The sequence below is a fragment of the Variovorax sp. N23 genome (assembly GCF_025486315.1).
GTDB lineage: Bacteria > Pseudomonadota > Gammaproteobacteria > Burkholderiales > Burkholderiaceae_C > Variovorax.
Genome location: NZ_JAOOPY010000002.1, coordinates 404,835 through 462,505 on the forward strand (window position 1 = coordinate 404,835; position 57,671 = coordinate 462,505).

The 57,671-nt window shown below is 64.4% G+C and carries 49 protein-coding genes and 1 tRNA gene (2 of these 50 cut by a window edge); 34 read left to right on the top strand and 16 right to left on the bottom strand.

The window, feature by feature from the left end; all coding sequences use genetic code 11:
- Positions 1–122: the start of a virulence factor gene (locus N8A90_RS04860; RefSeq protein WP_262073516.1), read on the bottom strand. The gene continues 241 nt to the left of window position 1, outside the view; the window shows 122 of its 363 coding nt (coding positions 1–122); it begins with the start codon at positions 120–122; the stop codon falls past the left edge of the window.
- Between the two features lie 394 nt (positions 123–516).
- Here N8A90_RS04860 and radC point away from each other — a divergent pair, with 394 nt between their 5' ends.
- The 11 genes from radC to N8A90_RS04915 all read left to right on the top strand — a co-directional run bounded on the left by radC (position 517) and on the right by N8A90_RS04915 (position 19,144).
- Positions 517–1,053 carry a RadC family protein gene (radC, locus tag N8A90_RS04865; protein WP_262073517.1) on the top strand — a complete coding sequence of 179 codons (537 nt, stop codon included), beginning with the start codon at positions 517–519 and terminating at the stop codon, positions 1,051–1,053.
- Positions 1,054–1,313: 260 nt separating this feature from the next.
- Positions 1,314–1,511 (top strand): helix-turn-helix domain-containing protein, encoded by a 198-nt coding sequence (locus N8A90_RS04870; RefSeq protein WP_262073602.1) that lies wholly within the window; start codon positions 1,314–1,316, stop codon positions 1,509–1,511.
- Positions 1,512–1,572: 61 nt separating this feature from the next.
- Positions 1,573–4,446 (top strand): SNF2-related protein, encoded by a 2,874-nt coding sequence (locus N8A90_RS04875; protein WP_262073518.1) that lies wholly within the window; start codon positions 1,573–1,575, stop codon positions 4,444–4,446.
- Positions 4,446–7,532 (top strand): TrlF family AAA-like ATPase, encoded by a 3,087-nt coding sequence (locus tag N8A90_RS04880; RefSeq protein ID WP_410087636.1) that lies wholly within the window; start codon positions 4,446–4,448, stop codon positions 7,530–7,532. Before N8A90_RS04875 ends, N8A90_RS04880 begins: the two co-directional genes overlap by 1 nt.
- 125 nt (positions 7,533–7,657) lie before the next feature.
- The gene (locus tag N8A90_RS04885; RefSeq protein WP_262073520.1) at positions 7,658–9,439 is read left to right on the top strand and encodes an AIPR family protein; all 1,782 of its coding nucleotides are present in this window, start codon (positions 7,658–7,660) and stop codon (positions 9,437–9,439) included.
- On the top strand, positions 9,439–11,439 hold the full coding sequence (locus tag N8A90_RS04890; protein WP_262073521.1) for an ATP-binding protein: 2,001 nt from the start codon (positions 9,439–9,441) through the stop codon (positions 11,437–11,439). The genes N8A90_RS04885 and N8A90_RS04890 overlap by 1 nt, the downstream gene beginning before the upstream one ends.
- Positions 11,440–11,452: 13 nt before the next feature.
- Positions 11,453–13,165 (top strand): site-specific DNA-methyltransferase, encoded by a 1,713-nt coding sequence (locus tag N8A90_RS04895; RefSeq protein ID WP_262073522.1) that lies wholly within the window; start codon positions 11,453–11,455, stop codon positions 13,163–13,165.
- Positions 13,162–15,894 (top strand): DEAD/DEAH box helicase, encoded by a 2,733-nt coding sequence (locus N8A90_RS04900; RefSeq protein WP_262073523.1) that lies wholly within the window; start codon positions 13,162–13,164, stop codon positions 15,892–15,894. The genes N8A90_RS04895 and N8A90_RS04900 overlap by 4 nt, the downstream gene beginning before the upstream one ends.
- 11 nt (positions 15,895–15,905) lie before the next feature.
- On the top strand, positions 15,906–16,796 hold the full coding sequence (locus N8A90_RS04905) for a GIY-YIG nuclease family protein (protein ID WP_262073524.1): 891 nt from the start codon (positions 15,906–15,908) through the stop codon (positions 16,794–16,796).
- Between the two features lie 525 nt (positions 16,797–17,321).
- Positions 17,322–17,768: a plasmid mobilization protein gene (locus N8A90_RS04910; protein ID WP_262073525.1), complete on the top strand. Its 447-nt coding sequence runs from the start codon at positions 17,322–17,324 to the stop codon at positions 17,766–17,768.
- Positions 17,765–19,144 carry a relaxase/mobilization nuclease domain-containing protein gene (locus N8A90_RS04915; RefSeq protein WP_262073526.1) on the top strand — a complete coding sequence of 460 codons (1,380 nt, stop codon included), beginning with the start codon at positions 17,765–17,767 and terminating at the stop codon, positions 19,142–19,144. Before N8A90_RS04910 ends, N8A90_RS04915 begins: the two co-directional genes overlap by 4 nt.
- 109 nt (positions 19,145–19,253) lie before the next feature.
- On the opposite strand, the gene N8A90_RS04920 is transcribed toward N8A90_RS04915, so the two are convergent.
- Both N8A90_RS04920 and N8A90_RS04925 read right to left on the bottom strand, forming a co-directional pair.
- Positions 19,254–20,204 (bottom strand): endonuclease domain-containing protein, encoded by a 951-nt coding sequence (locus N8A90_RS04920; protein WP_262073527.1) that lies wholly within the window; start codon positions 20,202–20,204, stop codon positions 19,254–19,256.
- A 193-nt stretch (positions 20,205–20,397) separates the two neighbouring features.
- Positions 20,398–20,676, bottom strand: a complete 279-nt coding sequence (locus N8A90_RS04925; RefSeq protein ID WP_262073528.1) for a helix-turn-helix domain-containing protein — start codon at positions 20,674–20,676, stop codon at positions 20,398–20,400.
- A 128-nt stretch (positions 20,677–20,804) separates the two neighbouring features.
- Here N8A90_RS04925 and N8A90_RS04930 point away from each other — a divergent pair, with 128 nt between their 5' ends.
- The 3 genes from N8A90_RS04930 to N8A90_RS04940 are packed head-to-tail and all read left to right on the top strand — an operon-like array spanning position 20,805 to position 22,879.
- Entirely contained in the window at positions 20,805–21,593 is a 789-nt protein-coding gene (locus tag N8A90_RS04930) for a hypothetical protein (protein ID WP_262073529.1), read from the top strand.
- A gap of 11 nt (positions 21,594–21,604) precedes the next feature.
- The gene (locus N8A90_RS04935) at positions 21,605–22,027 is read left to right on the top strand and encodes a hypothetical protein (protein WP_262073530.1); all 423 of its coding nucleotides are present in this window, start codon (positions 21,605–21,607) and stop codon (positions 22,025–22,027) included.
- 9 nt (positions 22,028–22,036) lie between these two features.
- Positions 22,037–22,879, top strand: coding sequence for a hypothetical protein (locus N8A90_RS04940; RefSeq protein ID WP_262073531.1), 843 nt, complete (start codon positions 22,037–22,039; stop codon positions 22,877–22,879).
- A gap of 91 nt (positions 22,880–22,970) precedes the next feature.
- Here N8A90_RS04940 and N8A90_RS04945 read toward each other — a convergent pair whose 3' ends face one another.
- The 3 genes from N8A90_RS04945 to N8A90_RS04955 form a co-directional block, all read right to left on the bottom strand.
- Positions 22,971–24,296, bottom strand: a complete 1,326-nt coding sequence (locus N8A90_RS04945) for a site-specific integrase (protein ID WP_262073532.1) — start codon at positions 24,294–24,296, stop codon at positions 22,971–22,973.
- A gap of 80 nt (positions 24,297–24,376) precedes the next feature.
- Positions 24,377–24,453 (bottom strand) — tRNA-Met (locus tag N8A90_RS04950).
- Between the two features lie 36 nt (positions 24,454–24,489).
- On the bottom strand, positions 24,490–26,037 hold the full coding sequence (locus tag N8A90_RS04955; protein WP_262073533.1) for a vWA domain-containing protein: 1,548 nt from the start codon (positions 26,035–26,037) through the stop codon (positions 24,490–24,492).
- A 193-nt stretch (positions 26,038–26,230) separates the two neighbouring features.
- On the opposite strand from N8A90_RS04955, the gene N8A90_RS04960 reads away from it, so the two are divergent.
- Both N8A90_RS04960 and N8A90_RS04965 read left to right on the top strand, forming a co-directional pair.
- On the top strand, positions 26,231–26,848 hold the full coding sequence (locus tag N8A90_RS04960; protein ID WP_262073534.1) for a sigma-70 family RNA polymerase sigma factor: 618 nt from the start codon (positions 26,231–26,233) through the stop codon (positions 26,846–26,848).
- Positions 26,845–28,032: a hypothetical protein gene (locus tag N8A90_RS04965; RefSeq protein ID WP_262073535.1), complete on the top strand. Its 1,188-nt coding sequence runs from the start codon at positions 26,845–26,847 to the stop codon at positions 28,030–28,032. The genes N8A90_RS04960 and N8A90_RS04965 overlap by 4 nt, the downstream gene beginning before the upstream one ends.
- Positions 28,033–28,065: 33 nt before the next feature.
- Here the strand turns inward: N8A90_RS04965 and N8A90_RS04970 are convergent, their stop codons facing one another.
- A complete protein-coding gene (locus N8A90_RS04970; RefSeq protein ID WP_262073536.1) occupies positions 28,066–28,845 on the bottom strand; it encodes an enoyl-CoA hydratase in 780 nt (259 codons plus the stop codon).
- A 127-nt stretch (positions 28,846–28,972) separates the two neighbouring features.
- On the opposite strand from N8A90_RS04970, the gene N8A90_RS04975 reads away from it, so the two are divergent.
- Positions 28,973–29,530, top strand: a complete 558-nt coding sequence (locus tag N8A90_RS04975) for a DUF2325 domain-containing protein (protein WP_262073537.1) — start codon at positions 28,973–28,975, stop codon at positions 29,528–29,530.
- 4 nt (positions 29,531–29,534) lie between these two features.
- On the opposite strand, the gene N8A90_RS04980 is transcribed toward N8A90_RS04975, so the two are convergent.
- The 3 genes from N8A90_RS04980 to N8A90_RS04990 are packed head-to-tail and all read right to left on the bottom strand — an operon-like array spanning position 29,535 to position 33,165.
- Positions 29,535–31,325 (bottom strand): M61 family metallopeptidase, encoded by a 1,791-nt coding sequence (locus tag N8A90_RS04980; RefSeq protein ID WP_262073538.1) that lies wholly within the window; start codon positions 31,323–31,325, stop codon positions 29,535–29,537.
- Complete coding sequence (locus N8A90_RS04985) at positions 31,325–32,032, bottom strand: DsbC family protein (protein WP_262073539.1); 708 nt, start codon at positions 32,030–32,032, stop codon at positions 31,325–31,327. The genes N8A90_RS04980 and N8A90_RS04985 overlap by 1 nt, the downstream gene beginning before the upstream one ends.
- 11 nt (positions 32,033–32,043) lie before the next feature.
- Positions 32,044–33,165: an FAD-dependent monooxygenase gene (locus N8A90_RS04990; RefSeq protein ID WP_262073540.1), complete on the bottom strand. Its 1,122-nt coding sequence runs from the start codon at positions 33,163–33,165 to the stop codon at positions 32,044–32,046.
- Positions 33,166–33,241: 76 nt separating this feature from the next.
- Between N8A90_RS04990 and N8A90_RS04995 the strand changes: the two genes are divergently transcribed.
- From N8A90_RS04995 to N8A90_RS05005, 3 genes are read left to right on the top strand one after another with little or no spacing between them, the layout of a single operon-like run.
- Positions 33,242–34,123, top strand: coding sequence for an MOSC domain-containing protein (locus tag N8A90_RS04995; RefSeq protein WP_262073541.1), 882 nt, complete (start codon positions 33,242–33,244; stop codon positions 34,121–34,123).
- Between the two features lie 51 nt (positions 34,124–34,174).
- Entirely contained in the window at positions 34,175–35,266 is a 1,092-nt protein-coding gene (ychF, locus tag N8A90_RS05000; protein ID WP_262073542.1) for a redox-regulated ATPase YchF, read from the top strand.
- 16 nt (positions 35,267–35,282) lie between these two features.
- Complete coding sequence (locus N8A90_RS05005; protein ID WP_262073543.1) at positions 35,283–35,957, top strand: glutathione S-transferase; 675 nt, start codon at positions 35,283–35,285, stop codon at positions 35,955–35,957.
- Positions 35,958–35,976: 19 nt separating this feature from the next.
- Here N8A90_RS05005 and N8A90_RS05010 read toward each other — a convergent pair whose 3' ends face one another.
- Entirely contained in the window at positions 35,977–36,447 is a 471-nt protein-coding gene (locus N8A90_RS05010) for a YqaA family protein (RefSeq protein ID WP_262073544.1), read from the bottom strand.
- A 167-nt stretch (positions 36,448–36,614) separates the two neighbouring features.
- On the opposite strand from N8A90_RS05010, the gene dusB reads away from it, so the two are divergent.
- The 3 genes from dusB to purH are packed head-to-tail and all read left to right on the top strand — an operon-like array spanning position 36,615 to position 39,556.
- Positions 36,615–37,685 carry a tRNA dihydrouridine synthase DusB gene (gene dusB / locus N8A90_RS05015; RefSeq protein WP_262073545.1) on the top strand — a complete coding sequence of 357 codons (1,071 nt, stop codon included), beginning with the start codon at positions 36,615–36,617 and terminating at the stop codon, positions 37,683–37,685.
- Between the two features lie 15 nt (positions 37,686–37,700).
- The gene (locus tag N8A90_RS05020) at positions 37,701–37,937 is read left to right on the top strand and encodes a Fis family transcriptional regulator (protein ID WP_262073546.1); all 237 of its coding nucleotides are present in this window, start codon (positions 37,701–37,703) and stop codon (positions 37,935–37,937) included.
- Positions 37,938–37,948: 11 nt separating this feature from the next.
- Positions 37,949–39,556, top strand: a complete 1,608-nt coding sequence (purH, locus tag N8A90_RS05025; protein WP_262073603.1) for a bifunctional phosphoribosylaminoimidazolecarboxamide formyltransferase/IMP cyclohydrolase — start codon at positions 37,949–37,951, stop codon at positions 39,554–39,556.
- A gap of 12 nt (positions 39,557–39,568) precedes the next feature.
- Here the strand turns inward: purH and N8A90_RS05030 are convergent, their stop codons facing one another.
- Genes N8A90_RS05030 through N8A90_RS05040 form a run of 3 tightly spaced genes read right to left on the bottom strand, consistent with a single transcriptional unit; the run spans position 39,569 to position 42,307 of the window.
- Positions 39,569–40,045: a hypothetical protein gene (locus N8A90_RS05030; RefSeq protein WP_262073547.1), complete on the bottom strand. Its 477-nt coding sequence runs from the start codon at positions 40,043–40,045 to the stop codon at positions 39,569–39,571.
- Between the two features lie 11 nt (positions 40,046–40,056).
- Positions 40,057–41,340 (bottom strand): glutamate-1-semialdehyde 2,1-aminomutase, encoded by a 1,284-nt coding sequence (gene hemL / locus N8A90_RS05035; RefSeq protein ID WP_262073548.1) that lies wholly within the window; start codon positions 41,338–41,340, stop codon positions 40,057–40,059.
- Between the two features lie 4 nt (positions 41,341–41,344).
- Positions 41,345–42,307: a hydroxymethylpyrimidine/phosphomethylpyrimidine kinase gene (locus N8A90_RS05040; RefSeq protein WP_262073549.1), complete on the bottom strand. Its 963-nt coding sequence runs from the start codon at positions 42,305–42,307 to the stop codon at positions 41,345–41,347.
- A gap of 111 nt (positions 42,308–42,418) precedes the next feature.
- Between N8A90_RS05040 and N8A90_RS05045 the strand changes: the two genes are divergently transcribed.
- The 6 genes from N8A90_RS05045 (at position 42,419) to N8A90_RS05070 (ending at position 52,294) form a co-directional block, all read left to right on the top strand.
- Entirely contained in the window at positions 42,419–42,589 is a 171-nt protein-coding gene (locus N8A90_RS05045; protein ID WP_262073550.1) for a rubredoxin, read from the top strand.
- 79 nt (positions 42,590–42,668) lie between these two features.
- Positions 42,669–43,070 carry a PleD family two-component system response regulator gene (locus N8A90_RS05050; RefSeq protein ID WP_262073551.1) on the top strand — a complete coding sequence of 134 codons (402 nt, stop codon included), beginning with the start codon at positions 42,669–42,671 and terminating at the stop codon, positions 43,068–43,070.
- The gene (locus tag N8A90_RS05055) at positions 43,071–43,436 is read left to right on the top strand and encodes a response regulator transcription factor (protein WP_262073552.1); all 366 of its coding nucleotides are present in this window, start codon (positions 43,071–43,073) and stop codon (positions 43,434–43,436) included.
- A 16-nt stretch (positions 43,437–43,452) separates the two neighbouring features.
- A complete protein-coding gene (locus N8A90_RS05060; protein WP_262073553.1) occupies positions 43,453–43,992 on the top strand; it encodes a chemotaxis protein CheW in 540 nt (179 codons plus the stop codon).
- Between the two features lie 39 nt (positions 43,993–44,031).
- Complete coding sequence (locus N8A90_RS05065) at positions 44,032–46,362, top strand: methyl-accepting chemotaxis protein (RefSeq protein WP_262073554.1); 2,331 nt, start codon at positions 44,032–44,034, stop codon at positions 46,360–46,362.
- Positions 46,363–46,390: 28 nt separating this feature from the next.
- The gene (locus tag N8A90_RS05070) at positions 46,391–52,294 is read left to right on the top strand and encodes an Hpt domain-containing protein (RefSeq protein WP_262073555.1); all 5,904 of its coding nucleotides are present in this window, start codon (positions 46,391–46,393) and stop codon (positions 52,292–52,294) included.
- Between the two features lie 28 nt (positions 52,295–52,322).
- Here N8A90_RS05070 and N8A90_RS05075 read toward each other — a convergent pair whose 3' ends face one another.
- Both N8A90_RS05075 and N8A90_RS05080 read right to left on the bottom strand, forming a co-directional pair.
- A complete protein-coding gene (locus tag N8A90_RS05075; protein ID WP_262073556.1) occupies positions 52,323–53,408 on the bottom strand; it encodes a helix-turn-helix transcriptional regulator in 1,086 nt (361 codons plus the stop codon).
- A gap of 186 nt (positions 53,409–53,594) precedes the next feature.
- Positions 53,595–55,085, bottom strand: coding sequence for a cryptochrome/photolyase family protein (locus N8A90_RS05080; protein WP_262073557.1), 1,491 nt, complete (start codon positions 55,083–55,085; stop codon positions 53,595–53,597).
- Here N8A90_RS05080 and N8A90_RS05085 point away from each other — a divergent pair.
- The 5 genes in view from N8A90_RS05085 to N8A90_RS05105 are tightly spaced (at most 1 nt apart) and all read left to right on the top strand, a layout consistent with a single transcriptional unit that may run on beyond the window.
- Positions 55,084–55,683 carry a YqgE/AlgH family protein gene (locus tag N8A90_RS05085; protein WP_262073558.1) on the top strand — a complete coding sequence of 200 codons (600 nt, stop codon included), beginning with the start codon at positions 55,084–55,086 and terminating at the stop codon, positions 55,681–55,683. The two genes, N8A90_RS05080 and N8A90_RS05085, sit on opposite strands and share 2 nt — an antisense overlap.
- Positions 55,680–56,117 (top strand): Holliday junction resolvase RuvX, encoded by a 438-nt coding sequence (gene ruvX / locus N8A90_RS05090; RefSeq protein WP_262073559.1) that lies wholly within the window; start codon positions 55,680–55,682, stop codon positions 56,115–56,117. Before N8A90_RS05085 ends, ruvX begins: the two co-directional genes overlap by 4 nt.
- Complete coding sequence (gene pyrR / locus N8A90_RS05095) at positions 56,114–56,608, top strand: bifunctional pyr operon transcriptional regulator/uracil phosphoribosyltransferase PyrR (RefSeq protein ID WP_262073560.1); 495 nt, start codon at positions 56,114–56,116, stop codon at positions 56,606–56,608. The genes ruvX and pyrR overlap by 4 nt, the downstream gene beginning before the upstream one ends.
- Position 56,609: 1 nt before the next feature.
- Positions 56,610–57,572: an aspartate carbamoyltransferase catalytic subunit gene (locus N8A90_RS05100; RefSeq protein WP_262073561.1), complete on the top strand. Its 963-nt coding sequence runs from the start codon at positions 56,610–56,612 to the stop codon at positions 57,570–57,572.
- Positions 57,569–57,671, top strand: the 5' end (the start) of a protein-coding gene (locus N8A90_RS05105) for a dihydroorotase (protein WP_262073562.1). It continues 1,184 nt past the right edge of the window; the window shows 103 of its 1,287 coding nt (coding positions 1–103); the start codon lies at positions 57,569–57,571; the stop codon falls past the right edge of the window. Before N8A90_RS05100 ends, N8A90_RS05105 begins: the two co-directional genes overlap by 4 nt.

Here is a 57,671-nt window from a genome sequence, read left to right on the forward strand (position 1 = left end):
TGTAATACCTGAGTGTCTAGGTCAAACGCGATTGCATACATACGACCTGATTCCTTCGGGAGTTGCGGCGGCAGCGTGGCCTGCTGTAGGAGCTTTTGAACGGAACTGTCAAAGTAACCCATTTCACGCCCTTCGTTAATAGCGGAGCATTCTACGCAAAATGTGCCAACCAGGTTGCTGGCAGCGTCGTTGCACCGGCAGCTAGTGCCTACGGAACACGCGAGCAAAGAACTTCAGTATAAGTGATTGCTCACTTATTTTTAGGTTTTTTGGTTTTTAGCTTTTGAGCCCTCGCTTCGCTCGCTCCGGCATGTTGCACATGCCAAGTCAAGACAGGTGACGTTGGGGGTGGGCGGGCTTGCTGTTCCCTTTTACCGTAGCACGTCGTTCTCGCTGTCAAGGTCTGCGGCTGCTGCGCACCCTTGCGTCCTGCCGGCCGTCTTCGAACCCTGACAACTGCGCTGCGGCGTGCTGCTTCCGGTCTCGGGCAATTTCGCCTGATTCACGGAGCCGACCATGGCACACGACCTCTTCTCTTCGCTTGATTCATTCACCACTTCCCATGCAGGTGCTTCGGCGCTGATGGTGCGCGATGTCGCAGGCAGCTACCGTCCGGCAGGCGACGATGAAATCCTGAACGCTGCTCAATGCTTGCTGGCGAGCCGGGTGCGCGGCACCGATACGCTGTCGTCGCCGCAGATGGTCAAGGACTTCCTGAAACTTCGCCTGGCAGGGCTGGAGCACGAGGTGTTCGCTGTCCTGCACTTGGACTCGCAGCATCGGGTCGTGGAGTACGTGGAGATGTTCCGGGGCACGGTCAGCCAAACGTCGGTCTATCCACGTGAAGTGGTCAAGGATGCGTTGAAGGTCAACAGCTCGGCGGTCATCTTCGTGCACAACCATCCTTCGGGCAATGCAGAGCCGTCGCGGGCGGACGAGATGCTGACTCAAACACTGAAATCGGCGCTGTCGCTGGTGGATGTCCGGGTGATCGACCACATCATCGTGGCGGGGTGCGCAACGCTGTCCATGGCGGAGCGGGGGATGCTGTGATGGCGGAGCCTTCGGGCTCTTACTCGGCCGCGCAGAGCACCAATGGCAACCCCATGGGCAAGTAGTCGGTGAGCTTGACACCCAGTAGCGTCCGTCGACATCGCCAATCGGCCTACTCAAGCGAAATGCCGGAATTTCGCCTCTCGATCTTGCCTCTGACGCCACCGTAAAAACCTCTGTCCATGGCCCCGTTGGATCACGACTCCATGTGGGAGAATTGGCCAGACTTGGCAACCTATCGAATGCTGCATGCGCCCCTAATGACTGCCACTGAATGTGAAATCCTGACGCTGGAAGAGGTCGCCGTGTACCTCAAAGCCGGGAAGCGGACGATCTACCGCCTCGCCCAAAAGGGCGAGATTCCGGCCTTCAAGCTTGGAGGCACCTGGCGGTTTCGCCGCTCTGAGCTGGACGGTTGGATCGCTGAGAGCATCAACAACAAGAAGCCGGAGGCATAGTGGTCCGGCGCCAGGTCTGCAACCAAATCACATCTGGTCAGGTACACAGGGAGGATGGCCGTTGATAACTCAGCAGCTTTTGACGCAGCATCAAAGCCAGTACTACGCATGGCTTTTGACGCGGCGCGCGGCAGGCGACTCAGTGGAGTCGCTCGCATCCACTCTTGTGGACTCGCAGGTTGACCTTAACCCCCACCAAGTCGAGGCGGCGCTCTTCGCCTGTAGCAATCCACTCTCGCGCGGCGTCATCTTGGCGGACGAGGTCGGGCTCGGAAAGACCATTGAGGCCGGTCTAGTCGTCTCGCAGCGTTGGGCCGAGCGCCGCCGCCGCATCCTGATCATCGTGCCCGCCAACCTGCGCAAGCAATGGCACCAGGAACTGCAAGAAAAGTTCAATCTACAGGGCGTGCTCCTGGAGGCCAAGAGCTACAACACGATCCGCAAGCAGGGCCGCCAGAATCCGTTTCAAGGGGCAACTGGCCCCGTCATCTGCTCCTACCAGTTCGCAAAATCAAAAGCAGCGGACATCAAGGCTGTCGACTGGGACTTGGCCGTGCTCGACGAGGCGCATCGAATGCGCAATGTCTACAAGACCAGCAACGTGATCGCCAAAACGCTGAAGGAAGCGCTAGCCCACGTCCACTCCAAAGTTCTGCTTACCGCGACCCCGCTGCAAAACTCGCTGTTGGAGCTTTACGGCTTGGTCAGCATGATCGACGACCGCGTCTTTGGTGATATCGACAGCTTCCGCTCGCAATTCACGGCGCAGCCTAAAGAACAAGCATTCGCAGCCCTGCGAGCCCGCCTCGCCACAGTTTGTAAACGCACGCTGCGTCGCCAGGTTCAGCAGTACGTGCCGTACACGGCACGCAGGGCGATCGTGGAAGAATTTACCCCCTCGACTGAGGAAAGAGAGCTGTCAGGTCTTGTCGCCGACTACCTCCGCAGACCAAATCTCAAGGCGCTGCCAGAAGGCCAACGGCAACTGATCTCGTTGGTGCTGTGGAAGCTGCTTGCCTCATCGACCCACGCCATCGCGGGCGCATTGGAGACCATGGCCAAGCGGCTTCAGGGTGAACTTGACGAGTCATCCGACATCCCCGACCTGGCGGAGGTGCTGGATGAGGACTATGAATCGCTAGACGAAACCGCTGACGAGTGGGAAGGGCAAGAGGCCAGCGTCGCGTCGTCAGCCGCCAGCCAACGCGATGCAATCACCCAGGAAATCGCTGAACTGAGGCACTTCAAGGCACTGGCGACCAACATTCGTGAGAACGCAAAGGGCACCGCACTCCTGACCGCTTTGGACAAGGCATTCGCTGAGCTGGGGCGGCTCGGTGCAGCGAAGAAGGCCATCATCTTCACTGAGTCCAAGCGCACGCAGGAATACTTGCTTTCTCTCCTGGCGGCCACGCCCTACGGTGAAGGCATCGTCTTGTTCAACGGCACCAACAGCGATGCTCGGGCCCGAGCCGTCTACGAGGATTGGATCAAGCGCCATGCCGGGACGGATCGCATTACTGGGTCCAAGACCGCTGACACCCGAGCCGCACTGGTCGAGCACTTCAAAGAGCGCGGCACAGTGATGATTGCGACCGAGGCGGGTGCCGAAGGCATCAACCTGCAGTTCTGCTCGCTGGTCATCAATTACGACCTGCCATGGAACCCGCAGCGTATCGAGCAGCGGATCGGACGCTGCCACCGCTATGGTCAACAGTTCGACGTGGTAGTAGTCAACTTCGTAGACCGCAGCAACGAAGCTGATGCCAGGGTCTACGAACTCCTAGATCAAAAATTCCAATTGTTTGAAGGCGTATTTGGTGCAAGCGACGAGGTGCTTGGGGCCATCGGCTCCGGCGTGGATTTTGAGCGTCGCATCGCAGACATCTACCAGAACTGCCGCGACCACGAGGCAATCAAAACCAGCTTCGAGCAGTTGCAAAGAGATCTGTCTGGCGAGATCAGCGAGGCCATGGTCAAGACGCGGCAAATCCTTCTGGAGAACTTCGACGAGGAGGTCCAGGACAAACTGCGAGTTAGAGCAGTAGACAGTCGCGCGGCGCGTAGCAAGTACGAACGCATGCTGCTCGAACTGACGCGGGCCGAGTTGGCTGACTGCGCACTGTTCGACGACGACGGCTTTGTCCTTCAGCGCCTGCCTTCCGCCACCTTGTATGAGGTTGACCTGGGCCGCTATGAGCTACCTCGCCGGTCTGGCGACACGCACCTCTATCGGATCGGCCATCCGCTAGCTGAGTGGGTGGCTAAGCAGGCCAAGAGCTATGAGCTTTCAGGTACACGGCTCGTCTTTGACTACAAGGCCTACGGCACCCAGATCAGCACGCTCAAACCGTATCGAGGCAAGAGCGGCTGGCTGACCTTGAAGCTTGTGTCGGTTGAAGCCCTTGGGAACCAAGAGCAGCGCCTAGTGGTGGCGGCCATCACGTCAGACGGCCAAGTCCTGGCAGAGGACGACCCTGAAAAGCTGCTGCGGTTGCCGGCGCGGGCGCAGCCTGCCGAGCAGGGGAGCGTCGATGTTTCCCCGCTCAGTGAGGACGTGGCGACACGGAAATCCGCCGTGCTGCGGGAGATCAACCAACGCAACCTGGGCTACTTTGAGCAGGAAGTCCAGAAGCTCGACGCGTGGGCTGATGACTTGAAGCTGGGCATTGAGCAGGAAATCAAGGAGATCGACCGCCAGATCAAGGAAGTGCGCCGCACGGCAGCCAGTGCCCCCACGCTGGAAGAAAAACTCTCTTGGCAAAAACAGCAGCGCGAACTGGAAACCAAGCGGGGGAAACTGCGGCGTGAACTCTTCGCCCGGCAGGATGACGTCGAGTCCCAGCGTGACGATTTAATCAGTCAATTGGAAGTGCAACTTCAGCAGCGGGTCGAGGAACGCACCCTATTTACGGTTGAATGGGAGATGAATTGATGACTACTAAGAGAGAGATTTCGCGTGGAGCAGTCTGGAACCAGTGGGATCTGCATATTCATACACCTGCATCCTTCCACTGGGCCGGCCAAAGATTCGAGGGCGATATGTCGTCGCCTGAGAATCGTGCATTGATAGATCAAATGATTGAGGCCCTGAATGCAGCCGAACCTGCAGTCTTCGCTATCATGGACTATTGGACATTTGACGGATGGTTGGCTCTAAAACAACGACTCACGGAAAAGGATGCTCCTGTACTTACTAAGACAGTCTTCCCCGGTATCGAACTGCGTCTGTCCGCTCCTACGAGCAAGCGGCTGAACGCGCATGTCGTCTTCTCGGATACGACACCTGATCATCATTTGAAAGAGTTCCTTACTGATCTGAAGCTCGAACGTACGGATAGATCGATCTCCAAGGAGGCACTGATTGATTTGGCTAGGTCTACTGCCACCGACATGCTCATCAAGAAGGGACACAAGAAGGCAGTCGTGGATAGTGATGCCTCTGATGCGCTCTTGGCTGGTTATAAACTGGCCGAAGTAAAAGCTGAAAGCTATAAATCTGCTATCGCCAAGGTTCCGAACGGATTGGCAGTTGGCTTCATGCCGTTCGACACGAGTGACGGCCTGACGGAAGTGAAGTGGGAAGAACACTACGCCTACTTCCTCGGCCTACTAGAATCTTCTCCAATCTTTGAGTCAAGGAATGCCGATCTACGAACAGCATTTCTGTGCGAGGAAACGTCGAAGAACAAGAGTTGGATTGGCAACTTCAAACATGGTCTCAAGAACATCCCCAGGCTAGTCGTTTCCGGCAGTGACGCGCACTGCTTCGTCGGTGTGACCGGCGATAACGACCGCCGCGGGTACGGGGATTTTCCATCAGGAAAAAGGACCTGGATCAAGGCTGACTTTACTTTCCAAGGACTGAAGCAGGCAATTCTGGAGCCAGCGAAGCGATCATTTATTGGCGAAAAGCCGCCGAAACTTCACGCGGTGGAGGCGAGCAAGACCCACTTCATCGAGTCGATCGAAGTCGCTAAGACCGGCACCAAAGCTGGCATCGGCAACTGGCTGGACGGCTGCGATCTGCCGCTCAATCCTGACCTTGTAGCCATCATTGGCAACAAAGGCAGTGGAAAGAGCGCCTTAGCCGATGTCATCGCAACCCTCGGACACTCACGCCAGGCAAAGCACTTCAGCTTTCTTAAGCGTGACCGCTTTCTGGGCAAGAGCGGGGATCCCGCTCGTCATTTCACAGGCACGCTGACTTGGCGCGACGAAAGTACCGAGGCCCGAACGCTAGAGATTCTTCCAACAGATGAAAAGCAAGAACTAGTCCGCTACATCCCTCAGAACTACTTCGAGGAGCTTTGTAACGACCACGTCTCTGGCAAGTCAGACGCCTTTGAGAAGGAACTGCGGGCGGTCATCTTCTCGCACACCAGCGAGGAGATGCGTCTCGGCGCTCTCGACTTCGATCAGCTCACTGAGCAGCAGGAACAAGCGCTGAGAAACCGACTTGGGGAGTACCGCAAGGAACTGAAGACCCTCAATTCTTCCATCGCACGGATTGAAGATCAGCTGCAGCCGATTGAGGAAAAGAAGCTGACGGACCAGTTGCTGGTCAAGACGCGCGAGATCGAGGAGCACCAGAAGATCAAGCCGGCGGAGGTGCCCCCTCCGCCGGAAACGATGGAGCCCGAGCAGAAGCAGGCTGCAGAGGCGCTTGCAGCTTCGGCACAGAAGATCGAAACCGCTACCAAGCGCACGCAGCAGATTCAGACAGAGGTCACGGCGATCGCCAAACAGCAGAAGGCTCTTGTCAATGCGAAAGAACAGCTGAGACTGCTGCAACGTTCCTTCGACCAAACCAAGCAGCTCATCGCGGAAGACCTCATCCTCGCGGGATTGAACTGGGCCGATGTCGCGAAGCTGGACATCAAGACCAACTTGCTAGATGAGCGGGAGTCAGCCCTCGCTGAGAAACAGACGACGCTGCAGACCGAAGCCAGCACCTTGGCTGACGCCACCGTGATCCTCGAGGAAGAGAAGAAAACACACGCAATCAAGCTCAACGCCCGTCAGCAGCACTTTGAAACCTACCAACGCCAGCTCGCTGAGTGGGCCAAGAAGCTGGATACCCTGAACGGCACGCCGACGGATCCCGACACCAAGGTCGGTCTTGAGACCAGATTGGCCCAAATCAAGCAACTGCCTGCCAAACGTGCGGAGCTGCAGGAGGCACGAATGAGGCTGACCGCCGAGATTTTCGAGTCCTTGGACGCGCAGCGGAAGGCTCGGGAGGACCTGTTCAAGCCGGTACAAAATCTGATCAAGGCGAACGACCTGATCCGAGAAGACTACCGTCTGCAGTTTCAGGCAACCCTAGCGGCCTCAGCCGAGACGATCGCAGAACTGCTGTTCGCGATGATCAAGCAGACCTCAGGCACACTGCGCGGGCAAGATGAAGCGCTGTTGACGGTCAAAAAACTCTTTGACGGCCACGACCTGAATACAAAGGATGGCGCCCTAGCGTTCTCCAAGGCCTTGCACGAAACCGTCGAACAGGCAGCCAAGGCATCAGGCACGGAGGTCGGCATTGCAAACCTCCTAAAGAAGGAGCAGGTGGCCGTTTCGGTCTACGACTTGATTTTTGGGCTCGAGTTTCTTGAGCCACGGTATTCGCTTCTGTTCCAGGACACGCAGATTGAGCAGCTATCTCCTGGCCAGCGAGGCGCACTCCTATTGATCTTCTATCTGCTGGTGGATAACGGCAAGACGCCCATCATCTTGGACCAACCGGAAGAAAATCTGGACAACGAAACAGTGTTCCGCCTCTTGGTTCCAGTCCTATCCGAGGCCAAAAAGAAGCGCCAGATCATTATGGTCACTCATAACCCGAACCTGGCAGTCGTCTGTGATGCAGAGCAGATTATCCACGCATCCTTTGACCGGGCGTCAAACTGCAGCATCAACTACGTTTCTGGCTCATTGGAGAACCCGATGCTGAACAGCGCGGTTGTGACCGTACTGGAAGGCACCAAGCCAGCATTCAACAATCGCTCTGGGAAATATCATTGACATGCCGTTCTTTGAGCCTACCTATATTTCCATGTTGAGTACTGGTAGCGAGGGTGCGCATTGCGTCTTCGCCCACTCGCTCGATGCAAGCGAGCAAGTAGATGAGCCGCACTTTTCAACGTTGAGTGAGCATTGACTTGATGGCAACAGTGCCAACTCGCCCGCTTGAACTTGACCTGCTGTGCCAGAAGCTGGACGCCGACTACGCAGCACTCATCACCGGAACGGGCACAAGCCTGGAGTCTCGACGCAGCAACTTCCTGTCCAAGGCCATTGCAGCGTTCGTATTGCATGAGGCCGCAGGTGCGAGCCTGGGAGAGTCCGTCGCAGCGAGCATCGATGGCGGCTTGGATCACGGCATTGATTCGGTGTTCGTGGCCAATGATCAGACGATCTGGCTCGTTCAATCGAAGCACAAGGAGTCCGGTTCCGGCGAGCCTGAGCTTGGTGACGTGTCCAAATTCCGCGACGGCGTGACCGATCTCATCCGAGGTCGCTGGGAACGCTTTAACAGCGCGCTCCAAACACGCCGTGCTGCAATCACTGATGCCCTGAATAGCGGAATCTGCAAGGTCAAGGTCGTCCTCGCTTACTCCGGGACGGCTGTATCCGATGATCGGCGGGACATCTTTTCCGACATGGAGCGTGCGTTCAATGGTACGAATCCCGGTTTTCTGCGCTGCCATGCCTATGGGCTCACCACCCTTCACGACCTCCACTTGGACGGCATCTCTGCCCAAGCCATTGAGGCTGACATCGAGCTGAAGGACTTCGGGCACACCCAGGAACCCTACAGGGCGTTCTACGGTCGCATGGACGCTAAGCGGCTTGCAGAGTTGTGGGTCGAACACGAAGACCGCTTGGTTGACCGCAACATCCGGCGCTTCAAGGGAACCACGACCGTCAACACTGGTTTGACGGAAACCTTGCAGCAGGAGGCGCAGCACTTCTTCTACTTCAACAACGGTGTCACTTTTCTCTGCGAGGCGATCAATGAACAGCATCCCCGCGATCCTCATCGGGAATCAGGACGATTTCGTGTTCGAGGGTTGTCCATCATCAACGGCGCTCAAACCGTTGGTGCCATAGCCAAAGAGCCCATCGCTTACTACGACGCCAATCCGGCCATGGTCATGGCGACCTTCGTGTGCCTGGACAACGCGCCCGACGGTTTCGGCGACCGTGTGACTCAATCCCGCAACCGGCAGAACGCAGTGGACCTGGAAGACTTCGCCGCGCTGGATGAGCGGCAGGCCATGTGGCAGCAGACCCTGCGGATGGCAGGCATCGAATACATCGTCAAGCATGGTCAGGATGACCCTCCGCCTTCGCCGACCACATTCAGTGCCAGAGAGCTGGCGCCGTACCTGGCTTGCACGGTCACCACGAGCGATTGGCAGGACTACCTCGTCGCGGCCAAGTCCGACAAGAAGAAGCTCTTCGGTCGGGAAGGGCTTGTGCCTGCAACCGATCCGTTACGCCAGTCCTACGAGCGCCTGTTTGCCGACTCGCTGACGTCCAAACAAATGTGGCGTATCGCCCAGGTCGGTCGCACGGTCGTTGGCAAGGTTCGGGATCGCGCAAGTGCGGAAGCCGACCCTATCGGGTTGCCACATGGCACGCTGCCCGCCAAAGAAATTCTCAGCCAAGGCGCGTGGATGATTCTGCATGTTGTGTTCATCAGGCTGCCGCTGCACAACGGCCCTGAGCTGAACCTCACCGCAGATCAGTTGACGGCGCTGTCTCGCGAGATTGATCTGGTAGCAGATCGCTTGGTCACCGTCGTTCAGGCCGTTCAATGGAACAAGCAGGCGCGCAGCGTCTTTGAAAACAAAACGGACTGTCGATCCGTGAAAGGCCGCTTGATGGCGGCCTTGGCGCAACAAAACCAGGGAGGAGATCAATAGTGCAAGCGAACATCAAAGGTCTGGTGGACCGGCTGGAGCTTTCTCAGGCCAAGGCCATGATGCCTCTCTACGAGGCCATCTCCAACGCCGTCGATGCCATCGAAGAGCACCAAGACGGCTTCAGCGATCATACGATTCGCATCCGGTTGGTTGCCTCGAACGACCTTGCCCATCAGGGTGGAGACGGGACGCTGATCGTAGACGGCTTCGATGTGATCGACGATGGCGTTGGCTTCGACGACAAGAATCTGGCGTCCTTCAAGGAGGCTCACACCCTGTCGAAGGTGAAGCTGGGTGGTCGGGGTGTGGGCCGCTTCACCTTCCTAAAGGTCTTTTCGTCCGTCCGCATCCGCAGCGTCTTCAAGCGCGAGGATCAAGCCTTGTTGCGGGAGTTCGACTTCAGCATCGAAGATGAACTGAAGGGAGCAGACGTCACGTCCGAGATCGCGGAGTCATCTGGCACGCAGACCTCTCTGCGCGGCATGGACGAGAAGTTCCGAGCTGGGTGGCCTACCCAGCCGGAGACCATCGCCGAGCGCGTCATCGCGCACTTCCTGATTCGGTTCGCGGCTCGCTCCTGCCCGCCCATGACGTTGGAGTCGCCGGGGCATGCGCCGATTGACCTGCACGCCCTGTTTCAATCCACCGTGCTGGCACACATCGAAGAGCAATTCTTCGATGTCTCCGGCCACACTTTCGCCTTGCAGGCTTATCGCCACCGCGATGGCCGCTCGCGCCATGAGCTGAACTTGTGCGCCAACGGGCGTGAAGTCACCACCACCAAGCTGCGAGACCTGTTGCCAGAACTCCCTGAGAAGTTTCTGGATGACGAGCAGGCACCGTACACCCTGATCGTGTTGGTCACAGGGGAGTACCTGGATGACCACGCCAACCAGGAACGGACGCGCATCGCCTTCCAAAGTGACGAAGAGCCCGAACTGGAGCAGACGCTTGTTTCTCGCCGAGCGTTGAACCAAGGCATTGCCGGTGCATTGCGTCCACTTCTCACAAGTGACTTGATGTCCACGAACGAGGAAAAGCGCGCCCAGATTGAGAAGTTCGTGGAGCAAGCCCCGGAGTACAGAGCGCTCACCCATCCTCGCTACAAAGAGGTGATCGAGCAGATGATTCAGCCCGGCCTGTCACAAGACAAGCTTGATGAGGCGTTGCTCCACGTAAAGCGAATCGTCGAGGATGACGTTCGCAAAGAGGCCAAACACGTCGCCGCGTTGTTTGAGACTGAGACGTTCGAGCAGTACCAAGAGAAATTCAAGGAAATTGCCGAGAAGGCCAACGAGATCGGTAAGGCACAGCTCGCTGCATACATCGCGCACCGTCGCACGATTCTCGACCTGGTGAACAACAGCCTCAAGAAGAAGCGCACCGACGACAAGTACCCGCTCGAAAGGGTCTTGCACAAAATGATCTTCCCCATGGGTACAACCTCGAAGGATATCTTCTTCGAGCAGCAGAACCTTTGGGTCATTGACGAGCGGCTGTGCTATCACACGCTGCTCACCTCCGACAAGAAGCTGAAGAGCGTCGCCGGGCTCGGCGACACCTCGGGTCGCGAGCCAGACATCTTTGCCTTCTTCTACGACACGCCCATCGGTGTCGCCGAGGCCGACAACCTGCCTGGCGGAGGTGTAGTCATCATCGAATTCAAGCGACCCGGCCGAGACAATTACGACAAAGACCCTGCCGACCAGATCATCCAACGGTTTCGAGAAATCGCAGAGGGCGGAGTCACAGATGTTGACGGCCGTCAGATCAACCCGACGAATCTGCGGTACACCGGCTATCTCATTGCCGACCTAATGCCATCTTTGCATCGGCAAGTATTCGGCCGCTACCACCGCACTGCCGATAACGAGGGGTACTTTTCCCCCTTGGCGACCGGCAACGGATATATAGAAATCCTCTCCTATGACAAACTTATCAAGGATGCCAATCGTCGTAACCGCATCCTGTTTGACAAGCTTGGTCTGCACAAGAACTAAGGTGGCATGACTCATGAGTAAACAAAAACTAGAACTTACTTGGGTGGGGAAGGAAAAGCGCCCCAAGCTGGAACCGCGCATCCTGCAAGAAGTCCCAGCAAAGTCCTATCACGCCAAACACCGCGTTTCGGACGACGACAGCTTTGACAACCGACTGATTTTCGGTGACAACCTGCTGGCATTGAAGGCGCTGGAGCAGGAGTTTTCTGGCCAAGTTAAGTGCGTATTTATTGACCCGCCTTACAACACCGGTAGCGCTTTCAAACAATATGACGACGGTGTGGAGCATTCAGTTTGGCTCGGTTTGATGCGAGATCGTCTGGAGATTATCAAACGGCTGCTCACTGAAGATGGTTCGCTTTGGATCACCATTGACGACAACGAGGCGCATTATTTAAAGATTTTGTGCGATGAAGTGTTTGGTCGCGGTTGTTTCGTCACAGCGTTTATATGGAAAAAGGTTGATAGCCCGAACGATAACAAGGTGCCGATAACCCCGGATCACGAATACGTTCTTTGCTTCACAAAGACACCCGGTGCTCGCCCGTTCAGGCAGAAGTTTGACGACTCGATATTGGCCGCATACCGTAAGCCGGATGGGGAATCCGATAGGCCTTACCGTGACCGACTTTTGAAGAAGAATGGAAAAAATAGCCTCCGCTCTGATCGTCCGTCGATGTTTTTTTCCTTGACCGATCCCGATGGCGCGGAAGTATGGCCCATTCATGACGACGGCAGGGAGGCCTGCTGGGCGCTGGGCAAGAAGGCTGTCGATGAATTGATTCTCAAGAAGGAGCTTATCTGGAAGAAGCGGGAGAGTGGGTGGATTCCATACACACGGGAGTACGCGCCTGACAGCCCGTCGCGACCCTATCCGACAATATGGAATGATCTCGACACAACGCGACAAACGAAGGCACATCAAAAGACGCTATTCGGTGAAAACGTTTTCGCAACCCCTAAACCTGAAGACATGCTCAAGCGGGTTCTGGATATGGCTACCAGTCCCGGCGATATTGTTCTCGACTCTTTCGCGGGGTCAGGAACGACGGGTGCTGTGGCTCAAAAGATGGGCCGACGTTGGATCATGGTCGAGCTTGGCGAGCATTGCCACACCCACGTCATTCCGCGTCTGAAAAAAGTCATCGACGGAGATGACAAGGGCGGCATCACCGAAATTGCTAACTGGCAAGGCGGCGGTGGCTTCCGCTACTACAAGCTCGCGCCCAGCCTCATCGTCACTGACCGCTGGGGAAATCCGGTCGTCAACCCGGAGTACAACGCTGCGCAATTGGCCGAAGCACTTGCTAAGTTGGAGGGCTTTTCCTACGCACCTTCCGAGGTGCAATGGTGGCAGCACGGCCATTCGAGCGAACGAGACTTCATCTACGTCACTACTCAAAACTTGTCTGCTGAGCAATTGCAGGCACTGTCAGATGAAGTGGGCGGCGAACAGAGCCTGCTCGTCTGCTGCGCAGCATTCCACGGCATCACAGCATCGAAGGCTTCCGAGCGCTGGCCGAATCTGACCCTGAAGAAGATTCCGAAGATGGTGCTGGCCCGCTGTGAATGGGGCCATGACGACTACAGCCTGAACGTAGCCAATCTGCCCATGGCGCAGGCCGAAGAGCCCGCGTCCATTGCTAGAGCCGTAGCACCCAAAACAAAAAAACCCGCCGCCGCGAGCACCGGGCAAGGCGGGCTGTTTAGGGAGGCCGAAGAATGAATGCACGCGTCCAGAACGCCGTTACCGGCCGCCTGTCTCTGCGTCCGCCGCAGGCGGAGTCCTTGGCAAAGCTTGTGCGCGCTCTCGAAGCCGCGCCGAGCATGCTCGGCCATGGCCAAGACGTACCCGCCATCCTCGCCACCTTGAAAGCTGAGTTCCCGACGCTGGAGGACTTTGAACGCGAGTTCCCCTCGCTGTGCTTTTCGCTAGCGACAGGCGTCGGCAAGACGCGTCTGATGGGCGCGTTCATCGCGTACCTGCACCTGGCGCATGGCATCAATAACTTCTTCGTGCTGGCACCGAACCTGACGATCTACAACAAGCTGATTGCCGACTTCACGCGCAACACGCCCAAGTACGTCTTCAAGGGGGTCGCCGAATTTGCCCAGCAACCGCCCTTGATCATCACAGGCGACAACTATGACCAGACGGGCACTGTGGTTCAAGACCAGACCATGGGCTTTGCGCATGACGTGCGCATCAACATCTTCAACATCTCCAAGATCAACTCCGAGGTTCGCGGTGGCAAAGAGCCTCGTATCAAGCGGATGAAGGAGGTGCTGGGGGACAGCTACTTCAACCACCTGGCCGGCTTGGACGATCTCGTGCTGCTGATGGACGAGTCGCACCGCTACCGCGCCAGTGCTGGGGTACGCTCCATCAATGAGCTGAAGCCGCTGTTTGGCCTTGAGGTGACGGCCACGCCGTTTGTGGAATCCACGCGTGGTCCCGTGCCCTTCAAGAACGTGGTCATGGACTACCCACTGGCCCGGGCGATGGAAGACGGCTTCGTCAAAGAGCCTGCGGCTGTGACTCAGCGCAACTTCGACGCCAAGGCCCACTCGGCGGAAGAGATCGAAAAAATCAAGCTGGAGGATGGCGTCCGCCTGCACGAAACAACCAAGGTCGAGCTGCTGACTTATGCCCGAGAGAACGGCGTGAAGGTGGTCAAGCCTTTCATGCTCGTGATCGCGCGGGATACCACGCACGCCTCACAGCTCAAGACACTGATCGAGTCTTCGGCCTTCTATGAGGGGCGCTACGCGGGCAAGGTGATCCAAGTGGACTCCAGCCGCACTGGGGCCGAAGAAGAGGAGATGATCGCCAAGCTGCTTGCGGTGGAAAGCGTGGATGAGCCCACCGAGATCGTCATTCACGTCAACATGCTCAAAGAGGGCTGGGACGTGACGAACCTCTACACCATTGTGCCGCTGCGGGCGGCCAACGCGCGCACGCTGGTCGAGCAGTCCATCGGTCGCGGCCTGCGTCTTCCCTATGGCAAACGCACAGGTGTCGCGGCGGTGGACCGACTGAATATCGTGGCGCACGACAAATTCCAAGAGATCATCGATGAGGCCAACCGTGGCGACTCGCCGATACGGCTGAAGCAGGTGATCCTTGAGGCCCCGAGTGCCGATGACAAGAAGGTGAGCGTGCAGGTTGGATCGGGTGCGATGACGCGCCTTGGGCTCACCGACGCGCCGACCATTGCCACCAATCCTGCCGGTGCGGGGGCAACACCGGCCGCTACGCCTGCGCCGGTGTTTACCACGGAGCGCGAGCGCCACGCCGCGCGTGTGGTAATGGACGTGATTGGAAAGTACGAGGTCAAGCGCGACCTCGTGCCGACCAGCAATGCGTTGCTCACCCCAGAGGTGCAGTCAGCCATCCTGGCTGAAGTGACTGAGCGGCTGAAGCCGGCCCAAGGTGACTTACTGGCTGGCACGGATGATGGAGCACCTGCACTTGATTTGTCGGCAGTGGTGTCCAAGACCACCGAGATTGTGGTCCAGCAAACCATCGACATTCCGCGAATAGCGGTGGTACCCACGGGTGAGGTCACTACCGGCTTCCGACCGTTCAAGCTGGGCTCGTTGCCTAACTTCCAGCCGGGTCAAAGCGAGATCGTCGGTCAAGAGCTGCGCACGAACCATCAGTTCACGATGAGCCGGGAAGCTGGCATCAGGGAGCAGCGCTTCGAGGACTACATCGTCAAGAAGCTGATCGACTTTGACGACATCGACTACTTCACGCAGGCGGAACTGCTCTATGACTTGGCGAGCCAGGCCGTTGCCCACTACAAGGCGCAGAACTATTCCGAGAACGAACTGCACGAAGTGTTTGACACCTACGGCGCGGAGCTGGCCCGGCTGATTCGCGCCGAGATGATGGCCCACTTCTGGGAAGAGGCCACCGAGTACGAGGTGCAGGTGAGCCGAGGCTTCACGGAACTTAAGCCGTGCAACTACACGGCTGTGGCCGGGCAAACGGCACATCACTACCGTGAGACCCTGACCGAGCTGGGCAAGATCAAGCAGATGCTGTTTGGTGGTTTCTCCCGCTGCCTGTACCCGCTGCAAAAATTTGACTCGGACACCGAGCGGCGCTTTGCGGTCATCCTGGAACGCGACGCCTTGAAATGGTTCAAGCCCGCCAAGGGGCAGTTCCAGATTTATTACAAGCTTGGCAGCGAACAGCCGGAGTACATCCCTGACTTCGTGGCAGAAACAGACTCGGCCATCTTCATGGTGGAAACAAAGGCGAGAGTCGATACGAATACTCAAGAGGTTCAGGCCAAGGCTACTGCCGCTTCTCGCTGGTGCAAGCACGCTTCGGATCACGCAGCAACTGTCGGCGCCGCGCCGTGGCGGTACTTACTAGTTCCGCACGATGAGATCGCCGAATCAAAGCGGCTCACTGACTTTTTGCGCTTCCAAGTGAAGATCTGAGTGTGATACCGATGCAACCTTTTTCCATCACACTTTTCGCAACCACTGGCGATCCCGAAGGCATCCGGCACCTAGACAAGTCGAACTGGTCCGGCTACGGAGTCGTCTTCAACAGGGAGCTGTTCCATCTGTTGAAACAGGAGCCGGGCTTCTTCCAAGCCGGTATCTACATCCTCGTGGGCAATGCTGCTGAAGAGACAATTTACATTGGCGAAGCTGATCCTATCGGTGACCGCTTGAAGAATCACGTCTCAAACAAAGAGGGTTGGGTGTGGGGCGTCTACTTCTTCGATCGTAATCACAAGATCGGCAAGACGGAAGTTCAGTACCTGGAATCGGCATTGGTTGCACTGGCCAAAAAGCATGACCGGGCCATTCTTCTGAACAGGAACAACCCGACTGCGCCGACGATGGCCCCAGCAGCGAAGGCAACGGCCCAAGCATTTCTGGCTGATATGTTGTTGATTCTGCCGATGCTTGGAATCAATGCGTTCACACCGCTCAAGCAGGACGACCTTAGCGATCAGGTGCAGCCTGTCGGTTCAGAGATCGATAAGTTTGACACGATCGTTGTTCCGGCACGCGAGGAAGGGTTCAAGCAACGCTTCTTGAACGAGCACTGCTGGTTTGCCGTTCGGATCAATGTAAAGCAAATCTCGAAGCTGAAGTTCATCGCGGCCTATCAGGTAGCCCCCGTTGCCGCCATCACGCACATCGCCGAGATCGACGCTATCGTTCCGTACAACGATACGGGTAAGTACATGATCAAGTTCAAAGGGTCGGCAACTCCGATCGTCCCGATCCCTCGCCCGGAGAGCAGCGAGGTAAATATGCAGTCGTCGCGTTATGCACTGCGGGAGAAGTTGCTGGCGGCGAAGAATCTGGATCAGGTGTGGGCGTGAAATTTTCGCATCATCACCAATGCCAACAATCAGCGCAGGTCCGTTCAAGCAAGTGAGGGGAATCGCCCTATGGAAGAGTGGAGTGGATGCGGTTCGGGGGAAAAATGAGAACAGTTTCTGGTGAGGCTGAAACTGCATGGGTTCATAGGTAGGACGGTGGCGAGGCAGGACGGTAGCAGGTAATCTGCGCAGGGAAGGTTGGGGAGTGAAAGTGCGAAATCACTTGGCCAGCCTGGACAGGTTGGACTCAATTTTTCTTCTCAACAATTGAGCCGTGCCAGTCATCCTCAGATCATGCCATTGGTCGGAATCAGTTCACCGGCTCTTGTATTCCCGTCCGAATCTGCTTGAATGAAATCAGGGAGTGAGAGAAAACGAAAGAGGAAGCAAGGTCAACATTTCCGCCGAAGGCGAACATGTCCTTGATGGGGGGTTCCCCGCCCATGCCCCTGTCGTCTCCACCCCCGCTGGCGCTCCAATAGTGCGCCGGTACGGCACATAACAACAAGAAGAAAGGACGCCGCCATGAACGACAACATCATCACCACCGCTGACCATCACGAGGTCGCCGAGAACATCATCAAGCAACAGCCCGGACAAGCTGGACACGATGGACAGCAACATCTGCGCACCCGCCGCGTGGAAACCAGAGTCTCGCCCGACGAGCACGCCACCATCTGCGCCCGTGCCTTGTCGCAGGGCTTCGGCAGTGTCGCGCAGTATGTTCGCCAGCAAGCAGTCCATGGCAGTGATGCCGACTCACCGTCGAGCAGTCAGCACATCCTGTTGGCCTGCCAGGCCGAACTGAACGACATCGCGGGCCATGTGAACCAGATCGCCCGTCACCTCACCGAAGGCGAGCCGCTGGACGAGGAAATGCTGATGGTCATGATGCAGGTGTTGGACCTTGCCGAAGAAAACCTGAAGCGCATCACGAAGGAGAGCACTGCGGCAACTGCGGAGGCGGCGTGATCGTCCGCATCTTCAAATCAGGCACTTCCAATGGCGAAGCGCCGGTGAACTATCTGCTCAGCATGAAGGACCATGCCGGCCAGCCTCGCGATGTCGCGCCCGAGGTATTGGAAGGTCATCCCGCCACGACCATTTCGGTCATCAACGCCATCCAGCGCAAGCACCGTTATGTGTCCGGCGTGCTGGCATTCCGGGACGATGAGAAGCCGACCCGTGCGCAGATGTATGAGGTGATCGACTCGTTCAAGAAGGCCGTGGCGCCGGGCCTGTCTGACCGTCAGTTCAACAGCCTTTTCGTGCTGCACAGAGAGAAGGGGAACGATGAAATCCACTTCGTTGTGCCGATGGTGGAGTTTGCCAGCGGTCGCGGAAAACGCCTCAATGTGCATCCGCCCGGTGCTCGCAATCTCGCCCTGTACGAAGCCTTCACCCAGGTGACGAACCACGAGCTGGGCTATGGACAGGTTGTGCCCGATACGATGCGCGCCGCCATTTCGGTGACTGACCGGAAGCTACCCAGCAGCAAGGGCAAACGGCGCTCTACCCATCTCATTCAACAGGAAATCGTCCAGGCGGTCCAGGCCGGCCAAGTGAATAACAGGAAAGAGTTGGTGCAGTGGTTGGATGACGCACTCGGCGTGACGGTCACACGGCAAGGACAGGACTACCTCTCGGTCAAGATGCCCGGCGCGACGAAGGCGATGCGGCTTCGCGGCCCGTTGTTTGAAGCCGGCACCGACTACCGTTCCTTGAATCCGCCAAAGAGCGGGAAGCCCGGCACCGTCATGCTGACCGTGCCCGAATATCAAAAAGCCCTGGCCAGCCTGGACACCCTGGTCAGCGAGAGGCGAGCCTTCAACATCAAGGCTTACCTGACCCCTCGCACGTTCCCAAGAACCCAAGGCGCCGGCAGCGCCTCAGCAACGCTGAAACCTGCCAACTTCACAAGAGCAACAACAAAGGAGAAACCCATGCCCATCAAGAAGACACCCCACACCGAACGCATCGTGGAAGACGCGATGACCACCGCCAAGCAGGCAGACGACGAACATGTCAAGAAGCCGGTGATCGCGAGCACCGAACAGGCGACCCAGCGCATGAAGGCCATGCGCGACAGTGGAACGACGGTCTCCACACCGAAGCCGTCCACGGCGATGGACACGATCAACAGCATTCAGGCAGCCATCGGTGCCTTGCAGCAGTCCATCAATGCCGCCGTAGCCGACATGGCGAATGCGACGACACCGGACGAAGCGAAGAAGGCTCAACAGCGATTGATGGCACTCATGGAACAGATGGCGCGGCTGGAGCAGCAGTTGCAGGATGCGAAGGTAAGGCAGATCAACGAGGCGCCGGTGATGAAGCTGAAGGTGTGATACGACAGGGGCTCAGCATTCGTCCACTGGGAACGCTGCGAGCGGACGGGGCTGCCGCTGGGTGTTTGTCCACGGTGGACAGATCACCTGAACATCGCCGGGCAGCGTCTCACATTTCGTGGGGCCGCAGTCCCATGGAGGACGCGATCGGGTACCAAATATCTTGCCACCGAACATAGGCCAAATCAGTACCGGCGAACGCAGTTTCGTGATTGCCCTTGCGTAGCAGTTTCCCATTCGGGAGCTGCTTGCGGGACTGCACACCGATCGTGCCTTTAGTTAGTTCCTTCGGGAGAACTGAGCGCAGCGGAGTCACATAAACGGGATCATCTGCCACAAGGTAGTACTCGTCGAACAGGTGAGAAAAGCTCTGAAGATGCTCGCCAAGGTCCAGTGAGTAGATCAATCCGGGCATTACGTTCAATCGCACCTCACCCTTCTCGTATTCCTTGACATAACCATCCAGTGCTTCCAACTCGCTCAAATCTTCGGGCGAACAGAAGATGAAGGCCGCAATGAACGACTTCTCGTGCAGCCATTGAACGGCGTGCGGAATGAATTCATCCAAAGGTGTAAGTACCAGAGCCCTGCCAGGATGTAAGTCCCGGTAGAAATGGTGCGCGCTTAACATCTCGCGTCTTAGGAACGGGTAGTCGATGTACAGCACCCGATGCTTCAACGGGCTTCGCTGTATTCGTTCTCTGTAGATGGTGCGAACTTCGGAGACGCATTGTTGGGCATCCCTATGAATTTCCCGTCCTGTGAATCTTATAACTGTGTATCCGGCCCGGGAGAGATATCGTTGACGAACCGCATCTTTCTCCAGTTGGTCTCTGGTCGAGTGATACTCATGTCCATCAAGTTCGACGACCAGTCGCGCATCCTTGAACAAGAAATCCACCCTGTACCGACTGTGTTTCTCCGGATCGCCAAACCAGTGCTCTGCTTGGATTGCATCCGCCAAGTCCTCAAGATTTTTTGCGAACACTTCCTCAATGTGGGACGGCCCTCGGTCTCGGTACCAGGACGGTGGCTCTTTTGGTTGGCCGGGGTACTTCATATGCGTACGTTAATTTGAAGGTGAGCGGGCGGCGAAGCTGTGCGTCCGACTGGGAGCCAAACGCTACAACCGCCGCTTGCCTTGATGCTGCAATCAAGACGTCGGCTTCCTGAATAGCAATGACGCGATGAGTCGACGTTGGTGCGAGCAGACGATGAATAGCCTACTGCTTCAAGCCGGTTCTCGTCGTTCGTTACGGCAGTTTGCTCTTGTTTTTCTTCGTGGGTTTGTCTAGGTCCGTGAAGAATTCCGATGGCTGGATGCCGAGCGCGTTGACGATTTTCAGGATATTGACCAGCGCCAGATTGTGCTCGCCTCGTTCAATGCCGCCCATGTAGCTGCGGTCAATCCCGCAGGCATCGCCAAAGCCTTCCTGAGAGTAACCCAGCTCCTTGCGACGGCGCCGCACGGCCTCGCCGAAAGCAACCAGTTCGGGCACCTTCGGTTTGTCTAGGGAGACGGGCTTGACCATGTGCAGATGGTCCGCGTCTCATGTATAAAACTCCACAGGGAAAGATAAGCCGGGATATGGTTACCATTTCGAGCTACGATCCTTCGGCGGGTTGGCATGGTGCCACCCAAGCTTGGAAGGAAGCTCAGATGAAGAAGACAGTTTTGAGGAGGGCAGCCGCCCTGGTGTTCTTGGCTGGCACGGCGTTCGTGCTCACGGCGTGTGGAGGTGGTGGCAGCGATGGCGGCTCATCCTCCCCGGTGGCTACGACACCAGAAGTCACCACTCCGGTAACCGACCCGGTGACCACACCGGAGCCGGTCACGCCGGTGGCGACAACCCCAGCCGTTCCAGACGCCGAAGTTCTCGCGCTCGCCGACGCCACCAACATCGCCAGCTCAGGCTTTCCGTGGAGCGCCCGTTTCGCTGGCGTGGTGAAGCGCTGGAACCTGCCCATCCCCGTGAAGACCAACGGCGAGCCTCGTGCGGTTCCCGCCATGGACGCGATTGAAGCGAAGCTCGGGTTTGTCGTCTTTGACCGCACCAGTATCGCCACCGCCGACGAAGCAGCGATCACGCGCGGCATCGTTTTCCGTCAGGGCACGTCCTACCTGCCTACCGGTGCCAATCCGCAGTCCTACTGTGCCAACGTCGCCCGTGCGCCGTTTGATGGCGGCTACCCCTCCACCTTCATGTTCGCACCAGGTGAGATCTCGGCACGGCTCTATGTGAATCTGGACAACCCCCAGTGCACAGCATCGCCTGAGATCGTCATCCACGAAATCGGCCATGCACTGGGGCTGGGTGCGCATTTCAAGGGCTTCGGCGACGACGACGGTCCCATCGGTCCGGCATTCTGGCCGGTGCTTGCCACCCTCTACGCCAACCCCATCGGCACGCCCAAGGCGTCCGTCGTCATCAAGCAAGTTTCAAACTGAAGGAGAGCACCATGAAACTGATTGAAGGCAAGCTCAAGCGGCTGGGCGAATCCACCGTGAACATGAGAGCCGAGGTGGTCAAGTACTCGCTCATCCAGATCGGCGACAAGACGCTGACCAATCTCAAGGTCAGCAGGAAGCTGAACAACTTCTTGCAGGACGGGATCGAAACCGAACTGCCCACCAAGCTGTGGATGACAGGTGGGCTGCGCAGGGAAGTGATGGCGGTGCAGGTCGGTGACGACACGCGGTACTACAACCTCTCTGTCGGTGGCTTGCTCTTCTTCACCGCCTTGCACTTTTCCATCACGGCGATGGCCTTCAACCTCAACATCGGGTTCGGGCTCTTCCTGCTGGTGATGGGGCTGGTCCTTTACGTTCCGGTGCTGCTCGATTGCTTTCGCATCGCCGGAATGGGCGGCACGAAGGTTTGAGGAAGTGCCATGCCCAAGTACCTGTATGTGAGCTTCGGCAAGAAGGTGACGGATCACCTCGGACCGATCAACGCCACGATGTTCATCGGCACGGGAGTGCTGGTGCCCGTGATGGACTTCGTTCGGCCGTACTTCCCGTACATGAACCATGTGGCGGCTGTCGTGGTGTTGTTCTTCGTCGGCCTGGTCGTTCTGAAGTTCGTCAACACGCCTGCGAACCGGGTCATTCCGGCGAGCATGGTGTTGTGTGCCGGGGTCTGTGCGGGTGCGTTCTCGGTTGGTGCGGTCGCCAGCTCAAGGCATGCGGCACAGGGCGGCTACATCGCTGCGACCTCGGAGGACGCGAAGGCGCTGCAATCCAATCTGCTGCGGCTGGAGCAGCAGACGGGTGACATCAAAACGACGCTCAACCGGATGGAGGCAGGCAAGAGCGATGACCCACGGGTCGAACTTCGCAACATCGGTGTGGAATGGAGCGAGGACGGCCTGCGCAGAAGCTCGCGCATCGGGGATTTGCGGGCACTGGAACTGTTCCTGCGCGGCGGCATGAGCATCTATTCCAGCCACGACAGCAGCCGCACCTCGTTTGCCGTGTCCGTCATTGCGAACAGGTCGCCTCGCATGAAGGAACAGTTGGAACTGCTGGTGCAGCACGGCTACGGTTTGAACAAGGCAAGCACGGTGCAGGCCAACGCCGATCCTGCCGCTCCGCCGAACCTCTATGCCTATGCGAAGGACATCGGCAACGAGGAAGCGGCGCAGCTTCTTGCCAGCATGGGATCGGATACAACCGTCTATGAGCCGTGGAAGGCGAAGAAGCCGAAGCCGGTTGTACTGCCGGGGATCTTGTAGCCAAAAGTGGGCGATGGAGTCTGCCAACCGGCCTAGAAGCAAGAAGCCCGCAATCGCGGGCTTCTTTATTTGCTGAAACAGGCCGGCAGCTTCAATGTGCGGAAAACTTGATGTCGTACTCCAACTTGTCGATGGCCTCCTTCAAGATCTCCATCGGCTTCTTTTTCTGATAGTTCGTAAAGTGCGGGCTCGAAAAATCAACGCGCTTCTGTTCGAAGTGCCCCACGATGCCCATGAGGATGGCAGGATGCACCCCCGTGTTGGTCATCCGGTTGATAAAGGTGACGCGGAACGAGTGGAAGACCTTGCGTGACTCCTTGATACCAACGAGGTCAAGGTACTGGCCGAATCGGCGCGAGCAGTTGCGCGAGTAGCCATTCTTGCCGGGCTTGATGTGCGGGAACAATTGAACGTGTCCCGCCGCTCTGACTGTCTCCACGTACTTCAAAAAACCTGACTCCACGACGCGTTCGTGCAGCGGAATCTTTCGGATGGAGTTGAGGTTCTTGTCCTTGTCAATGTCCAAGAGCCAGACTCCGTCTTCGTTCTGAATCTGCGAAACCTTGAGGTTGGCGAGTGTCTCAATGCGAGCGCCCGTGTACAGCCCAAGAAACGGTACCCACAGGTAGTCCGGCTCGTTCATGTATTCGGCATAGCCGGGGTTCTCAAAAATCAGTCTCAAGTCGCTGTCGGTGAACTCGCGATAGCTTTGCGTTGCCGCCTGAATCTTGGCTTTGCTGGAAACGCCGAGTTTGTCAAACGGGTTCGCGCTGAAATACAGCTTGTTCCTGATGGCGTAGCTGAAGAGGTCCTTCATGTACGACAGCTTCTTGTTGATGCTCGGCGGTTTCGCGCCGTCGGAGATCATCCTGTTCTTGAAGCTGGTGGCCTGCTCGTCGCTCATGGAGTTCATGTCGGCATCGGTGAACAGCCGTGCGTACTCGTTGTAGGTGGACTGCTTTTCTTCAATGGTCTTGCGCGTGTTGTCCAGCTTCTTTTCCGCGAGATAGAGGCCGACGACTTCGCTGAAGATTTTCGTTCTTGCCTTGGCAGGGGCAACCGGAGCGGGCGGCGGTGTGGCGGCGTCCGTGGGCGCGATTCCGAGGTGGGCCTGCACATCTGCAATGTGCGCCGTACTTTCCTTCAGGAACTGCTGCAAATCGCCGCGTTCAAGCAGTTCCTTCAGTCGTTCGTAGTCGTCCGCCGTGTGGACATTGGAGATCTTGAACCCGGATGGAAACTCAACATCAAGCTTGCGAAGGGGCATGGCGCGGCCAAGGTGGAAGTTCAGGGCCAGCAGTTTAGCTGTGGCCCAGTCCTTGGTGCGGAGGGAGGTGCGCACCTCGCTGCCGTTGCGATAAATGCGGAGATAGTAGACGCCGTGCCGGGATTTCAGCACGTTCGGTAGTCTGTTCATTGGGGAGACCGTGTCACTGACCGTCTCACCTCACGAATCAAGCCTTGATTTTTCCCTTTAAAATCAACGACTTACCAAAATGGTGGCTCTTCACGGATTCGAACCGCGGACCTGTGGATTATGATTCCATCGCTCTAACCGACTGAGCTAAAGAGCCGAGCCCGAGATTATAGCCCGGTCGGTGGCAGGCTCGTCAACCGCCTTTCGGCAACTGGGCCAACTCGTCGCTCACCAGCCGCACGATGAGCCGGTCCAGCGTCTGCACCGAGTAGTTGCTCACGTCGTGCACGGTCTCGCGGCCCGGGCCGCTCGAAGGGCGTTCGGCTTCCTTGTAGGTGAGGAAGACGAAGCGCCCGCCGGTGTACTGCGCCATCTGCCGCTGCACGACCTCGCCCTGCTTGTCGAGCCCGCTCGCCCCCACGCTGAAGATCTTGATGCCCTTGCCCAGGGCGGCGAGCATGTCGTCGTCGTACTGCGGGCCGCCGTAATCCAGGTGCGGCGGCGCGTCGGCCAGCAGCACGACCATGCGGGTGGCGCCGCTGCCGCGCCAGCTCAGGCGGTGCACGGTCTCGTGCAGGGCTTCGTTCATGGCTTCGGGATAGTCGCCACCGCCGTTGGCCTGCAGCGCGTTCAGCATGCCCTGGAAGGCGCCGAGGTCGTTGGTGAAGTCGTGGCTGCGCAGCAGAAACTCGTCGCCCTTGTCGCGGTACGCCACCAGGCCGAAGCAGGTGTCGGGGCGGCTGGGCAGTTGCGCGACCTCGTTGGCGATGCTGCGCAGCGTGGTCTTCAGGCGGCCGATCTCGTCGGCCATGGAGCCGGTGGCGTCGATGAGGAAGACGAGGTCGAGCCGCGCCCGCGCCGGGGCGGCGCTGTCGGCCAGCACCACGTCGACCGCGCTCTTCTGGCCGCGGCGCAGGAAGGCGCTGGTCTGGCGGCCGTCCTTGCGAACGGCGACTTCGTAGATCGCGCTGCGGGTGGTGTCGACGGCGTCGGGGTGCAGCCAGGCGCGGCCGCCGGCGTCGGTGCGGGCCCACAGGGTGGCGCCGCTGGGGGCGGTCACGGCGACTTCGGCGTCGGGCACGACGGTGCCGCGCGCATTGCGCACCTGTAGCAGGTAGCGCTCGCGCACGTCGCGGGCGCGGTGGGCGACCTGCGTGCGTTCGCGAAAGCGCAGGTATTCGCCGAAGTCGGCGTTGTCGTCGACCATGCCGGCGGTCACGGGCAGCGACTGGACGGGCGTGGGGCGCTGGCGCGGCGGCATGGGCAGGATCGACGCGGGCTCGGCTTCGCGCGCGATGGGCGATGCGGCCACGGGGGCGGGCGGCGGGGCCGGCATGGCGTCGGCATGTTCGAGCGCCATGCCGGCGTCGGCACGCTTGCTGTGTGCTTCGCGCAGCCGTTCCATGCGGCTCTCCGCGAGATGGCCGCGCATCGGGTTCGACGCGGGCTGCTGCAGATCGAAGCCGGGCACGTCACGCGTCTGGATGGGCCGCGCGCAATGCGTGGCCGACGGCGCCTGGAAGTTCGGCACGGTGCGCGCCACCGCGTTCGTCGGCCAGGGCGATGCCGTGCGTGTGGGCTCGGGCGGCATCGGCTCGGGCCAGACGGCGCCGGTGGGTGAAACGCCGGTCGCGTGGCAGGCGCTCAGCAGCACCTGCGCGCACAGGACGGCGATCAGCGCGCGAGGGCGGCGCACGGTGCGTGCGCGGGGTGAGGCGGCGGGAGCAGGGGCTTGGGTCATCGACGACTCCGTGGTGATGGATGCAGGCTGATACGGCCGGCATTCGCTCGCGGGGTTCGTCGCTGAAAAAGAAAAGTGAAAGGCGCTAACCCCGATCCCGATCGGCAGCCGTACAAGCTGAGGTGAGAATCTGCCCATGCTTTCCCCCGTGCCTGTCGACGCTGTCGAGCCTGCCGAAGTCCCCCCTGACGCCATGCCCGACGACCAACTGATGCTGGCCTATGCCGGCGGCGACACCGGCGCCTTCGACGTGCTCTACGCGCGCCATGAAGGCGCGCTGTTCCGCTTCGTGCGGCGGCTGCTGGGCCTGCGCCTGGCGGCCGAGGTCGACGAGGTGTTCCAGGAAACCTGGGTGCGCATCATCACGGCGCGCGATTCGTTCTCGCCGCAGGGCGCGGCCTGGCGCACCTGGGCCTTCACCATCGCGCACAACCTGGCCATGGACCGGCTGCGCGCGAGCGGCCGGCAGATGGTCGTGCATGTGCACGACGAGGGGCTCGACGCCGTGCAGCGCGTGGGCGGCCGGCTGCTCAACGGCCAGGGCCAGCCGGTCGATGCGGCGCACCCGTCGGCCGAGGACGAAGCCTTCTGGCGCTCGGCCGGCCGCCGCCTGCTGGCCTGCCTGAACGAGCTGCCCGACGACCAGCGCGCCGCCTTCCTGCTGCACCACGAAGACGGCTTCACCGTCGAGGCGATGGCCGCGGCGCTCGACGTCGGCTTCGAGACCGTCCGCAGCCGCCTGCGCTATGGGCTCAAGAAACTGCGTGGCTGCATGGCGCGCTATCTGACGGTGCTGGGAGAGGGCGCATGAGCGATCCGAAGTTGCCGGACGACGAGTGGGACGATGAGCGGGACGATGCCCTGGGTGGTGTCGACGACGGCGCGCTCCAGGATCCGCTGTTGCAGCAGGTGCTCGACCACGCACCCGACCAGGCGGCGACGCCCGATGCGGCGCTGCGCCAGTCCATCCGCGTGCTCGCGCATGAGGCGGTGGCGCCGTCGCTGCCCGCCGGCCCGGTCGGTGCGGCGCGGCCGTGGTGGCAACGGCTGCTCGGCATCGGCGGCGGCGCGGGCTCGCGCATGCCGTGGAATGCTGCCTTCGCGACCGTGCTGGTGGGCGTGCTGGTCACGGTGATGTGGCAGCGCGAACCGGTGCCCGGCGCCGAGCCGGACGCACCGATGCAGGAGCGCCAGGTCGCACCGGTGCCGGCAGCACCGCCGACGCCCGTCACGCCAGCGCCTGCATCCCAACCCGCCGAAGCACCGCCGACGCCGCCCCCGCCCAGCGTGCTCGACACCGCGCTGGCCGAATCGCGCGCCGTCACCGAAACGGCCAAGCGCGCGCTCGACGAACGCGACCGCGAACAGGAGCGCCTGGCTCGCCAGGCGGCGGCCGACCGCGAGGCCACGCTCGCGGCCGACAAGGCGGTCGAGCGTGCCCAGCAGGCGCTGGCGCGCGAAGAGGCGGCCAAGATGAAGGCGGAGCCGCCGCTGCCGCCGCCCGTGCAATGGCCACCGGCGCCAGCCGCACCGTCGACGCCGTCGACGAGCGCGGCGCCCGCCGGTGCGGCGATGCGCACCGCACCGCCGGCCGCATCGGCACCGCCGCGCGCGGCGGGCATGGCCGCCCCCGCAGCTGCACCTGCACCTGCACCTGCGGCGCCCACGCCCGAACCGACCTTCGATGCACTGGCCCAATGGACCCAGCTGCGCATCAGCCGCAACGGTGCCGACAGCCGCGTGCTGCCCCGCGCCGAAGCGCGTGATCTGGGCGGCCTGGTGGGCTCGGCGGCCCTGGCGGGTGTGGGCTCGCAGCCGCTGACGGGTGCGGTCGATTGGCGCGTCGCACTGGAACGCGACGGCGAGGTGCTGGGGGTGCTCGAACTGGCCGGCGGCCAGGTGCGCTGGCGCGAGAAGGGCGTGCCGCCCGGCACCGGCCAGCCCGGCGCGGGCGCGTTGTCGTCGCTGCGCCAGGCGCTCGAAGAAGCGCGCTGACCGGGGCTCGCCGGCCGGGCCGGCGGCTGCGCGTCAGCTGTGCGTGAACGCGGCCTTGCGCTTGGCGATGAAGGCGTCCATGCCTTCCTTCTGGTCGTTGGTCGCGAACAGCGCATGGAACAGGCGGCGCTCGAACATCACGCCATCGCTCAGGCCGCTCTCGAAGGCGCGGTTGACCGATTCCTTGGCCGCCATCACCGCGACCTGCGAGAAGTCGGCGATGACCAGCGCGGCGCCCAGCGCCTCGTCGGCCAGCTTCTCGAAGGGCACGACACGGCTGACCAGGCCGGCGCGCTCGGCTTCGGCGGCGTCCATCATGCGGCCGGTCAGCGCCATGTCCATCGCCTTGCTCTTGCCCACTGCGCGCGGCAGGCGCTGCGTGCCGCCGGCGCCGGGGATCACGCCCAGCTTGATCTCGGGCTGGCCGAACTTGGCGTTGTCGGCCGCGATGATGAAGTCGCACATCATCGCCAGCTCGCAGCCGCCGCCCAGCGCGAAGCCGCTCACGGCGGCGATCACCGGCTTGCGGATGCTGCGGACGGTTTCCCAGTTGCGGGTGATGTAGTCGCCCTTGTAGACGTCGACGAAGCTGTACTTGGCCATGGCGCCGATGTCGGCGCCGGCGGCGAAGGCGCGCTCGCTGCCGGTGACAATCATGCAGCCGATGGCGGGGTCGGCGTCGAAGGCCTTGAGCGCTTCGCCCAGTTCGGTCATCAGCGCGTCGTTCAGCGCGTTCAGGGCCTTCGGGCGGTTGAGGGTGACGATGCCGACCTTGCCGGCTTCGGTGCGCACTTCGATGTTCTCGTAGCTCATGCTGTCTCCGTGAGGGGTGGATGGATGCGGGGGATGCGGGCCACTATACCCAGCACGGCAGCAAGTGGATGGCCTTCTTGTTGAGAATAATTCGCATCTAGAATGACTGCTCGATATGGAGTCGCCCATGGAAGAAACCACCGTCCTGCTGCGCGCCTATGCCCGGGCGCAGGAGCGCTGCTCGCGCCTGCTGGCCGATCAGGCCGCGCAGATCGTGCGCCTGCACGCGGCGCTGATCGTGCGCGATTCGGCGTTGGCGCTGGTGCGCGACGAACTGGCGGCCCGCGCGGCCACCGGCGCGGCCCTGCCGCAGCGGGTGCATGCGCTGCTCGCGCCGTCGCGCCGCCGGGCACGGGGCACGGCCCCGGCGGCCGACCTGCGCGAGAAGGCCGTGCTGTGCGTCGGCCGGGCCGAGGAGGCGTCGGCGGTGGCGCGGCAACTGGTCGAGATCGCCGGCGGCCGCTACCTGCACCACGACGGCCAGGACGACGCCGATGCCGCCGCCCTCGAATCCAGCCTGCGCGCCGCCGACCTGGTGATCTGCCAGACCGGCTGCATGAGCCACGGCGCCTACTGGCGCGTGCAGGACCACTGCCGGCGCACCGGCAAGCCCTGCGTGATGGTGGGGCAGGAAGAGGCGCGGCCGATCCGCTTCGTGCGGCGCGGCGAACCGATCGAAAGTTAGGCGTTCAGGCCAGCCAGGCCGAGAGCTTGGCGGCGTCCTGCGCGAACAGGCGCCAGGTGGTGACGCCCGTCGGCAAGGTGAGCGTCAGGCGCAGCAGCCGCTTGTCGCGCGCGATCAATGCCGTGATCTTCTTGTGCTCGCCCAGGTACAGCGCCAGGTCGTCGAGCTTCGACAGGCGCCAGCCCTGCACCGGGCGGCCCTTGGTGGCGGGCAGTTCGATGCCGATCCATTCGTCGTTGGCCGAGAAGCCAGCCTTCTCGGCGGCACCGCCGCGCAGCACCATCTTCACCTGCACGCTGCCGTTGGCTTCGGCCACGCGCAGGCCGAGTTCCTGGGCGCGCTGCGCCGGGTCGTCCAGCGCAGCGACGTCGTGGGCGCGCAGCAGGTCCGACAGCGGCAGTTCCTCGGCGGCATGCACCCAGTGCGCGAGTTCGGTGGCGTACGACCGGCCGCCCACCGTCTCGAGCGCGGCAGCGATGTCGTCCTCGTCGATCGGCCCGCCGTCGCTCTGCGTCCACAGCAGGCGCATCACGTCGTCGAGCGAGCCCTTGCCCTCGCGCCGCAGCGTGAGGTCGAAGCACATCGCGACCAGCGCGCCCTTGGTGTAGTAGCTGATGGTCTGGTTGGGCGTCTGCTCGTCCTGGCGGTAGTACTTGACCCAGGCGTCGAAGCTGGCCTCGGCCACCGACTGCACCAGCCGGCCCGGCGCCTGCTGCACCTGATTGATGGTTTTGTTGACCAGCCGCAGGTAGGTGGCGTCGTCGATGCGGCCGGCGCGGCGCAGCAGCAGATCGTCGTAGTAGCTGGTGAAGCCCTCGAAGAACCACAGCAGGCGGGTGTAGTTCTCCTGCGTGTAGTCGTAGCGCGCGAACTCCGCGGGCCGCAGCCGCTTCACGTTCCAGGTGTGGAAGTACTCGTGGCTGATCAGGCCCATCAGCGTCGTGTAGCCCTCGGGCTGCTTCGTGGCGTGGCGCTGCGGCAGGTCGTTCCGGGTGCAGATCAGCGCGGTCGAATGGCGGTGCTCGAGCCCACCATAGCCGTCGTCGACGGCGTTGAGCATGAAGACGTAGCGGTCGTGCGGCGGCTTGCCACCGCCGCGCTTGCCGACCTTGTCACCGTGCCAGAAGCGCATCTGCGTCTCGCAGATCGCCTGCGTGTCGGCGATCAGCCGTTCGCCATCGAACGAAGGCGGCGCGCCGGCCACCACGAAGCGGTGCGGCACGCCGCCGGCCTCGAAGTCAGCGCTCCAGAAGACGCCCATCTCGACCGGGCTGTCGGCCAGCTCGTCGTAGCCCGAGGCGAGGTAATGGCCGAAGCCGTGCGCGTCGATCTTCACCGGCGGCAGGGCCGTGGCGCAGTGCCAGCGCGCCTGGCCGGCCACCGGCTTGGGCGCGACGATCTCCACCGCGTGCGGCGCGTCGGTGTGGCCGTCGACCTGCAGGCACAGGCTGGTGCCGTTGAAGAAGCCGCGATCGGCGTCGAGCCAGGCGGTGCGCACCGAGTGGTCGTACGCGCAGACCTCGTAGCGCAGCACCAGCGGCTTGTCCGGTGCGCAGCCGGTCTGCCAGCTGTGCTTGTCGAGCTGCGTCACCGGCACCTTGCGCCGGCCCTGCGTGGCCTGCAGGTTCTGCAGGTTCTTCGCGAACTCGCGCACCAGGTAGCTGCCGGGAATCCACACCGGCAGCGCAACGCGCTGAAGGGCCGAGGGGGATTCGATGGTCAGCGTGACGGCGAAGAGGTGGGCATGCCGGTCCGCGCATTCGACGCGGTAGTGGATCGCTGCGGTGCCTGTCATCAGTTGGCGGCGGTGAGTTGCTTCTCGATCTGCGCGGCGGGGATCGCGCCGGGGGTGCGCGTGCCGTCGGTGAAGATCAGCGTCGGCGTGCCGGTGATGTTGTACTTGCGGCCGAACTCGACGTTGCGCTGCAGCGCCGCGGCGTCGCAGTTGCCGGTCTCGGGCTTGACGCTGGCGGTCATCCAGTCGGTCCAGGTCTTGGCTTTGTCCTTGCTGCACCAGATGTCGCGCGACTTGACGTTCGAATCGGGGCCCAGCACCGGGTAGAGAAAGAGGTAGACCGTCACGTTGTCGATGGTCTTCAGCTCGCGCTCGAACTGCTTGCAGTAGCCGCAGTTCGGGTCTTCGAACACCGCCAGCTTGCGCTTGCCGTTGCCGCGCACGATCTTGAAGGCGTCCTTCATGGGCAGCTTGTCGAAGTCGACCGCGCTGAGCTTCTCGACCCGCTCTTCGGTGAGGTTCTTGCGCGCCTGCACGTCGATCAGGTTGCCCTGGATCAGGTAGTTGCCCTGCTCGTCGGTGTAGAAGATGTCGAAGCCGTGGCGCACTTCCCAGAGCCCGGGCATCGGCGCCTTGCGCACCTCGTCGACGTTGGCCAGCATCGGCACGCGCGCGGCCAGGTTCTTGCGGATCTCGGCTTCGCCGGCTGTGGCCGCCAGCGTGCTGCCCAGGGCCAGTGCGGCAAAGAGGATGCGAAGTGTTTTCATGGTGATCGGGTTCAGTTCAGGCCCATGGCCTGGCGGACGATGAATTGCTTGAGGACACGCGTGCGGTCGAAACCGCGCATGCCCCAGTTGCGCAGCGCCGGCAGCGGATCGGTGCCGTGCGAGAACAGCTGCTGCAGGCCGTCGGTGGCCAGGCTCATCGACAGCACGTCGGTGCGGCGGGTGCGTTCGTAGCGGCGCAGCAGGCGCGGGTCGCCCACGCTGCGCCAGTACTCGCGTGACTGGATCACCTCGGCCAGCACCGACACGTCGGCCAGGCCCAGGTTCAGGCCCTGGCCGGCCAGCGGATGCACGGTGTGCGCCGCGTCGCCGGCCAGCGCCCAGCTTTTGCCGTCGGGGAAGCGCCCGGTCCAGCGGTCGGCGATGGCGCGCTGCAGCGGCCACGCCGCGCGTTCGCTGGTCAGGGTGAGGGCACCCAGCGCGTCGTGGCTGGCCTCGCGCAATGCGGTCTGGAAGTCGTCGGCGCTCGATGCCAGAAGCTCCGGTGCGCGGAACTGGTCGACCGACCACACCAGCGCCACGGACCGCCCGCCCGGGCCGCCCAGCGGCAGCAGCGCGAGGATCTCGCCCTTGTCGTTGAACCACTGGCGGGCGGTGCCGTCGTGCGGGCGCTCGGCGTCGAGCCGGGCGGCGATGGCGTGCTGCGGATAGCGGGTCACGGCGTAGCTCACGCCCAGTGCGTCGCGGGTGGCGCTGGCCTTGCCTTCGCACACCACGGTGAGCGCGGCTGGCACCGGGGCCTCGACGACCTCGATCTGCGGTTGGAAGCGAACGGCGTCGACCAACTGCTTCTCGAGCGCGGGCACATCGACGATCCAGGCCAGCGCCTCGACCTTCTGGATGGCGGCGCTGAAACACACGCGACCGCCGTCGTCGCCGTTCACGCGCATCTCGCGCACCGGCGTCGCGTGGGCCGCGTCGGGCCAGGCGCGCAGGGATTCGAGCAGGGTTCTGGATGCGGCGTTGAGCGCGTAGGCGCGCACGTCTTCGTGGGCGGCGGCCGGCGGCGGTGCAACAACCAGGGCGACACGGATGCGCTCACGGGCGAGCAGCAGCGCCAGCGTGCGGCCGACGATGCCGGCGCCGCGAATGCAAACCTCGGGGGGAAGGGCCATCGGGGCATTGTAGGAGCGGGCTCCCACTCGTCGGCGGACCGAGGACAATCGCGGCTTCGCCGCCGAGGACCCGACCGTGACCGATTCCGTTTTTGATCTCCACGCCACCATCGCCCGCCTCTTCGTCTACCCGATCAAGTCCTGCGCCGGCGTCGAACTGCCGGAAGTGCTGCTGACCGAAACGGGCCTGGAATTCGACCGCGCCTGGATGGTGGTCGGCGCCGACGGCACGTTCGTGAGCCAGCGCGAACTCCCGCGCATGGCGCTCATCCGCCCGCAGATGAAGCAGATGGAAATGGTGCTGCGGGCACCCGGCATGTTGGCGCTGCACATCGCCTTCGACCGCGTGGAAAAGCCGGTGCGCGTGAAGGTCTGGCGCGACGAGGTGGCGGCCTACGACATGGGCGACGTCGCCGCGCAATGGTTCAGCGATTTCCTCTCGGAACCCGGCAAGCCGCAGACGCTGCGCCTGGTGCGCTTCGACCCCGAGCACAAGCGCCTGTCGAACCTGACCTGGACGAAGGGCGTCGAGGCGCAGAACCAGTTCTCCGACGGCTTTCCGCTGCTGGTGACCAGCGAGAAGTCGCTCGACGAGCTCAACGAAAAGCTGGTCGCGGCCGGCCACGCGGCCGTCGGCATCGAACGCTTCCGCCCGAACATCGTGCTCGCGGGCGTCGAGGCGCAGGACGAGGACCGCGTCGAGACGATGCACATCGCCACGGCCGAAGGCGGCGCGCGCATCGAGCCGGCCAAGCCCTGCCCGCGCTGCCCGATTCCCGACATCGACCCGGCGACGGCGATCTCGACGCCCGAGGTCGGCGACACGCTGCGCAGCTACCGCGCCAACGCGCGCGTCGACGGCGCCATCACCTTCGGCATGAACTGCATCGTGGTCGACGGCATCGAGCACCTGCTCAAGGTCGGGCAGACGGTTGGCGCCAACTACCGCTTCAAATAAGCGACAAACACCCCCGGCCCTAAAATCGCCGGTTGATTCCAGAGGACCTCCATGAGTTTGCAATGCGGCATCGTCGGCCTGCCCAACGTCGGTAAATCCACCCTTTTCAACGCGCTGACCAAGGCCGGCATCGCGGCGGAAAACTATCCGTTCTGCACGATCGAGCCCAACACGGGCGTGGTCGAGGTGCCCGACCCGCGCCTGCAGCAGCTCGCCGAGATCATCTCGCCCGAGCGCATCGTCCCGGCGATCGTCGAGTTCGTCGACATCGCGGGCCTGGTGGCCGGCGCCAGCACCGGTGAAGGCCTGGGCAACAAGTTCCTCGCGCACATCCGCGAGACGGACGCCACCGTGAACGTGGTGCGCTGCTTCGACGACGACAACGTGATCCACGTGGCCGGCAAGGTCGACCCGATCTCCGACATCGAGGTGATCCAGACCGAGCTCTGCCTGGCTGACCTGGCCACGGTCGAGAAGGCGCTGCACCGCCACACCAAGGTCGCGCGTTCGGGCGACAAGGACGCGCAGAAGCTGGTCGGCCTGCTCGAGCGCTGCCAGGCCGCGCTGAACGAGAACATCCCGGTGCGCGCGCTGGAATTCACCAAGGAAGAGCAGCCGCTGGTCAAGTCGTTCACGCTCATCACCGCCAAGCCGGCGATGTTCGTCGGCAACGTGTCGGAAGACGGCTTCGAGAACAACCCGTATCTCGATCGCCTGCGTGAGTACGCGGCCAAGCAGGGCGCGCCCGTGGTCGCCATCTGCGCCAAGATCGAAGCCGAACTCGCCGAGATGGACGACGAGGACAAGAAGATGTTCCTCGCCGAGATCGGCCAGGACGAGCCGGGCCTCGACCGCCTGATCCGCGCCGCCTACAAGCTGCTGGGCCTGCAGACCTATTTCACCGCCGGCGTGAAGGAAGTGCGCGCCTGGACCATCCACATCGGCGACACCGGCCCGCAGGCGGCCGGCGTGATCCACGGCGACTTCGAGAAGGGCTACATCCGCGCCCAGACGATCGCCTTCGACGATTTCATCGCCTACAAAGGCGAGCAGGGCGCGAAGGACGCGGGCAAGATGCGTGCGGAAGGCAAGGAATACGTCGTCAAGGATGGGGACGTGATGAACTTCCTGTTCAGCGCCTGATCGGCCGATCGCCGCCATGCTCACCGTCCACCACCTCAACAACTCGCGCTCGCAGCGTGTCCTCTGGCTGCTCGAAGAGCTCGGGCTGCCCTACGAGATCGTGCATTACCAGCGCGACGCGAAGACGATGCTGGCGCCGCCCGAGCTGCGCCGGGTGCATCCGCTGGGCAAGTCGCCGGTGGTGACGACGGAGGATGGCCTGGTGCTGGCGGAGTCCGGTGCCATCGTCGAGACGCTGATCGAGCGCCACGGCCAGGGCCGCTTCGTGCCGCCGGCCGGCAGTGCGGATGCCTTGCGCTACCGCTACTGGCTGCACTACGCCGAAGGCTCGGCCATGCCGCCGCTGCTGCTCAAGCTGATCTTCGACAAGATCGAGCAGGCGCCGATGCCCTTCTTCATCCGGCCGATCGCCAGGGGCATCGCCGGCAAGGCCAAGGCCGGCTTCGTGACGCCCAACATCCGCGCGCACCTCGACTTCATGGAAGGCGAACTGGGCAAGGGCGAGTGGTTCGCGGGGGCGGAGTTCAGCGGCGCGGACATCCAGATGAGCTTCCCGGTCGAGGCGGCGCGCGCACGCGGCGGGCTGGACGACAGCCGTCCGCGGCTGATGGCGTGGCTCGCGCGCATCCATGCGCGCCCGGCCTACCAGTGGGCGCTGGCGCGCGGCGGCCCTTACGGCTTGCTGAGCTGAGGCGCCGGCGGGCGAGCCCTCAGGCCGGCCAGATGTAGAGCAGCGCCACCGTCATGGTGACGTAGCGCGCGAACTTCCCGATCGCCATGTAGACCAGGCAGGGCCAGAAGGGCAGCTGGAGCCAGCCCGCGACGGCGCACAGCGGGTCGCCCACCAGCGGCAGCCAGCTCAGCAGGCAGGCCTTGGGGCCGAGCCGTTCGAGCCAGGCCAGCACCCGCACATGGTGTTTCGAGTGCGCGTACTTGTCCGCCACCTTGTGGGCGCCGTAGCCCATCCACCAGTCGAGCGCGCCGCCCAGCGTGTTGCCCAGGGTGGCCACGCCGATGGCCGGCCAGAACATGTCCGGGTTGAGCCGCAACAGGCCGAACAGCACCGGCTCCGAGCCGACCGGCAGGAGCGTGGCCGAGACGAAGGCGGCGATGAAGACGGTCGACAGCCCGTATTGGGGCAGTGCGAGAAGCGCCAGAAGGGAGTCGAGCCAGGCTTGCATGTGCGCCGGAGTATAGAAAGGCGCGCCGGGCCGCCTCGTCGGAGAGGGCGCCGCGTGGCGCCGTGGAGGACGCACGCAAATCGTTTCAGCGCCTGAAATGCGGGATGGCTACAATCGTGCCTCATTTTTCAGCAGCCACGCGCTCGCTCCCCCCCTCCTTCCTCACCATGCAGATCGGCCCCCTCGCGCTGGAAAACCGGCTGTTCGTCGCGCCCATGGCCGGCGTCACGGACCGGCCGTTCCGCATGCTGTGCCGATCGCTCGGTGCGGGTTATGCGGTGAGCGAGATGGTCACGTCCCGCAAGGAGCTCTGGAACACGCTCAAGACCTCGCGCCGCGCGGACCACGCCGGTGAGCCCGGCCCCATCGCGGTACAGATCGCCGGCACCGACGCGGCCATGATGGCCGAGGCCGCGCACTACAACATCGACCGCGGCGCGCAGATCATCGACATCAACATGGGCTGCCCGGCCAAGAAGGTCTGCAACAAGTGGGCGGGCTCGGCGCTGATGCGCGACGAACCGCTGGCGTTGGAGATCGTGCAGGCGGTGGTCGCCGCCGCCGCGCCGCACGGCGTGCCGGTGACGCTCAAGATGCGCACCGGCTGGAGCGCTGATCACCGCAACGCGGTGAAGCTGGCGCGCGATTTCGAATCGGCCGGCGTGCAGATGCTCACCGTGCATGGCCGCACGCGCGAGCAGGGCTACAAGGGTGCCGCCGAGTACGACACCATCGCTGCCGTGAAGGCCGCGGTGCGCGTGCCGGTGGTGGCCAACGGCGACATCACCAGCCCGGAAAAGGCGCGCGACGTGCTCGCGGCCACCGGGGCCGACGCCGTGATGGTCGGCCGCGCCGCGCAGGGCCGTCCGTGGATCTTCCGCGAGATCGCGCATTTCCTCGCGACGGGCACGCACCTTGCACCGCCCCTGGTGGCAGAGGTCCGTCGACTGCTGCTCGACCATCTGCAGGAGCATTACGGGCTCTATGGCGACTACAGCGGCGTGCGCACCGCGCGCAAGCACATCGGCTGGTACGTGCGCGCGCTGCCGGGGGGCTACGACTTCCGCAGCCGCATGAACACGATCGAGGACTGCGCCGAGCAGCTGCGCGCGGTGTCCGACTATTTCGAGGGGCTGGCCGAGGGGATGGACCGCATCCCTGCGCACAGCGAACCTGCCGACGTGCAGGACGGGTGGAACGGCGGCGAGGACGAGAAAGCGGCTACCGCCGCGCATTGACAACCAGAGAGCATCATGAGCAAGAAGAACATCGAGGACTGTGTACGCAACAGTCTGGAAAGCTATTTCCGCGACCTCCGTGGCACCGAGCCCGACGGCATGTACGACATGCTGGTGCGGGTCGTCGAGAAGCCGCTGCTCGACGTGGTCATGGCGCGCGCCGAAGGCAACCAGTCCAAGGCCGCCCAATGGCTGGGCCTGAACCGCAACACGCTGCGCAAGAAGCTGGTCGAACACAAATTACTGAAATGACGAAGAACCCCATGGCACTGACCGCACTCCTTTCCGTTTCCGACAAGACCGGCATCCTCGAATTCGCGCAGGCGCTGAACGCGCTGGGCATCCGGCTGCTGTCCACCGGCGGCACCGCCAAGCTGCTGGCCGACGCCGGCCTGCCGGTGACCGAGGTGGCCGACCACACCGGCTTCCCCGAAATGCTCGACGGCCGCGTGAAGACGCTGCACCCGAAGATCCACGGCGGCCTGCTGGCACGACGCGATCTGCCGGCGCACGTCGATGCCATCAAGGCGCACGGCATCGACACCATCGACCTGCTGGTGGTCAACCTCTATCCCTTCGAGGCCACCGTGGCCAAACCCGGCTGCACGCTCGAGGACGCGATCGAGAACATCGACATCGGCGGCCCGGCCATGGTCCGCAGCGCGGCCAAGAACTGGAAGGACGTCGGCGTGCTGACCGACGCGTCGCAGTACGCCGTCGCGCTGGCCGAGCTGAAGGCCGACGGCAAGCTGAGCGACAAGACCAAGTTCGCGTTCAGCGTGGCGGCGTTCAACCGCATTGCCGATTACGACGGCGCGATCAGCGACTACCTCTCGGCCATCGACTTCGATGCCAGCATCGGCCAGCCCGCGCCCAAGCGCGCGCTGTTCCCGGCGCAGAGCAACGGCCGCTTCGTGAAGATCCAGGACCTGCGCTACGGCGAGAACCCGCACCAGCAGGCCGCGTTCTACCGCGACCTGTACCCGGCGCCGGGCTCGCTGGTGAGCGCCAAGCAATTGCAGGGCAAGGAGCTGAGCTACAACAACATCGCCGACGCGGACGCCGCGTGGGAATGCGTCAAGAGCTTCGACGTGCCTGCGTGCGTCATCGTGAAGCACGCCAACCCCTGCGGCGTGGCCATCGGCAAGGACGCAGCCGAGGCCTATGCCAAGGCCTTCAAGACCGACCCGACCTCGGCCTTCGGCGGCATCATCGCCTTCAATCGCCCGGTCGATGCCGACACCGCGCAGGCCATCGCCAAGCAGTTCGTCGAAGTGCTGATGGCGCCGGGCTACACGCCCGAGGCGCTGGAAGTCTTTCAGGCCACCAAGGCGAAGCTGAACGTGCGGGTGCTCGAGATCGCCCTGCCCAAGGGCGGCGCCACCGACTGGGACAACGGCCGCAACATGATGGACGTCAAGCGCGTCGGCTCGGGCCTCTTGATCCAGACCGCCGACAACCACGAGCTGGCCGCCAGCGACCTCAAGGTGGTCAGCAAGAAGCAGCCGACGCCGCAGCAGCTCGACGACCTGCTGTTCGCCTGGAAGGTGGCGAAGTACGTGAAGAGCAACGCGATCGTGTTCTGCGCGAACGGCATGACCATGGGTGTCGGCGCCGGCCAGATGAGCCGCCTCGACTCCGCGCGCATCGCCAGCATCAAGGCCGAGCACGCGGGCCTGTCGCTCCAGGGCACGGCGGTCGCCAGCGACGCCTTCTTCCCGTTCCGCGACGGCCTCGACGTGGTGGTGGATGCGGGTGCGAGCTGCGTGATCCAGCCGGGCGGCTCGATGCGCGATCAGGAAGTCATCGACGCGGCGGACGAGCGCGGCGTGGTGATGGTGCTCTCAGGCGTTCGTCACTTCCGCCACTGAACGCGGTCTGGCTCAAGCGCCGCCGAAGCGGTACTTGAGCTGGAAGCTCAAGGCGCCGTAGAGGCGGTCCTTGTAGCTGGGGATGAACGCGATGTTCAAGCCCCAGTTGCGCCCCTCGATGGCCGCGGTCGGAATCAGCGCCGGGAACCAGCCGCCGTGGCGGAAGTTGGGGTAGCCGTCGAAGGCGCCGACCACCGCACCGAGCTTCACGCCGTAGAGCTCGAAGGGCATCACGTACACGCCGAGGTAGCGGGAGGTTTCGCGGTCGCTGTTGTGGAAGATGCCGGCGGTGAGCGAATAGGTGGAATCCAGTGTCCACTCGACGCCGAGCCCGGGGTTCACGTCCTCCAGGCCCTTGTGGCGATCGAAATGGTACGAATAGAAGCCCGGGTTCAGCCAGAGCCGGCTGGGTTCGGACTGGGCTGCCGCCACGCCCGGCAGGAGCGGGCTCAGGGCCAGCGTGGTGAGCAGCAGGGAACGCAGTCGCATGGTGACAGGGCTTACAGGGTCTTGAAGATCTGCCGGGCCGCGTCGATCGTCGCGGCGATGTCGTCGTCGCTGTGCGCCGCGCTCACGAAGCCCGCTTCGTACAGCGCTGGCGCGATGTAGACGCCGCGGTCCAGCAGGCCATGGAACAACGTGTTGAAGGTCGCGTTGTCCGTGGTCATGACTGTGGCGTAGTTCTGTGGCAGTTCGTTGAAAAGAAAGAAGCCGAACATGCCGCCCTCGCTGTCGGCGCTGAAGGGCACGCCCTCGGCGGCCGCAGCGGCCTTCAGCCCGGCGGCCAGCGTGCGGGTCTTGGCCGACAGCGCTTCGTAGAAGCCGGGCTTGGCGATTTCCTTGAGCGTGGCCAGGCCGCAGGCCGTGGCCACCGGGTTGCCCGACAGCGTGCCGGCCTGGTAGACCGGGCCGAGCGGCGCGAGCTGCTCCATGATGGCGCGCGGCCCGCCGAAGGCCGCCAGCGGCATGCCGCCGCCGATGACCTTGCCGAGCACGGTGAGGTCGGGTTGGATGCCCAGCACGCCCTGCGCCCCGTGCAGGCCGACGCGAAAGCCCGTCATCACCTCGTCGAACACCAGCAGCGCGCCGTGCTGCGTGCACAGCTCGCGGCAACGTCGGGCGAAGGCGGGTGTGGCGCGCACGAAGTTCATGTTGCCGGCGATCGCCTCGATCATCAGGCAGGCCATGTCGTTGCCGTGGAGCGCGAAGGCTTCCTCGAGCTGCGCGATGTTGTTGTACTCGAGCACCAGCGTGTGCTGCACGGCTTCGGGCGGCACGCCGCCCGAGGTCGGGTGGCCGAAGGTCGCGAGGCCCGAGCCGGCCTTGACCAGCAGCGCATCGGCATGGCCGTGGTAGCAGCCCTCGAACTTGATGAGGTGCTTGCGGCCGGTGGCGCCGCGCGCCAGGCGCAACGCGCTCATCGCGGCTTCGGTGCCCGAACTCACCAGGCGCACCATCTCCATCGAGGGCACCAGCGCGAGGATGGCCTCGGCCAGTTCGATCTCGCGCTCGGTCGGCGCGCCGTAGGAGAAGCCTTCGAGCACGGCCTTCTGCACCGCCTCCACCACGGCCGGATGCCCGTGGCCCAGGATCATCGGACCCCAGGAGCCGATGTAGTCGATGTAGCGCTGGTCGTTGGCGTCCCAGAAGTAGGCGCCCTGCGCGCGGGTGATGAAGCGCGGCGTGCCGCCCACGGCCTTGAAGGCGCGCACGGGCGAGTTGACGCCGCCGGGGATGACGGCGCGGGCGCGCTCGAAGAGGCGTTGGTTGTTGTCGATGGTCATGAAGTCAGTGGCGGGTGTCGTGGGGTGGCAGGGCGAAGTCGGGCGCGTCGCCCGCGCCGTCGTCGTCTTCGTCGTCCTCGGGCTGGGCCCAGAAGAGGCGGTCGGGCAGCACATGGCCCATGCCGGGGCGGAAGCCCGCGTCGAGGCAGCGGTCCATGTAGCTCAGCGCTTCGGAGGTGGCCGCGACCAGGTCGGTGCCGCTGGCCAGCAGTGCCGCCAGCGCGGCCGACAGCGTGTCGCCGGCGCCGGCGAAGACGGCCTCGAGGCGCTCGAACTTCTCGCTGGCGAGCACGGCCTGCGGCGACGCGAGGACGTTGTCGATGAACTGGTCGGGCAGCACGATGCCGGTGACCAGGGTGTAGGGCGTGCCCTGTTCGCCGGCGGCGCGGGCGATGTCGCGCGCCGTCGGCGGCTTGTCGCCGGCCCAGTCGGGCAGCAGCCAGCGCCACAGCGTGCTGTGGTTGCCCACCAGCACGGTGGTCTGCGGCAGCACCAGTTCGCGAAAGGCGTCGAGGTAGGCCTCGATCTGGTTCTCGTCCCACCACGACAGGTTGGGCATGTACGCCACGACCGGCACGTCGGGGTAGTCGGTGGCGGTCTCGGCGATGGTGCTGAGCGTCTCCGGCGAGCCGGCGAAGCCGACCTTGATCAGCCGCACCTCGACGTCTTCGAGGATCGCGCGGGTCTGCTCGGCGACAGCCTCTTCGTCGAAGGCGAAGTGGTCGAAGATCTCGGCGGTGTCGCGTGCGTATGCGCCGGTCACGACCGGCAACATGTGGGCGCCGACGGACGCCATGGCCAGCGTGTCGCCGGCGAGGCCACCGGCACCGCTCGGGTCGCTGGCGTTGAACACCAGCACGCAGGGCGGGTTCAGTTCGGCCTCCGCGGCGGCGATGTCGTCGGGATTCGGGTCGTTAAGATCACCCATGCTGCAGGCACCTTCCGCGGGTAATAGGTAAGTTGTCAAACGCCGTCCCAGGCCGGGGCCATGGTGGCAGATGTGAGACGTTCACCCCACAAGGAGGCGATACGTCTAGATACAATCGTTGCATTCTATGAACAGGGACTTTAAGCTGCGATGAATACGAAAACCTGGATGTGCCTGATTTGCGGGTGGATCTACGACGAAGCGGTTGGGGTACCTGAAGATGGTATTGCGCCCAACACCGCCTGGGCAGATGTTCCGATGAACTGGACCTGTCCGGAATGCGGTGCGCGCAAGGAAGACTTCGAAATGGTCGAGATCTGAAGCATGGCATAGGGTGACACCCGCCGCACGGGCCAATGTGCGGTGGCCGACGGAAGTCTCTAACGAGGAGCGTGTGGCAATGAGCACGAATGGGTCTGGTTACAAGGTGCTCGTCATCGACGACAGCAACACCATTCGGCGCAGCGCCGAAATCTTCCTCAAGCAAGGCGGCCATGAAGTGCTGTTGGCGGAGGACGGCTTCGACGCCCTGTCCAAGGTCAACGACCATCGGCCGCACCTGATCTTCTGCGACATCCTGATGCCGCGCCTCGACGGCTACCAGACCTGCGCCATCATCAAGCGCAATGTCGACTTCTCCAACGTGCCGGTGGTCATGCTGTCGTCCAAGGACGGTGTGTTCGACAAGGCGCGCGGCCGCATGGTCGGCTCCCAGGACTACCTCACCAAGCCTTTCACCAAAGACCAGCTGCTGCAGGCCGTGCAGCAGTTCGGCATCGTCCAGCAGAAAGAAGTGCAGTAAATGCCCATCCACAAAGTACTCGTGGTCGACGACTCCAAGACCGAACTGGTGTTCCTGACCGACCTGCTCCAGAAGAACGGCTTCTCGGTCAAGACGGCGGAGAACGCCGACGACGCGATGCGCCGCCTCGAGGAAGAGCAGCCCGACCTGATCCTGATGGACGTCGTGATGCCCGGCCAGAACGGCTTCCAGCTGACGCGCGCCATCGCCCGCAACCCGCAGTACGCGAGCGTGCCGATCATCCTGTGCACCAGCAAGAACCAGGAAACCGACCGCGTCTGGGGCATGCGCCAGGGCGCGCGCGACTACATCGTCAAGCCGGTGAACGCGGCCGAGCTGATGGCCAAGATCAACGCGCTCGCCTGAGCGACGCCCGCCGCCCATGGCCAACCGCGACGCTCTGCGCGCCTTCCAGTCCCGGCTCGCCTCCCGCCTGCAAGCGGCGCGCACCTCGGACGTGTCGGCCTCGTGGCTGGCCGTGGAGGCCGGCGACGGCAAGTACCTGTTCCCGCTGGGCCATGCCGGGGAGATCTTTCCCTGGACGCCGCCGCAGCCCGTGCCCTACACCGAGCCCTGGTTCCTGGGCGTGGCCAACCTGCGCGGCGGCCTGTACGGCGTGGTGCAGCTGTCGACCTTCGCGACCGGCCGGACGCCAGCCGCCGCGGCACCGGCCGTCGAAGGCGTGCGTGCCCAGTCGCGGCTGGTGGCCCTCAATGAACTGCTCGAAGTCAACTGTGCCCTGCTGATCGACCGCCTGGTCGGGCTGCGCGGCGTGGAAGCCTTCACCGATTCCCGAGCCCCGGCCGCCGACGCGCCGGCGTGGCTCGGGCATGCCTACATCGACGCGGCGGGGGAGCAATGGCAGGAAATCAATCTGCAGTTCCTCTCGCAGCAATCCCGTTTTCTGAGCATCGGCGCCTGAGGGCTTGCCGGGCGTTGACATCAACGTGAAGGACCGACCGTGAGTTCGATCGCCGACAAGTTAAAGAAGTACCTGCCCGCCAACGACGGCAACGCCAGCGTCCGCGTGCATGGCGACTCCACCCTGTCGCTGGACAATGTGGAAACCATGCAACCTCCCGAGGAGCCAACGGTGCATTTCCCACGCCCGGAGAACGAGGCCTTCCCGACCGGTGCCGTCCCGGACGCGCCGGCCATGAACGAGCCCATCACGCCGTCGACGACGGCTCCCGTCGAGGCGCCCCTGGCGAGCGGCGGCCGCGGTGATGCCGGTGCACACACCGCGCCCCCGAAGTCCAGCCCCGCCAGGCAACAGCGCATCTTCGCGATCGCCCTGGCCGTCGTCGTGCTGCTGTTGCTGGTGGTGGCGGGCTCCGCCATCCTGCGCGCCGACCGCCTGGCGCAGCAGGTGGCGTCGACCGGTCAGTCGCTGATGCAGTCGCAGCGGCTGGCCAAGTCGGTGTCGCAGGCCCTCGTGGGCAACGCGGCCGCCTTCGCCGAAGTGCGCGACAGCTCGGACGACCTGACGCGCCGGGTGCAGGGTCTGGCCAACGGCGACGACGCGCTCAACCTGGAGCGCGTGGGCGGCCAGTACGACGCCGATCTCGCCAAGATCACCCCGCTGGTCGAGCGCGCCGACAAGAGCGCCAAGGCCGTGCTGGCGCAGCAGCAGATCCTCACGCAGGTGGGTGCCGCGCTGCGCGACATCAACCGCCAGTCGTCCGACCTGCTCGAGATGGCCGAGACGGTGGCCTCCATCAAGATGCAGCAGAACGCCACCATCCCCGAGATCGCGGCCGCCGGCCAGCTCGTGATGCTGACGCAGCGCATCGGCAAGTCGGCCAACGAATTCCTGACGGTCGAAGGCGTGAGCCCCGACGCCGTGTTCCTGCTCGGCAAGGACCTCAACACCTTCCAGGAAGTGGCGCGCGGCCTGCTCGACGGCAACGCCCAGCAACGCCTGCCGGGCACGCGTGACACGCAGGCCCGCCAGCAGCTCGAAGCCATCCTCAAGACCTACGAACAGACCCGCACGCAGGCCGGCGCCATCCTGGGCAATCTGCAGGGCCTGGTGACCGCCCGCGAAGGCCAGGCCGCGATCCTGGCCGACAGCGAGCCGCTGCGGCTGGCGCTGGGCGAACTGCAGGTCAAGCTCTCCGAGCGCACGGGCCTGGGTGTCGGCACGATCGCCACCCTGTTCCTGCTGTCGCTGGTCGCGCTGGCCCTGGCCGGCGGCATCGGCTTCGTGCAGGTGCGCGAAGGCCGCGAACGCGCCCTGGCGGCCGAGCATGAACGCGTCGAGGCCGAGCGCCTGAGCGAAGAAGCCAGCCGCGTGAACAGCGCCAACCAGGCCGCCATTCTTCGGCTGATGAACGAACTGCAGACGGTGGCCGAAGGCGACCTGACGCAGGAAGCCACGGTGACGGAAGACATCACCGGCGCCATCGCCGACTCGGTGAACTACACGGTGGAAGAACTCCGCCTGCTGGTGGGCAACGTGCAGAACACGGCGACCCGGGTGGCGCACACCACCTCGCAGGTGGAGAACACCTCGACCGAACTGCTGGCGGCCTCGACCGAGCAGCTGCGCGAGATTCGCGAAACCGGCCAGTCGGTGCTGACCATGGCCGAGCGCATCAACGGCGTGTCCTCGCAGGCGCAGGAATCGGCCACGGTGGCGCGCCAGTCGCTGATGGCCGCCTCGTCGGGCCTGCAGGCGGTGCAGAACGCGATCGGCGGCATGAACGCGATTCGCGACCAGATCCAGGAAACCTCCAAGCGCATCAAGCGCCTGGGCGAATCGTCGCAGGAGATCGGCGAAATCACCGAGCTGATTTCCGACATTACCGAGCAGACCAACGTGCTGGCGCTGAACGCCGCCATCCAGGCCGCCTCCGCCGGTGAAGCCGGCCGCGGCTTCTCGGTGGTGGCCGAAGAAGTGCAGCGCCTGGCCGAACGCTCCGCCGACGCCACGCGCCAGATCTCGGCGCTGGTGAAGGCGATTCAGACCGACACCCAGGATGCCGTCGGCGCCATGGAGCGCTCCACGCAGGGGGTGGTCGAAGGGGCCAAGCTGTCCGACAACGCGGGCACCGCGCTGTCCGAGATCGACCGCGTGTCGCGCCGCCTGGCCGACCTGATCGAGCAGATTTCGCAGTCGGCGTCCCGCGAGGCCGATTCGGCCAACGTGGTGGCCGCCAACATCCAGCACATCTTCGCCGTGACCGAGCAGACCGGGGAGGGCACGCGCACCACCGCCCAGCAGGTGCGCGAGCTGTCGCACATGGCCGAAGAGCTGCGCCAGTCGGTCGCGCGCTTCAAGATCGCCTGACCGCCGAGCGCCCAACGTGCCGACGCCCGTGCCCGCCAACGCCCCGAACCCCGGCACGTCGCCGGCCCTCCAGGATCTCGGGCCCTTGGCCTGGGTCATCGACGAAATCCAGAAGACGCTCGACGGCGCCGGCAAGGCGCTGCGCCGCTTCGCGCGCGAGGGCGCCACGGAGCCCGACACCGGCCCGCTGCGCCTGGCGCGCCAGCAGCTGCACCAGGCCGTGGGCGCGCTCACGATGGTCGGCCACAGGGCGCCGGCCCTGGTGGTGGGCGCGATGGAGTTCGCGGTCCAGCGCTACATCGACCAGCCGGCCGGCTGCAGCGAAGCGGCGGTCCTGAAGCTCGACCGCGCCGGCTTTGCCGTGGCCGACTACCTGCATGCGCTGCTCGGCGGCAAGAACGTGTCCTCGGTCGGGCTGTTCCCGCAGTACCGCGACGTGCTCGAGATGGCCAGCAGCGACCGCGTTCACCCGGCCGACCTCTGGACCCACACCTGGCGCTGGGCCGAGATCAGGCCCTCGCCCACCCTGACCGCGCTGGTGTACGACCCGGCCGTGCGCTCCAAGCTCGACCGCGAGGTGCTCAAGATCGTCAAGAGCGGCGACGACCGCGCCGCGCGCCGTCTGCACGAACTCTGCCTGGGCCTGGCCCGGGGCTCGTCGGTGCCGCGCGTGGTCAGTTTCTGGACGCTCGCCGCCGGCTTCTTCGAGGCGCTGGGCGCCGCGCTGCTGCCGGTCGACGTCTACGTCAAGCGTGCGTCGTCGCGCGTGCTGCTGCAGTACGCCACGCTGGCGCGCGGCGACACGGCGGTGTCCGAGCGGCTCGGTCAGGACCTGCTGTTCTTCTGCGCCCAGGCCGTGCCGGGCGCGCGCGACGACGTCCCCACGCTGCGCCAGGTGCGCAAGGCCTGGGGCATCGCCGACGACGAGCCGGCGGTCGACTACACCGTCGAACAGTTCGGCCGCTTCGACCCGCTGGTGCTGGTCCAGGCGCGCAAGCGCATCGAAGCCGCCAAGGAAATGTGGTCGGCGCTCTCGGCCGGCGACGTCTCGCGCACCCGCCAGGTGGCCGACACCTTCGTGCAGCTGGGCGAATCGCTGCAGAAGCTGCATCCGCCGAGCCTGCCGATGGTGCAGGCGCTCAACAACGCGGTCGACGCGTCGCTGCGCTCGGGCACGCCGCCGAGCACCGAACTCGGTCTCGAAGTGGCGACGGCCGTGCTCTACCTCGAGGCGGCCTTCGAAGACCTCGACCCGCACGACCGCCAGCTCACCGCACGCACCGTGCAACTGGCCGGCCGCATCGAGCGCGTGCGCGACGGCGGCCAGGCCGAGCCGCTCGAGCCGTGGATGGAGGAGCTGTACCGCCGCGTCAGCGACCGCCAGTCCATGGGCACCGTGGTCGACGAACTGCGCGCCCATCTCGGCGAACTCGAGAAGTCGCTCGACCAGTTCTTCCGCCGCCCGCACGAGCGCAGCGCGCTGCGCACCGTGCCCAGCCAGCTGCTGCAGATGCGCGGCGTGTTCTCCGTGCTCGGCCTCGACCAGGCCGCGCAGACCGTGCAGCGCATGCGCGAGAACGTCGACCACCTGCTGGAGGCCGCGTCGCCCACCGACGAGGCCCGCGACTTCGATTCGCTCGGCAACAACCTGGGCGCCCTGGGCTTCCTGATCGACATGCTGGGCTACCAGCCCGCGCTGGCCAAGCGCCTCTTCGTGTTCGACGCCGAGTTGGGCGAGCTCAAGCCGCTGATGGGCCGCAGCGCGGAGGCCGCCGTGGCCGATGCCAGCGCGCCCGATGCCGCCATCGCCGCGCCCGCCGCCGGGCCGGTGCTGAGCGTCGAGGAGGTCGATGCGCAGATCGCCGCCAAGCTCGCCGCGCTGGCCGCGCCGACCCGCAAGGCGGCGACCCCGATCGAGGAGTTCAGCCGCGCCGCCGACAGCTGGACCGCCAAGATCGTCGGGCCGACCGCCTTGCCCGACACCGAGGTCAACGAGCTCGACGAAGACGACCTGCAGAACATCTTCCTGGACGAAGCGCGCGAGGTGCTGGAGAACGGCAACGCCGCGGTGTCCCTGCTCGCGGAAGACCCGTCCGACGTGGGCGAACTCACCGTGCTGCGGCGCGCCTTCCACACGCTCAAGGGCAGCTCGCGCATGGTCGGCCTCACGGCCTTCGGCGATGCGGCCTGGTCCTTCGAGCAGGTGCTGAACACCTGGCTGGCCGACCAGCGCCCGGCCACGCCCGAGCTGCTGAGCGCCACCGAGCGCGCGCTGAAGGACTTCTCCGCCTGGGTCGGCGCCATCGCCGCCGGCCAGCCGCACGACTGGGAGCCCTCGGCCTTCAGCCGTGTCGCCGAGGCCTTGCGCAGCGGCGACCCGCTGCCGCCGCCGGCCGCCATCGCGCTCGACGCACTGGCCGTCGCGGCCCGGCACATCGCCGCGGAGGCGCCGCCCGCACCGCGGCCGGTGCCCGAAGCAACCGCGCCCGAGCCCGCCGCCGAGGCGCCCGCGACCGACGCGCCCCGCGCCAGCGAGATGGACGACGACTTCGCGTCCACCGACTTCCTCGATTTCGCACCGCGGGACGTGACGCCGGCGACCGAGTTGCCACCGCCCGTCGGCGGCGAGGACATCGACTTCCTCGAGACCGCGCACGCATCCATCGATCCGTTCCGCGTGCCGACGATGACGCTGGACTTCGACCTGAGCGAGTCCGCACCGCTGGAAGCCCCCGTCGAGCCGCGTGCCGCACCGGCGCCCGCCGTGCTGCCGCCGTTGCCCGACCTGTCGTTGACAGCGCCTGCCCAGGCTGCCCCGGTTGCCACGCCGGACGAGCCCGACGCGGCGCAGGAAGAACTCGACGCGCTCGCCAGCCTGCTGGCCGCGCCCGAATTGCGCCTCGACGAGGCGGCCGCCTTCGCTGCGCCGGTCGATGTGCCCGCCGAAGCACCGGCCATCCCGGCTATCGAGGCGGCACGGCCCGTTGCGGTGGAAGCACCCCCCGAACCGGCGCCCGAACCTGCCGCGCCCAGCGCCGACGACGCCGTCAAGGCGATCGGTCCGCTGCGCATCGGCATCGCGCTCTACAACGTCTACCTCAACGAAGCCGACGAATGGTCGCGCCAGCTCGCCACCGACGTCGGCGAATGGGCGCTCGAGCCGCATCTGCGCATCGGCGATTCGACCGTCGCGCTGGCGCATTCGCTCGCGGGCAGCTCGGCCACGGTCGGCTTCCAGGGCCTGTCGGGCATGGCGCGGCTGTTCGAAACCGCGCTCCAGCACCTGCACCGGCAAGGCCGCGGCACGGCAGAACAGGGGCGCGTGCTGGTGGCGGCGGCCGACGAAGTGCGTTACCTGCTGCACCAGTTCGCGGCGGGCTTCCTGCGCGATCCGTCGGACGAAACGCTGCAGGACCTGCGCGACGTCGCCGCGTCGCAACTGCCGGCCGACACCCCGGACAGCGGCCCCGCGCCGCTGGGCTTCGCCGGCGCCGCCCGCGCCGACGTGTTGCTGGACGATTCCGACGACGCCTACGACCTGGCCGATTCGGTCGACCTCGACCTGTTCCCGATCTTCGAGGAAGAGGCCGCCGAGCTGATGCCGAAGCTGGGCGGCGCGCTGCGCGCCTGGCTGGCCGACCCCTCGGCCGATGCGCCGCGGGCGTCGGTGCTGCGCACGCTGCACACGCTCAAGGGCAGCGCCCGGCTGGCCGGCGCGATGCGCCTGGGCGAGCGTGCGCACCGCATGGAGTCCGAGATCGAGTCGATCGGTGCCCAGGGCGCCGACCGCATGGCCGTCGAGGCACTGCTCGCTCGCTTCGACGCGCTCCAGTCCACCTTCGATGGACTGCGCGGCATCGGCATCGGCGACGGCGAAGCGCCGTCGGACGACGAGCCCTTCGTGGCGCCGACGCCGGTGGCAGCACCGGTGCCCGACGCTGCGACGCCTGTCGCCAGCCCGGAGACCACCGCCGCCAACGAGTCGCCGGCCGCAGCGCCGGCCGTGCGCACCGGCACCGTCGCCGTGCCGCTGCCGTCGATGCTCGTGCCGCTGCGCAGCAGCGCCTCCCAGCAGGCGGTGCGCATCCGCACGCAATTGCTCGACCGCCTGGTGGCCCAGGCCGGCGAGGTGATCATCACGCGCTCGCGGCTGGAGGCCGAGCTCAACCAGTTGCGCGGCTCGCTCGGCGACCTGACCGGCAACCTCGACCGCCTGCGCCAGCAGCTGCGCGACATCGAGGTGCAGGCCGAGAGCCAGATGCAGTCGCGCCTGGCCCAGGCCAAGGATTCGCAGCAGGGCTTCGACCCGCTCGAATTCGACCGCTTCACCCGCGTGCAGGAACTCACCCGCATGATGGCCGAGTCGGTCAACGACGTGGCCACCGTGCAGCGCACGCTGCAGAAGACGGTGCAGGCGACGGAAGACGACCTGTCGGCGCAGGCGCGCCAGACCCGCGAACTGCAGCGCGGCCTGCTGCGCACGCGCATGGTGGAGTTCGAGGGCATCTCCGACCGCCTCTACCGCGTGGTACGCCAGGCCTCGAAGGACACCGGCAAGCAGGTGCGCCTGGACATCGTCGGCGGCTCCATCGAGATGGACCGCGGCGTGCTGGAACGCATGACGCCGTCGTTCGAGCACCTGCTGCGCAACAGCGTGGCGCACGGCATCGAGAGCGCCGCGGCGCGCGAGCAGGCCGGCAAGGAGTCGAGCGGCCTGATCGCCATCGAGCTGCACCAGGAAGGCAACGACGTCTCGGTCAGCTTCCGCGACGACGGCGGCGGTCTCGACCTGGAACGCATCGCGCAGCGTGCACGGGCCCTGGGTCTGGCCACCGAGGGCGAGGTGCTCTCGCCCGAAGCGGCGGCCGAGATGATCTTCAAGCCCGGCTTCTCGACCGCCGAACAGGTGTCGGAGCTGGCCGGCCGCGGCATCGGGATGGACGTGGTGCGCGCCGACGTGGCGGCGCTCGGCGGTCGCATCGAAACGCACAGCACGCCGGGGCAGGGCACCACCTTCAAGCTGGTGCTGCCGCTGACCACCGCCGTGACGCACGTCGTGATGCTGCGCGCGGGCGGCACGGCCGTCGGCGTGCCCTCCAACCTGGTCGAGCTGGTGCAGCGCGTGAGCGCGGCCGAACTCGACATGGCCTACGCCAGCCAGCAGTACCTCTTCGCCGGCGAGCCGGTGCCCTTCTTCTGGGCCGGCGCGCTGCTGCAGTCGTCCGCCCGCAGCGAGGCCACGGGCAGCAAGACGCACGCGGTCGTGGTGGTGCGAAGCGCCGCGCAGCGCGTGGCGCTGCACGTGGACGAAGTGCTGGGCAACCAGGAAGTCGTGGTCAAGAACCTCGGCCCGCAGCTGTCGCGGCTGCCGGGCATGGCGGGCATCTCGGTGCTCGCGTCCGGCGCGGTGGCGCTCATCTACAACCCCGTGGCGCTGGCCGCCGTGCATGGCGACCAGGCGCGCGCCATGCAGCAGGCGGGCCGCGCCGCTGCCGCCGCGGGACAGGGCGGGGCGCCGTCCGCGGCCGCGCCGGTGCTGGTGCAGGAGGCGCCGCTGGTGCTGGTGGTCGACGACTCGATCACCGTGCGCCGCGTCACCCAGCGCATGCTGCAGCGCGAGGGCTACCGCGTGTCGCTGGCCGCCGATGGCCTGCAGGCGCTGGAGCGTCTGCAGACCGAGCGGCCGGCGGTGGTGCTGTCGGACATCGAGATGCCGCGCATGGACGGCTTCGACCTGGCGCGCAACATCCGTGCGGACGAGGCGCTGGCGCATCTGCCGATCATCATGATCACCTCGCGCATCGCCGAGAAGCACCGCGAGCATGCGGCGCAGCTGGGCGTGAACCACTACCTGGGCAAGCCCTACTCGGAAGAGGAACTGCTGCGCCTGGTGCGCACGTACGCGCAGGTCGAGACCTCGGCCGCGGCCTGACGCGGCAGAGCGGCGTCGGTCGGGCGCCCTACGTGGGCAGCCCCGCCCGCACCAGGTCGACCTGGCGGGTGCAGCCCATCTTGTCCTTGATCATCGCGATCTGCTTGCGCACGGTGTGGATCGAGACCCCCCGTGCCTCTGCATGCTGTGCCGGCGACTGGCCCGCGATCAGCGCGCCGAGCACCCGCTGCTCGGCGGCCGTGAGGTCGTAGGCCGGCCCGAGCGTGCGCAGCCGGGCCTCGATCGAATCGGGCGCCGGACGGATGCGCAGCAGCAGGAGCGGCTCGTTGCCCAGCCGCGCGATCCGCGCCGCCGGCGCCAGGTCGATCTGGCAGCCTGCCACCTCGCCTTCGTCCGGCAGGGTCAGCGTGAGCCGGCGGTCGCGCTCGGCGACGCTGGCCAGTGCACCGTAGAGCGCCTCGCGCAGGGCCGGCGCGGCATGCCACAGCCGGCCCTGCCGGACGCGCAGGATCTGGTTCAGCGCGAACCAGGCCTGGGCGCGCGGCGACTGCCGAAGCACGGTGCCCTTACAGCTGACCAGGCAGAGCGCTTCTTCGAAGCCGTCGAGGGCGGACTCGGCGGCCGCGAACCATTGTTCCGTCGCCATCCGACGCTGCTGCACGGCACTGCCGATGGCGGCCGCCAGTGCCGCGCCCGCGCCTTGCTCGAGCTGCCGGCGCCCGGTCTCGCGCGGCTCGGCACGCTGTACCGTGAGGCCGCCGTGGCGGGTCGGCGTCTGCTCCACGATCAGCGTGAGCATCTGCCGCATGCGGTGCCGGCACATGAAGTCGACGTAGTAGGGGTTGCGCGAGAGCGCATTCGGGCTGAACAGCTCGGCCGTGTCGAACCAGCTGCCTTCCGGCGATCCGGTCGTCGCGGGCGTCACGATGTCGTGGGCATGGTAGTGCGCCACGTACTCGCGCTCGGCGGTCGCCGAGACGCCGCGCTGCTGGCAGTCGAGCAGCTCGCCGGTGCGGCTGAAGAGGATGAAGCTGGCGCTATCGCCCCCGATCAGCTGGCGGGCGCCTTCCAGCACGTCCCCCCAGGGCGGCGCGGCGTCGCTCAGGTGGTGAGCGGCTTCCAGCGTGCGATGAAGCACGGGGTCTTGGATCACGAGTACCTCCGCGGGCTGTCCGTCGAGCAGTCACCTCCCCGCACCGACCCTACATGCATGGGGCCCGCCGTCAATCTGCCAGATGGCGGAGGGGGCGGGCGTGCGGGCAGCAGGGGCCTGCAAGGGTGTCAGGTGTGCGCTGCGGCGGAATCATCCAAAGTGATGACGTCCTGCGGCTTTTAGGCCTCAGTCGCGCGCGGCCACCTTGCGCACCACGCCGTAGCGCTGCAGCGTGCGCTCGCGTGCCTCGGCGTGGTCGACGATCGGCTTGGGGTAGTGCTCGCCCAGCGTCAGCCCCGCCGCTTCGAGCTCGACCGGCGAGGCGGTCCAGGGCGCGTGGATCACCTTGTTCGACAGCGGGGCCAGCTGCGGCAGGTAGCGCCGGATGAACTTGCCCTCGGGGTCGAAGCGCTCGCTCTGCGTCATCGGGTTGAAGATGCGGAAGTAGGGCTGCGCGTCGCAGCCGCTGGAACTGGCCCACTGCCAGCCGCCGTTGTTCGACGACAGCTCGAAGTCGTTCAGGTGCAGTGCGAAGTAGGCCTCGCCGCGGCGCCAGTCCAGCCCCAGGTCCTTGCACAGGAAGCTCGCCACCACCATGCGCAGTCGGTTGTGCATGTAGCCGCTCTGGTGGATCTGCAGCATGGCCGCGTCGATCAGCGGATAGCCGGTGCGCCCCTGGCACCAGGCGTCGAACAGCGTGTCGGCGTGCTTGCCGTGGTGCCAGATGATCCTGTCGTACTCGGGCCGGAAGCTCTTGCCGTCGGCCAGTTGCGGGTGGTGCGCCAGGATCTGGAAGTAGAAGTCGCGCCAGATCAGCTCGCTCAGCCAGGTCGCGGCGCCGGCGTTCCCCTGCTGCGACAGCCGATGCGCCACGTTCGCCAGCTGCCGGATCGACACCGTGCCGAAGCGCAGGTGCACGCTCAGGTAGCTCGGCCCGCGCACGGCCGGGAAGTTGCGCGCCGCGTCATAGCGGTCGATGCGGTCGACGAAGTCCTCGAACAGTGCCGCGCCGCCCTGGGTGCCGGTCGGGATCTCCAGCGTCGACAGGTTGGTGGCCTCGAAGCCGATGTCTTGCAGGGAGGGCACCGGCGCGTCGTGGCGGGCGGGCGGTGCGATCAGCGCGTCGGCATACCCGCGCGATGGGTAGGGCTTGAGGAAGAAGTCGTCGACCTTGGCCAGCCAGGCGCGCTTGTAGGGCGTGAACACGGTGTAGGGCTGGCCGGTCTTGGTCAGCACCTCGTCGCGCTCGAACACGGCCTGGTCCTTGGCCGTGTGGAAGGCGATGCCGGCATTGGCCAGCGCGCCGAAGACCGTCGCGTCGCGCTCGATCGCAGCGGGCTCGTAATCGCGGTTGGCGAACACCGCCTGCACGTCCAGCGCGTGGGCCAGCTCGGGAATCTCCTCCTCGGCCGCGGCGTGGCGGACGATCAGCCCGCCGCCCAGCGAACGCAGGTCGGCGTCGAGCGCGGCCAGCGATTCGCGGATGAACTCCACCCGGCGGTCGGCCTTCGGCAGGCCGTGCAGGATGGCCGTGTCGAAGACGAAGACGCAGACCACTTCGCGGCAGGTGCGCAGGGCTCGCCAGAGGGCCGCGTTGTCGTCCACGCGCAGGTCCCGGCGAAACCACATCAGGCCCTTGGGATAGGTTTTGTCGACGGCCAGTAAAATCGGGGGCATGTCTTCCGATTCTGCCCCGATGAACCTCACGCATCATTTCCTGATCGCGATGCCGGGGCTGGCGGACCAGGCCTTCAACCGCAGCGTGGTCTACCTCTGCGAGCACAGCGAGCGCGGCGCGCTCGGCCTCGTCATCAACAAGCCCAGCGACATCAACCTCAAGGTGTTGTTCGAGAAGATCGAACTGCACCTCTCGCGCCCCGAACTCGGCGAGGCGCCGGTGTTCCAGGGCGGCCCGGTGCAGACCGAGCGCGGCTTCGTGCTGCACGAGCCGGTCTTCGCCGACGCCGACAAGCCCGAGGAATCGGTCTACGCGTCGACCATGACGATCCCCGGCGGCCTCGAGATGACGACGTCCAAGGACGTGCTGGAGGCGCTGGCCACCGGCGCCGGCCCGCGCAAGGTGCTGGTGTCGCTCGGCTATTCGGCCTGGGGCGAGGGCCAGCTCGAAAGCGAACTGGCCGAGAACAGCTGGCTCACCGTCGGTGCCGACCCGGCCGTCATCTTCGACACCCCCGTCGAGCAGCGCTACGACAAGGCGCTGCTGCTGCTGGGCCTGGAGGCCTGGAAGCTGTCGCCGGATGCCGGGCACGCATGAGCCCGGTCATGCCCGACGCCGCTTCCGCTTCTCCCGCTCCCGTCCCGTCCCATTTCCAGTGCTTCCTGGCCTTCGACTATGGCCAGAAGCGCACCGGCGTCGCCACCGGCAACCGGCTGCTCGGCACCGCGTCGCCGCAGGCCACCATCAAGGCCGAGGGCGACGCGCGCTTCGTGCAGGTGGCCGCGCGCATCAAGGAGTGGCAGCCCGACGCGCTGGTCATCGGCGTGCCCTTCCACCCCGACGGCGCCGCCCACGACAACACGCGCGCCGCGCAGAAGTTCGCGCGCCAGTTGCGTGGCCGCTTCAACCTGCCGGTGTACGAGGTCGACGAGCGCTACAGCACGACCGAGGCGCTCGCCTCCGGCGCACGCGACGCCGACGCGGCCTCGGCCTGCATCATCCTTGAGCAATTCCTGAGGAGCCTTCCTTGAACGCCATCCCCGAAGCCGAAGCGCTCTACCGCGACCTGCTGACCGGCGTGACCGCGCTGATGCGGCCCGACACCCGCCTGGTCGGCATCACTTCCGGCGGCGCCTGGCTGGTCGAGCGCCTGCAGAAAGACCTGGGGCTGCCCGGTGCGCCCGGCATCATTTCCTCGGCCATGCACCGCGACGACTTCGCGCGGCGCGGCCTGTCGTCCAGCGCGCAGACCGCGCTGCCCTTCGACGTGAACGGCGCCGACGTGCTGCTGCTCGACGACGTGCTCTACACCGGCCGCACCATCCGCGCCGTGCTCAACGAGCTGTTCGACTTCGGTCGGCCGGCGTGCGTGCGGCTGGCGGTGCTGGTCGACCGCGGTGGGCGCGAGCTGCCGGTGGCGGCCGATTTCGCGGCCGCGACACTCACGCTGCCGCCCACGCGATCGCTCGCGCTGGCACGCGGCGAGGGCGGCGTCTTCAGCTTCGACGTCAAGGAGTCCTGAGGTGCTCTACAAGCGCAATCCGCAACTCAACAAGCACGGCGAGCTGATCCACCTGCTGTCGATCGAGGGCCTGCCGAAAAGCATCCTCACGCACATCCTCGACACGGCCGCCAACTTCACCAGCGTCTCCGACCGCGAGGTGAAGAAGGTGCCGCTGCTGCGCGGCAAGAGCGTGTTCAACCTGTTCTTCGAGAACTCCACGCGCACCCGCACCACCTTCGAGATCGCGGCCAAGCGGCTGTCGGCCGACGTGCTCAACCTCGACATCGCGCGCTCGTCCGCGAGCAAGGGCGAGTCGCTGCTCGACACCATCGCCAACCTCTCCGCGATGGCGGCCGACATCTTCGTCGTGCGCCACAGCGAGTCGGGCGCGCCCTACCTGATCGCGCAGCATGTCGCGCCGCACGTGCACGTGGTGAACGCCGGCGACGGCCGCCATGCGCACCCGACGCAGGGGCTGCTCGACATGTTCACGATCCGCCACTACAAGAAGGACTTCGCGAACCTCACCGTCGCGATCGTCGGCGACGTGGTGCACTCGCGCGTGGCGCGCTCGGACATCCATGCGCTCACCACGCTCGGCTGCGCTGAGGTGCGCGTGGTCGGCCCCAAGACGCTGGTGCCCGGCGACATGGCCGGCATGGGCGTGCGCGTGTGCCACACGCTCGAAGAGGGCATCAAGGACTGCGACGTCGTCATCATGCTGCGCCTGCAGAACGAGCGCATGAGCGGCGCCCTGCTGCCGTCCAGCCAGGAATTCTTCAAGACCTACGGCCTCACGCCCGAGAAGCTGCAGCTCGCCAAGCCCGACTGCATCGTGATGCATCCCGGGCCGATCAACCGCGGCGTCGAGATCGATTCGGCGGTGGTCGACGGCAAGCAGAGCGTGATCCTGCCGCAGGTCACTTTCGGCATTGCGGTCCGCATGGCCGTGATGAGCATCGTGGCTGGGAACGAAGCATGAATATCCTCATCACGAACGGCCGCGTGATCGACCCGGCCTCCGGCCTCGACCAACAAGGCGACGTCGCCATCGCCGACGGCAAGATCCTGTCCATCGGCC

Coding starts and splice junctions, on each gene's coding strand:
- N8A90_RS04955 (WP_262073533.1), bottom strand. CDS start 26,037: ATGACCCAAGCCCCTGCTCCCGCCGCCTCACCCCGCGCACGCACCGTG.
- N8A90_RS05005 (WP_262073543.1), top strand. CDS start 35,283: ATGCTCACCGTCCACCACCTCAACAACTCGCGCTCGCAGCGTGTCCTC.
- N8A90_RS04895 (WP_262073522.1), top strand. CDS start 11,453: ATGAGTAAACAAAAACTAGAACTTACTTGGGTGGGGAAGGAAAAGCGC.
- N8A90_RS05085 (WP_262073558.1), top strand. CDS start 55,084: ATGTCTTCCGATTCTGCCCCGATGAACCTCACGCATCATTTCCTGATC.
- N8A90_RS04960 (WP_262073534.1), top strand. CDS start 26,231: ATGCCCGACGACCAACTGATGCTGGCCTATGCCGGCGGCGACACCGGC.
- hemL (WP_262073548.1), bottom strand. CDS start 41,340: ATGACCATCGACAACAACCAACGCCTCTTCGAGCGCGCCCGCGCCGTC.
- N8A90_RS05050 (WP_262073551.1), top strand. CDS start 42,669: ATGAGCACGAATGGGTCTGGTTACAAGGTGCTCGTCATCGACGACAGC.
- N8A90_RS04980 (WP_262073538.1), bottom strand. CDS start 31,325: ATGACAGGCACCGCAGCGATCCACTACCGCGTCGAATGCGCGGACCGG.
- ychF (WP_262073542.1), top strand. CDS start 34,175: ATGAGTTTGCAATGCGGCATCGTCGGCCTGCCCAACGTCGGTAAATCC.
- N8A90_RS05010 (WP_262073544.1), bottom strand. CDS start 36,447: ATGCAAGCCTGGCTCGACTCCCTTCTGGCGCTTCTCGCACTGCCCCAA.
- N8A90_RS04970 (WP_262073536.1), bottom strand. CDS start 28,845: ATGAGCTACGAGAACATCGAAGTGCGCACCGAAGCCGGCAAGGTCGGC.
- ruvX (WP_262073559.1), top strand. CDS start 55,680: ATGAGCCCGGTCATGCCCGACGCCGCTTCCGCTTCTCCCGCTCCCGTC.
- N8A90_RS04990 (WP_262073540.1), bottom strand. CDS start 33,165: ATGGCCCTTCCCCCCGAGGTTTGCATTCGCGGCGCCGGCATCGTCGGC.
- N8A90_RS04880 (WP_410087636.1), top strand. CDS start 4,446: ATGACTACTAAGAGAGAGATTTCGCGTGGAGCAGTCTGGAACCAGTGG.
- N8A90_RS05060 (WP_262073553.1), top strand. CDS start 43,453: ATGGCCAACCGCGACGCTCTGCGCGCCTTCCAGTCCCGGCTCGCCTCC.
- N8A90_RS04900 (WP_262073523.1), top strand. CDS start 13,162: ATGAATGCACGCGTCCAGAACGCCGTTACCGGCCGCCTGTCTCTGCGT.
- N8A90_RS05080 (WP_262073557.1), bottom strand. CDS start 55,085: ATGCCCCCGATTTTACTGGCCGTCGACAAAACCTATCCCAAGGGCCTG.
- N8A90_RS05045 (WP_262073550.1), top strand. CDS start 42,419: ATGAATACGAAAACCTGGATGTGCCTGATTTGCGGGTGGATCTACGAC.
- N8A90_RS04930 (WP_262073529.1), top strand. CDS start 20,805: ATGAAGAAGACAGTTTTGAGGAGGGCAGCCGCCCTGGTGTTCTTGGCT.
- N8A90_RS04905 (WP_262073524.1), top strand. CDS start 15,906: ATGCAACCTTTTTCCATCACACTTTTCGCAACCACTGGCGATCCCGAA.
- N8A90_RS04920 (WP_262073527.1), bottom strand. CDS start 20,204: ATGAAGTACCCCGGCCAACCAAAAGAGCCACCGTCCTGGTACCGAGAC.
- radC (WP_262073517.1), top strand. CDS start 517: ATGGCACACGACCTCTTCTCTTCGCTTGATTCATTCACCACTTCCCAT.
- N8A90_RS04945 (WP_262073532.1), bottom strand. CDS start 24,296: ATGAACAGACTACCGAACGTGCTGAAATCCCGGCACGGCGTCTACTAT.
- dusB (WP_262073545.1), top strand. CDS start 36,615: ATGCAGATCGGCCCCCTCGCGCTGGAAAACCGGCTGTTCGTCGCGCCC.
- N8A90_RS04975 (WP_262073537.1), top strand. CDS start 28,973: ATGGAAGAAACCACCGTCCTGCTGCGCGCCTATGCCCGGGCGCAGGAG.
- N8A90_RS04925 (WP_262073528.1), bottom strand. CDS start 20,676: ATGGTCAAGCCCGTCTCCCTAGACAAACCGAAGGTGCCCGAACTGGTT.
- N8A90_RS04940 (WP_262073531.1), top strand. CDS start 22,037: ATGCCCAAGTACCTGTATGTGAGCTTCGGCAAGAAGGTGACGGATCAC.
- purH (WP_262073603.1), top strand. CDS start 37,949: ATGGCACTGACCGCACTCCTTTCCGTTTCCGACAAGACCGGCATCCTC.
- N8A90_RS04935 (WP_262073530.1), top strand. CDS start 21,605: ATGAAACTGATTGAAGGCAAGCTCAAGCGGCTGGGCGAATCCACCGTG.
- N8A90_RS04910 (WP_262073525.1), top strand. CDS start 17,322: ATGAACGACAACATCATCACCACCGCTGACCATCACGAGGTCGCCGAG.
- N8A90_RS05020 (WP_262073546.1), top strand. CDS start 37,701: ATGAGCAAGAAGAACATCGAGGACTGTGTACGCAACAGTCTGGAAAGC.
- N8A90_RS04965 (WP_262073535.1), top strand. CDS start 26,845: ATGAGCGATCCGAAGTTGCCGGACGACGAGTGGGACGATGAGCGGGAC.
- N8A90_RS04985 (WP_262073539.1), bottom strand. CDS start 32,032: ATGAAAACACTTCGCATCCTCTTTGCCGCACTGGCCCTGGGCAGCACG.
- N8A90_RS05030 (WP_262073547.1), bottom strand. CDS start 40,045: ATGCGACTGCGTTCCCTGCTGCTCACCACGCTGGCCCTGAGCCCGCTC.
- N8A90_RS05055 (WP_262073552.1), top strand. CDS start 43,071: ATGCCCATCCACAAAGTACTCGTGGTCGACGACTCCAAGACCGAACTG.
- N8A90_RS04870 (WP_262073602.1), top strand. CDS start 1,314: ATGACTGCCACTGAATGTGAAATCCTGACGCTGGAAGAGGTCGCCGTG.